Source organism: Aquidulcibacter sp. (genome assembly GCF_049239865.1).
Classification (GTDB): domain Bacteria; phylum Pseudomonadota; class Alphaproteobacteria; order Caulobacterales; family Aquidulcibacteraceae; genus Aquidulcibacter.
Window position 1 is genome coordinate 57,672 of sequence record NZ_JBMLTR010000218.1, and the last position, 57,671, is coordinate 115,342.

Sequence of the window (57,671 nt, forward strand, 5' to 3'; positions counted from 1 at the left end):
GCCTAATAAAACTGACACTTTTTGACATTTGGGGATAAAATTTTTAATTTGGCTCTGGCTCATATTGAATCTTCGTGTAAGCTTACAAAACCAGAGGTCAGAAAAAGCTTTAGCAAAAGGGCACCTGCTCTGGTTTGGGATGACCTGATGACTGTTTTCCTCGTAAGGCGGGAACTAACAACAGGGGGCAGCGCGTAGCTGGACGCGTACGAGACGGTGTGACTCCGAAAACTACCTGGAGAAGCAAATGTCCAATCAAGACACCTTGGTGCACCTGGACCCCAGAAGCCCCGACCAAGAGGACATCAAGCAGAGCTCGACGTCGGCTTGGAACTCATCCGAAACAGCACACGGACAGGTCACAGAAAAATCTACCGATGTGAAGATTATGGAGCTGCTGGCGCAAATGGTTGAAGGTGACATTATTCCGCGCCTCATGCTGGCCCATAAAACCCATCGCGAACAAAACAACAGCCAGGCTACGAGCAAAGAGTTGGGGCAGAATGCCATCGTGGATCTCGCCCACATATTGCTCACGCATGAAGTGGATGATGTGGAATCGATCCTTCATGCTTATCTGAACTCGGGTATGCGTCTGGATGAAGTCTATGTAGACCTGATGGCACCTGCTGCGCGGCATTTGGGCGCGATGTGGGAAGATGACACGGCAACATTTTCAGACGTCACAATCGGCCTTGGTCGGATGCAGACGCTTCTGAACCGATTAAGCGATACCTATCGCAACGAAGAAAATGTTCGCGCAGATTTGGCGTCGGGTCTTTTTGTGACGCCTGCAGGTGAGATGCATAGCTTTGGCATCCGCATGGTGGACGAATTGTTTAAACGGGCGGGCTGGAGAACCCTGTGCGAACCCAATTCCCGGATCAATGACGTCTTGGCTATTGTGGGCAGTGAGAGCTTCCATATCCTCGGAATCGGCATTTCTTGCGAGGCTCAGGTCCCATTTGTCAAAGAATTGATCCGTCAGGTACGAAAAGTCTCACACAATCGCCATATTCTCGTGTTGGTTGGAGGAAGTCACATTGTTGGGCGGCCCGAACTGGCCGCAATCATCGGGGCCGATTTCTCTGCTAGTGACGGCAGAGAAGCTATCGCAATCGCTGAAACAGTCATATACGAGCACACCCACCGGCATTAATCGTCTATGCTAGTTTCAAGGTTATCAACGCACAAATGGAACATCGCCCCCCCAATCAAAACTTCGGCCCATTGCTGCAACCCGCAGCGCTTGGTGACTTAGAGGCTTCGATTGCGGTAAAGGTTCTCGCCGCTGGCGGGGACGTAGCGATCGTCATAGATCGTGACGGCGTGATCTGCGATCTGGCGGTCGGCAATTCAGACCTGCAGCTCGATGACTTCGAAAGCTGGGTCAACAAGCCTTGGTCCGATACGGTAACTCAAGATAGCCGTCCAAAGGTCGAAGAGATGCTGCGAGATGCTGCATCAGACAAGGCGATCCGTTGGCGGGAGCTCAACCACCCATCTCGGCGGGGCGACTCTGTTTCTTTGCGCTATGTTGCCGTGGGAACCGGGGATGACGGTCGAATTATCGCGATTGGCCGCGACCATCGTGCCGCGTCGGTTTTGCAACAACGATTGCTGCAAGCACAGCAGTCGATGGAGCGAGACTATGCGAGGATGCGTACGTCTGAATCACGCTACCGCATGCTGTTTCAATCGACGAGCGAAGCGGTTCTGATTATTGATGGGTCCACCCGTCGGGTTGCAGAGGCAAATCCAGCTGCAGATCGCTTGATCGGTGGAGATGGATCGCTTGTGGGCAAGCCATTTTCACGCCTTTTTGCGGTACAAAATCAAGAAGATGCTGCGTCACTTCTTTCGGTCGCGCAGGCATCAACCAGCCGCGCAGCGCCGCAAACGAATCTTACATCTAATGGTCGACAGCTGAATGTGAGTGCTTCCTTGTTTCGGCAGGACCGCAACATGCACTTCTTGGTTCGGTTGGTTCCAGCCGAGCGGTCAGAGCCTATTGCGGTAGACAGCAACCACCGCATGTTGGCGGCGATCAATCTTTTGCCAGACGGCCTCGTGGTCACTGATCGCGAATTGAACATTCTCACGGAAAACTCCGCTTTCCTCGATCTCGTACATTTACCAACGCCTGAGCAAGCAAATGGCGAAACATTGACACGGTTTTTGGGGCGTCCTGGTGTTGACCGCAACATCCTTCTCGAAAACCTTGTGAAGTATGGCGTTGTCCGCAATTTCCCGACTGTCTTGCAAACCCAATTTGGTGAGTTGGAAGATGTTGAAGTCTGCGCTGTATCGGTTACCGAAGGCGAAGATGGCTTCTATGGCTTTAGCATCCGACGCGTTACCCGCCGTGAGATGGAGCGTGGCCAACAGCCACTAGAGCTGGTTCGTTCACCGGCTGACATGAGTGAATTGGTAGGCCGTGTTTCTCTGAAGGAAATCGTCCGCGATACAACAGATTTTGTTGAGCGACTTTGTATCGAAGCTGCCCTTGATCTGACGGGTAATAACCGCGCCTCGGCGGCTGAGATTTTAGGTGTGAGCCGACAAAGCCTCTATTCCAAGCTCCATCGTTTTGGAATTGGCAATTTTGAGGATGACGGGCAGTAGGCCGCAGCTACACCTTCACCAATCAATGTGGCAATAAGTAGCAAGTTCTTGCGGGCGATGGTCCAAGTACGCCTTGGTTAAGTGCCCAATTGTATTGAAAATACAGCCTTTTTTCAAAGCACTGTCAAAGCCATTTAGTGTCGATTTTAATTGACACTTTTAAGTGTCCAACATAGGCTCGCCCTATGAATGAGACAATAGCTCCCTCGGTGCGATCCAATCTGCCGTCACCCAAAGCGGTGCTGGAGCTGTTTAAGCCCATCACGTGGTTTGCGCCCATGTGGGCTTTCATGTGTGGAGTCGTCTCCTCTGGGGCCCCGTTTTCAGAGAAATGGCCGCTGGCATTGGCGGGCGCAATTTTGGCCGGGCCGATGATTTGTGCAACCAGTCAAGCCGTAAACGACTGGTTTGATCGTCATGTCGACGCCATAAACGAACCTAATCGGCCGATCCCTTCTGGGCGTATTCCCGGCCGTTGGGGCTTATGGATCGCAATGGTCTGGACGGTGGTGTCCTTGTCTTTCGCGGCGACTTTGGGACTATGGGTATTTGTAGCCGCAGCGCTGGGCATCGTGCTTGCTTGGGCCTACAGCGCGCCGCCATTTCGCCTCAAGCAAAGCGGTTTGTGGGGCCCGGCCTCTGTCGGATTTTCCTATGAAGGGCTGACGTGGTTTACGGGGGCCGCCGTTGTCACCCAGACTCTGCCGGACGTAAAAATATTATTGCTCGCGGGCCTCTATGCCGCTGGCGCGCACGGCATCATGACTTTGAATGACTTCAAGGCAGTAGAGGGCGACCGCCAACTTGGCCTTCGGTCCTTGCCGGTTGTGATGGGTGTCGACGGTGCCGCGCGATTTGCTTGTTTCGTGATGGCGGTGCCGCAGGCTGTCGTGATTGGCTTGCTCATCTATTGGGGGCTCTTGCCATATGCCGGTGGCGTGCTGATCGCACTGCTTGCCCAATTTGCGCTGATGCGTCGCTTATTGAGCGACCCTTTGAAACACACGCCTTGGTACAATGCGACTGGAACTAGCCTCTATGTGCTGGGAATGCTGGTCAGCGCCATTGGCGTCGGATCCCTGCTTGGAGGACATGCATGACCCAAATTCCGCACAAGCCCTTGGGTTGGCTCGGTATTGCTCGGCTTGGGCTTGTTCAAAGTGCGCTTGGGGCCGTCGTCGCGCTGACGACTTCAACACTCAATCGCGTCATGGTGGTTGAGATGGCTATGCCTGCGATGCTGCCTGCTGCCCTCGTAGGCCTGCACTTTGCGGTACAAATCACCCGTCCACATTGGGGATATGGTTCAGACCTCGGAAGCCGTCGTACACCTTGGATTATTGGTGGCATGGCTTGTCTGTGCTTGGGGGCCTTAGGGGCAACCAACGCGGCTCTCATGTTGGCCAGCACGCCTGTGCTTGGTCTTTTGATTTCGGTTCTGGCCTATTTGATGATTGGGATGGGCGTTGGCGCATCTGGCACATCTTTGTTGGCCTTATTGGCAACCCGCGTAACGCCAGAGCGGCGGCCCGCTGCTGCCTCGATCACGTGGGTCATGATGATCTTGGGGATTGTGATTTCCTCTATCTTGGTTGGCAAAATGATTGAGCCGTTTAGCGCGCAGGCTCTGGCCTTTGCGGCAACGGGGGTGGCAGGTTGTGCCTTCTTGATAACATTGGCGGCTGTCCATGGCATTGAATTGCCTAAGGGGGCCAAGCCCATTGCCGCTGAGCCAGAGGCAGACGAGGGCCCGCCAGTCCCGTTCAGGCAAGCACTAAAGGAAATTTGGGCGGAGCCCTTGGCGCGTAATTTCTCGATTTTCGTCTTTGTGTCGATGTTGGCCTATAGCGCTCAAGACCTGATTCTAGAGCCGTTTGCCGGCTTGGTTTTCAATATGACGCCGGGCCAATCCACCCAAATGTCGGGCATGCAGAATATGGGTGTTCTATTGGGTATGATCCTTACAGGGGCCATTGGTGGGCGCAGCACGCGCGCCGGCAAAAGCTGGATGGCGGCCTGGGCGATCTTTGGGTGTCTAGGCTCCGCACTCGCGCTCCTGGCTCTTGCCGCAGCAGCAGAAGTCGGACCGGGCTGGCCTATTAAGCCAACAGTCTTTGCGTTGGGTTTTGCCAATGGGGTCTTCGCCGTTTCGGCCATCGGTTCCATGATGGGACTTGCGGGAAATGGTCAGAAGTCGCGGGTTGGTATCCGCATGGGTATTTGGGGTGCGGCCCAAGCGATTGCCTTTGGTCTTGGTGGCTTTTTCGGTGCGATGGGCGTTGACGGTCTGCGTGCCGTGCTACCGGAAACCGGCCATGCCTTCCTCGTCGTCTTTGTGATTGAGGCCGGCCTCTTCTTGGTTTCCGCCTATCTTGCCAGTCGCCTCGATGACCAGAGATCCGGCGACCGCGCGCAGGCAACTGGCCCAACCCAACTCATCGGGCATGGTTCCCCAATGGCACAAGGATAAGACGATGGCACAGCCGGCAGAATTTGATGTCATAGTCGTTGGCGGTGGCCCATCGGGCGCAACCGCGGCGACCGATCTTGCAATGCAAGGTCATCGTGTTTTGCTGCTAGATAAGGCTGGCCGGATCAAGCCGTGCGGCGGGGCTATTCCACCCCGTCTGATGCGCGACTTTGATATCCCAGCACAATTATTGTGCGCGCACGCCAACGCGGCGCGCATGATCGCGCCCAGCGGCAAGGTCGTTGATATGCCGATTGAAGGCGGCTACGTCGGCATGGTCAATCGCGACACGTTCGATGAATTTTTGCGCGAACGGGCTGCCAAGTCGGGTGCGGAACGTCGCAAGGGTGAGTTTGAGCGGTTGGAGCATCAGGCTGATGGCCCAACTGTGATCCATTACGTCGATAGTGAAGGCCATGCTCAACAGGTCACCGCCCGCTATGTCATCGGCGCAGATGGGGCGCGTTCCAAAGTCGGCAAGCAAACCATCAAGGGTGCCGAGAAAATCCCCTGCGTTTTTGCTTATCATGAGATTATCGCCGTACCAGAGACTCTGTCCGGCGATTTCGACCCCAGCCGTTGCGATGTCTATTATCAAGGCCATTTATCGCCAGACTTTTATGCTTGGATTTTTCCGCATGGATCGACGGCCAGCATCGGCGTTGGTAGTGCGCAAAAGGGCTTCTCCCTGCGCGGTGCGATCAAGGATTTGCGCGCCGCTTCGGGTCTAGATGTCAATGAGACTGTGCGAACCGAAGGCGCACCTATTCCCCTAAAGCCTCTCGATCGTTGGGATAATGGCCGCGATGTTCTGCTGGCGGGCGACGCTGCCGGCGTAGTCGCGCCGTCTTCGGGTGAGGGCATTTATTATGCCATGGTCTGTGGCAGGGAGGCCGCTGCGGCGGTGTCCGAAGCGCTCGCAACTGGCAAGGTCTCTGCGCTCAAGCTCGCCCGCAAACGCTTCATGAAGGCGCATGGCAAGGTCTTCTGGGTTTTGGCTATCATGCAGCATTTTTGGTACCGCAGCGACAAGCGGCGGGAGCGTTTTGTCCAAATGTGTGCTGATCCCGATGTGCAATATCTGACGTGGCAGGCCTATATGAACAAGGAATTGGTGCGTGCAAAGCCAGCGGCCCATGCCCGCATCTTCTTGAAAGATATGGGGCATTTGCTGGGCCTGTCGCCCACCTGACGCAAGAAATGCCGCACGTCCATGCCTGAGATCCTGCCGCCTATCGTCACCCAATTGTTCGTTTCTGGCCTAGCGATAGATCTGGCGTTGGCAGCCATCTTGCTGGAGTTTTTGGTCCTTTGTTGGCTTGGTAAGAGCGGCACTTTGGCAACCCGCGCTATCACGCTCTTGCTAGCTTTGGGCCCGGGTGCTTGTTTGATGTTGGCGCTGCGCGCGGCATTAACGGAATCAAGCTTAATCTGGGTGGCCTTCTTCCTCACGCTATCGCTGCCGTTGCATTTAATGGATTTGGCGCGTCGTAAGATCTAGCGGCAAAATTTCGCTGGTTTGTCTGCCACATGCAAAAGGCGAGATGCCTGAGCATCCCGCCTTTAAAGTTTCAGTCGCCAAAGTAAATCGGCTGAGACTGCACCCCAAACTTAATTGGTGTGGGTCTTCAAATAGGCTACCAAGTCCGCGCGCTTTTGCGAATCCTTGACGCCGACGAAGGCCATGATCGTGCCTGGGACGCGGGCTTTTGGATTTTCGAGATAGGTGTAGATTTCTTGCTCGGTCCAAGTGATGCCGGAGTTTTTGTTGGCTTCAGAATAACGGAAGCCTGCAACCTGGCCAGCTGGGCGGCCAATGATGTTGTGCAAAGATGGGCCTACTTTGTTCACACCTGCGGTCACGACGTGGCAGGTTTGGCACTGACGGAATACGGCTTCACCCTTTACTGGGTCACCCGAGAGAGTTGCGCCGGCTTTGTCTTTAATCGCCAGAACCATTGCGCCAGCGGCAGGCGCGGCAGCAGCAGCGGCTGGAGCCGCAGCTTCATCTGCTGGAGCAGCGGCAGCAGCCACTTCATTGGTCGCAGGAGCCTCAGCGGCAGGAGCGGCAGCAACTTCGTTGGTTGCAGGAGCAGCAGCTTCGGTAGCTGCAGCAGGTGCTTCTGCCTTCTGGCTTGCTTGTTGGCCACAGCCGGCCACCAAGGCCAAAGCCGCGAGCGAGACAGCAATTCCAGAACCCAAAATTTGTCTTTTCATGGTTTTTCCTCTCAAAATCGGCGTGCGAGCCTTCTGATCATTGTACTTATAGTGCGAATTCGCTTGAGGTCCAGAGTCACGGACCTGTGATCATCGCAAAAACCGCTGGTTGGATTGGCGCGCCAGTAAACATGCCAGTAAACATGATTGTATCGACTTTTATTTGTGGCCCTTTTTTGCGGAAAAAGAAGGGCCAGAATTGCGCTGTTGCGGGTATTTGATGGAACGCAAATACGAGAGAGGCTTAAGAATCAGGGGCGGACACGCGCGGGTTGCGACGACCACATCGCGGCCATATGGTTCTTGACTTGCTATAGGGTGCGTTGTCGTTATTGATCTGGGGACAAGGCAGCGCCACTTGGAGCGCGGCCGTGCTCGACAGATTGTTTATTCGGAGAAGTCAGATGGATTTTGGTCAACGCGTACGACATAGTCTGGCTGGTCTGAAGCGTATGGTGACCCCGCGCCCACCCCAAGACCCGTTTGCTTCCGCTGAGGCCGCGCCCGCCGCTGCGCCTGTGACGACGAAGCCAAAGCAAAGTTGGCAGGGCTGGGCAATTGCCGCCGTCTTGGTTGTGGTTCCAATCTATTACATCTTGGGCGCCGTCCTCACCCATCGCATTAATGATGATTTGAATTTCAAGGCTGACGATCCGGGGCCTGGTGCCTCACGGACCATTGCCGTCATTGCAGGCTTAATCGATCGCGAGATCAACCAAACGGCTTGGGCACCTAATACCCAACCCTTCCAGCCCGCTGCTTTGTTGCGCTATGGCGGCAATATGGCCAATTTTCAGTCCGGCATGGTCAAGGCTTTGTCGAATATCACGGTGGAAATTGAGAGCTATGTGGGCCGTTCGCGCGGTACCTCCGCAGCCGATCCGGACTTGGGCCGCGCCCGGCAGGGTCTGTCCCGTCAGCCCGACACATGGCTCCTCGACCCTTGGCCAACCTCGTCTGCAGACCAAGAATATCGTAAAGCGCGCACCGCATTGATCGCCTACAATGCGCGGGTAGCGGATGGTCGGGCAGTTTTCGATGTGCGCTCAGACAATCTGCAAGCGCTCTTGGCGCGATCAGCCTTGGATCTTGGATCGTCATCTGACGCTTTGGAGAAACAAATCGGGGCAGGCCGCAAAGTTTTTATCGATCGGCGGGCTGACAAGTTATTCTATTTCGTCAAAGGCCAGTCCTATGCTTATTTCATCGCGCTGCGCGCCGTGCGCGAAGACTTCAAGGATGTTATCGTCGAGCGGCGCGTCGCAGCCCTTTATGATGCCATGTTGGCAGACCTCGCTACCGCAGCCAGCTTGCAGCCTTTGATCGTGCAGAATGCCTCACCAAATGCGCTCTTGATGCCAAATCATTTATCGACTGAGGGCTTCTATTTGCTTCGCGCGCGGTCAAAACTGCGCGAGATCACTGACATTCTTCAACGCTAAAGGGTCTAGGGCATGGGCGAGCGCAAACTTCTTTGCATTGCGGACGACAGCCCAGAATGCCGGGCCGCTGTCTATTTCGGCGCATTGCGTGCGGCCAGTACCGACGCGAAGTTGATCATTCTGCGTGTGGTAGAGCCGATGGATCCGGGCCTTTGGTCAGCCATGGGCGAGGCGATGCGTGAGCGTATGCGCCTTGAAGCATTAGATGATTTGCAGGAACTCTCCGATGTTGCGTGGCAAGCTGCTGGGCTCGCGCCTGAATTAGTGGTGCAGGAGGGCACGCTAGATCATCAAATTCGCGCCTTCATTGATGCAACCCCAAGCGTGAAAACCCTTTTGTTGGCGGCAGCTTCGGGGCGCGGTGGCCCTGGGCCTTTGGTTGCTGCAGCCATGCGCGGCGGCTTTGGCTTTGGAGCTCGTGCTGTGGCGATTATGATTGTCCCAGCGGGACTGAGTGATGAAGAATTGGCAGACCTTGCGACCTAGCGCATCCAGATGTGCCGCTAGATCCTGAAACACGTTGAATTTCCCTAACAAGAGGCCCATGTCTATCTCATGTTTATTCAAACCGAAGCCACTCCGAACCCTGCCACTCTGAAGTTTTTACCCGGACGCGATGTACATCCAGCCGGGGCAATCGAGTTTAACGACGCCCAAGCAGCCGCAGCTTCGCCGTTAGCTGCTGCCTTGTTCAAAATTGACGGGGTCCGCCGCGTCTTCTTTGGCGCAGACTTCATCACCGTTACGAAAGATGCAGAGATCGATTGGCCACATATCAAGCCATCGCTCTTGGGTGCGATCATGGACACATTTGTCTCGGGTGCGCCTGTGATGACCGGCACCGTCACGTCTGAACCAACTTCTTCAGCAGGTGGCTATAGTGGTGATGCGGCCCAGATCGTGCGCGAGATCGAAGAATTGCTGGCGACCCGTGTGCGCCCTGCTGTTGCACAAGACGGTGGCGACATTGATTTTGACCGGTTTGAGCCAGAAACTGGCACCGTCTATCTGAGACTTCGCGGCTCTTGCGCCGGCTGCCCCTCGTCGACGATCACATTGAAGCAGGGGATTGAGAACATGCTCAAGCATTATGTCCCTGAAGTGTTGCGGGTTGAACAGGCTCTGTAGACCAATTGCTTGTTTTGAAGGGGGATTGTGATGGGCGCGCTTGACGATACAGCTTTGCACCAAATGTTTGTGGATGCTCGTACCCGTAATGGTTGGGTTGAGGAGACTTTGCCCGAAAGCTTGATGCGTGCGGTCTATGATCTCACAAAATGGGGCCCAACCAGCGCTAATTGTTCGCCTGCCCGTTTTGTCTTTATTGGCTCGCCAGAAGGCAAGGCTAAGCTTAAGCCTTATTTAGCCCCCGGCAATGTTGACAAGACCATGTCGGCACCTTGGACGGTCATCATCGCAAGTGATCCAAAGTTTTACGACAAAATCCCAGAGCTGTTCCCGCATAATCCAGATGCCGCTACGTGGTTTTCGGGTATGCCTGACGGCGGCGCAGAAGCTGCCTTCCGTAATGGTACGCTGCAAGGTGCCTATTTGATGATGGCGGCCCGTGCGCTTGGGCTAGATTGTGGCCCGATGAGCGGCTTTGACAATGCCGGCGTAGATCGGATTTTCTTTAGCGAGAACGGCTGGAAATCTAATTTCCTAGTCAATTTGGGTCATGGAACAGACAAGGATTTGTTCCCACGCTTGCCGCGTCTGTCATTTGAGTCTGCTTGCCAAGTTTTGTGATCGGAAAATGATCGACAGACCCCGCAAAATAACCCAACAATAGTCAAATGTCAGAAACTGAGATCCTTGCTGGAGAGAGTGTCGACCGCGCAGAGCCCCTGCACGAAGCGATATACCAAGAATTACGGGCGCGATTGTCGCGTGGGGCTTTTGCGCCTGGTGACAGTCTCAGCCTGCGGTCCCTTGCAACAGAATTAGGCGGCAGCGTTACCCCGGTGCGCGATGCAGTCTGGCGCCTAACGGCTGAGCATGCCTTAAGCATGGGGGCAACTAGGCGGATCACGGTGCCAGAAATGGACCGGACCGGGATTATGGAATTGATGCGCGCACGCACGCTTCTGGAGCCTGAGGCGGCAGCAAGGGCGTTACCCTTCATTACTGCTGAGCATCTCCAAGCCATGACTGCAGCCAATGACGCGATGAATGAGGCGCTGCGGCAAGGCGACATCGTAGGCTATATGTCTAGCAATCATGCTTTCCATTTTGGGCTATACCGGGCTTGCCCGTCCAATGTCGTCGTGCCGATGATTGAAAGCATTTGGGTGCGTTTTGGCCCCTTTATGCGCTTGATGTTTCCGGATGCAGTTAATGACCTCGATCTATCCGATCGCCACGGCGACGCACTTAAGGCACTTGAGGCCGGTGACGAAGCTGGATTGCGGGCAGCCATTGCCGCAGATGTGCAAGATGGCCTCGATTGGATGATAAAGCGCATTTAATGCCGTTTTTGGCTTGACCAACCCCACCCTTAGAACGTTATAACAATTCCTGAGGTGGAATGTGCCGATCGTCCGGGAGAAGTTGGGGGAGTTTAAGGCGCGCGAAAGCGCAGCCTATCGGCAAAGCCGACCTCTATCTGCTGCACGCGCAAATCAAGAAAACGGCTTCTTTGGCGGTGTTCCTCAGCATTGGATGCTGGACTGGCCAATGCCATTCCCATTGGTCGTCCAGCAAGCAAGCGGCACCAACCTGACAGACCTTGATGGCCATATTCTCACCGACCTTTGCTTGGGTGATACGGGGGCCATGTTTGGGCACAATCCAGAACCCGTCGCAAAGGCCGTGCAGGCTCAAGCCTCGCGGGGCTTGACCTCAATGTTGCCATCTGTCGATGTCGAAGAGGTCGGGAGTCTTCTGCAGGCCAAGTTTGGTATGCCCTATTGGCAGATTACCTTGACCGCGTCAGACGCCAATCGCTTTGCCCTTCGCGCCGCGCGGGCCATTACCAAGAGGGCTAAAATCCTTGTGTTTGATGGCTGCTATCACGGTGCAGTAGATGAGACGGCGGTCAATCTGACGGCTGGCCGGACGGTCGCCAAGCCCAGTCTTTGGGGCCAAGCCTATGATTTGGCGGCAGTGACCACATGCGTGCCCTTCAATGATGTCGAAGCGTTAGAGGCTGCGCTGAAGAGCGACGAAATCGCTTGCGTCATTATGGAGCCTGCGCTGACCAATTGCGGGATGGTAGCACCGGCGTCGGGCTTTCTGGACGAGGTCCGTCGCCTAACCCGTGTCCACGGCAGTCTTTTATTGATCGATGAAACCCACACGCTTTCAACCGGTCCCGGCGGCTGGACGGGCACTTATGGCCTTGAGCCTGACATTTGGGTTGCGGGCAAGGCAATCGCTGGCGGAATTCCTACCGGTGTCTGGGGCTTTACGGAAGACATGAAGCGCGGGATCGAGCGGGTGCGCACCGAGATACCCGCGGGGCATTCTGGTGTCGGCACAACCTTGTCAGGCTCTGCCCTACAAATGGCAGCACTACGCGCTTGCCTGCAGGACGTCATGACCGAGACCAATTATGCCGCCATGATCGCCGGGGCTATTGCGTTGGAAGATGGCCTAAATGCCTTAATCGCAAAGCTCGACTTGCCGTGGTCGGTTATTCGATTGGGTGCTCGGCTCGAGACAGTGTTTGCTCCCAGCTTGCCAACAAATGCCGAGCAAATGCGCGCAAGCTTTGATTATGAGCTTGAGGCCGCGATCCACCTTGGACTTTTAAATCGCGGCTTCTTGGTTACGCCCTTTCACAACATGCTGTTAGCGGGGCCTAGCCTATCCAGAGAAGCTCCAGCAGCTTATGTTGCTGCCCTTAATTCCATTCTCAACGAGATTCTATAGCGGAAACTGGTGACCTATGTCGTTTGAAACAGACCCTAGCATCCACAAGCGCCTTGAAGCTTGGATCAAAGAGAAAGGCGTATCTGAAATAGAGCTGATTTTGCCGGATATGAACGGCATTATCCGGGGCAAAGTTGTGCCCGCTGCGCGCTTTTTGAAGGGGGTGTCAAACCACACTTTGCGCATTGCCTCGTCCATCTTGCGCGTAACGGTTACGGGTGAATATCCAGATGCGGAATCCGACGATGAAGACGGGTTTTCCGGCACCCTCGACCCTGATTGCGTGCTTGTGCCGGATCCGTCCTCTATCTGTGTGGCACCCGGCTACCGCACCCCGACGGCTTATGTGGTGACAGATGCCTACACCCATGCGGGTAAGCTGATTGATATCGCCCCGCGCCAAGTTCTGCGTCGGGTGCTGGACCTTTATGCGGAGCGCGGTTGGGAGCCTGTGGTCGCGCCAGAAGTCGAATTCTTCCTGACGGCCCGCAACATCGACCCTGATTTGCCGCTTGAAACCCCGGTTGGACGGTCCGGCCGCGCCGAAACCGTGTCCCAGCCTTATGGCCTCGAGGCGATCAACGAATATGAAGATCTAATCGAGCAAATCTATGAATATTGCGAGATTGCCGAACTCGATATCGACACCATGATCCACGAAGCCGGCGCCGCTCAGTTGGAGGTTAACTTCAATCACGGCGATGCGCTGGAGCTGGCCGATCAGGTTTTGATGTTTAAACGCATCGTGCGGCAAGTGGCCTTATCTCAGAATGTCTATGCCACCTTCATGGCCAAGCCGATGGATAATCAGCCTGGTAGCGCCATGCATATTCACCAGTCCTTGGTGGACAAGGAAACTGGCCGCAATCTGTTTGCCAATACCAATGGGACAGACAGCAAATTGTTCCGATCCTTCGTGGGTGGCTTGCAAACCTATCTACCTGATGTGGCACCGCTATTTGCACCCAATGTGAACTCATTCCGGCGGATGCGGCCGCAGTTTGATGCGCCAATCAACGTGCAATGGGGCCTCGATAACCGTTCGTGCGGTCTGCGGACACCGATCAGCGACGGGCGCAACCGCCGGGTTGAAAACCGTTTACCCGGGGCCGACGCGAATTCCTATCTTGCGATCGCCTCGTCTCTGGCATGCGGTTATGTCGGCATGGTGCAGGGCCTCGAGCCGGGTCCGCTGATCACAACATCGGCCTACCGGATGCCCCGCTCACTGCCTCGCACCTTGGATGAGGCGTTGGGTCGTTTCCAAAACTGTGAACCCATGCGAGAAGTCTTGGGTGAAGAATTCTGTCGCGTGTTTGCTGCCGTTAAGCTGGACGAGCTTGACGCCTTCGAAGGGGTCGTTTCGGCCTGGGAACGCGAACATTTACTCCTGAAAGTCTGAGGTCCTATTTTGTCTAGAAAGCCAACCCAACACACATACGGCATTGCTACTAAAGCAGAGGCAGAAGCCTTTCTGGCGGCCAATCCCGGCGTCAACTTTATCGATATTCTCTATAATCCGATGAGTGGGCCGCCTCGCGGCAAGCGGATTCGTCCCCACGAGCTTTTGACGGTTTATGGTCATGGCCGCTATTTGCCGGGTTCTATCACGGTAGTGGATATGCAAGGGGCCGATTGCGAAGCAACCGGGCTTGTCTGGGAAGATGGCGATGCCGACCGCTTGGCTAAGCCAGCGCCCAATACCCTGTTCAAGGCACCTTGGTTAGGCGACGACATCGCCCAGTGTGTTCTGTCGCTCTACGAGCTTGATGGTCCGGGCAGCGACCTTGACCCGCGCAATGTCCTGCAACGTGTTTTGGATCGGTTTGCTGCCGATGGACTCACGCCAGATGTGGCATGCGAGCTTGAGTTCTATCTTCTTGATCAACGCTATGCGGGTCAGGCTCCGACCTTGCCGTCTTCGCCCGTCACAGGTCACACGCCCAGTGGACATGAAGTTTATGGCCTGCGTGAGCTTGATGATTACATGCCGTATCTGCGCGACCTCTATGAGGCAGCGGAAGCGCAAGGATTGCCGATTGAAGCGGCGATCAGCGAATTTGCTCCGGGACAGTTGGAAATCGGTCTGGAACATCGTGCGGACGCACTGCGTGTGGCCGATGAAGCTATGATGTTTAAGCGCCTCGTAAAAGGTTGTGCCGTCAGTCACGGTCTGGAAGCCACTTTTATGGCGAAACCGTTTGAAGGGCGCGCCGGCAATGGCCAGCACCTGCACGTCTCGGTCCTTGATCAAGACGGGCGTAATATTTTCGCCAGCGAAGATCCAGAAGGCACGCCTGCGCTCCGCCATGCGATTGCGGGAATGCAGCAGTTACTCCCCGCAGGCATAGCCATTTTTGCGCCAAACCAGAATTCCTACCGTCGCTTTGTTGGTAATTCCTATGCCCCAGTGGCAGCGACCTGGGGCGTGAATAACCGGACGGTTGGCTTGCGCGTCACGGCGGGGCCGCCAGCTAGCCGACATGTCGAACATCGGGTCTCCGGCGCGGACGCAAATCCATATCTGGCATTGGCTGCCATGCTGGCAGGAGTCCACTATGGTCTAACGAACAAGCTTGATCCTGGCCCTGCAATTACGGGCGATGGATATGCCCAGGCTGATAAGGCACCCGTAGAATTGCCCAAGAATTGGTTTGCAGCGGTGGACACTTTTGCGTCATCTGAAGTCCTGAAAGACTATCTGGGTGCCCGTTTTCAAGCCATGTATACAATCGTTAAGCGGACTGAACAGGACCGCTACTTCGCACATGTTCCACTTGCGGATTATGATTGGTGTTTCCGCAACGCCTAAACCTCCGATGTAACCAAAGAAGGAGATACGTGAATGACTGAACGACCACTGTCACGTGAAGAAGTTGATCTGTTCCTGCGGCTCCGACCCCATTCGCGTCGGGCATTCATGGCCGCATTTGGTGCAACGGCCGCGGCTTTAACTCTCTCAGCCTGTAAGCCCGCTGAGCCGGAAGCAAAGACCGAAGGCAAACTGGTTATTGAAGGTTCTGAGGGCAACAAGCTCGCCTTCTATAATTGGGACACCTATATCGGCGAAAACACTTTGGCAGACTTCAAGGCGGCTAGCGGTGTTGAGGTCAACATGACCCTTTTTGCCAATAATGACGAACTGTTTGCGAAATTCCGCGCGGGGAACCCAGGCTTTGACGTCATCATGCCGTCCAATGAATATGTCGCCCGCATGATTGAGGCTAAAATGTTAGCCCCATTAGATCATGCAAAAATCCCGAACAAAAAGAACCTTCTGCCAGAGTTCCAGGATGCAGACTTTGATCCCGGCCGTAAATATTCCATGCCCTACACGTGGCTGGTACTCGGCATCGGCTATCGTAAGTCAGCCATGAAGGGCGGGGTCATTCCCGACAGCTGGAAATACCTCTACGACAGCGACGAATATAAAGGTCGCCTATCTCTTTTATCTGAAAGCGCGGACGTATTCCGTTTGGGCTTCAAATATTTGGGCAAGAGCGTGAATGACGCGACACCTGAATTGATCAAGCAAGTTGAAGACATGCTGATCAAGCAAAAAGCCAATATCAAAAACTTCCATGATGATAATGGCCAGGACCTCTTGATGTCGAAAGAAGTCGATATCGTGCTCGAGTACAATGGCGATATTGCCCAGAAAGAGACTGAGGATCCCGACTTGGCCTTTGTGGTGCCAAAAGAAGGGTCGCTCTTGAACTCTGACTGCATGTGCATCCCAACCGGGGCACCAAACCCCAATAACGCGCATGCATTCATTAACTTCCTGTTGGATGGTCAGAATGGGGCTAACATCACTAAAACCATTTTGTATCCAACGCCAAACGCTGCCGCTAAAGCGCTGATGGATGATACTTACAAGAATAACCCAACCATCTTCCCGCCGGCTGATGTGATGGCCAAGTGTGAGTATGGAAAATATGCAGGCTCAAAGATTACTCAGGCCTTTGAGGCTGCGATGACCCGAGTCCGCGCCGCCTAAGCGGCCACAACTTGCAAGTACAATGGGGTGTCGGCTTCCGGCACCCCTTTTTGTTTGCCCTCTGTCAGGGCTGAGGCTACAGTCTCCATGAAACTCAGGCGATCAGATCTGGGCAACAAACTTAGGGAGTGACCATGACAAATGCTTACATCATTGACGCCTGCCGTACCCCTCGTGGAATCGGGAAAGTTGGCAAGGGCGCGCTCGCCCATCTGCATCCGCAACATCTGGCCGCGACGGTTCTGAAAGCCATCGCAGATCGCAACGGTCTCGATACCGCGACAGTCGACGACATCATCTGGGGCACGAGCTCTCAACGCGGTGCGCAGAGCTGTGACCTAGGGCGGATGGCCGCTTTGGACGCGGGGTATGACATCAAGGCATCCGGCGTGACCCTCGATCGTTTCTGTGGCTCGGGCATCACCACAGTTAATCTGGCTGCCGCGCAGATCATGTCGGGCATGGAAGATTGCGTGATCGCTGGCGGTACTGAAATGATGAGCTATACCGCAGCCACGGCTGATTTAACCGCACCACCAATGCTGGATGCTGGCAATAAGAGCCTGCGTGAGAAGCATCCCCAATCGCAACAGGGGGTCTGCGCCGATGCGATCGCGACGATTGAAGGCATTGATCGCGAGGCCGTGGATACACTGGCATACGTCAGCCAGCAGCGCGCAGCCCACGCTATTTCCGAGGGCCGCTTCGACCGTTCGCTTGTGCCGGTTCAGAATCTCGATGGCACGGTCGCGTTGGACCGCGACGAATTTCCCCGTCCACAAACGACACTTGAAAGCCTCAACGGCCTCAAGACCGTCTTTAACATGTGGGCAGAGATGAAAGTCGACGAGAGTGGACGGACCTACGGCGATCTGATCACCAGCAAATATCCAGAGCTCAAAGGCGCGATGAACCATGTCCATCACGCTGGCAATTCGTCGGGCGTTGTTGACGGTGCCGCGGCCCTACTGCTCACATCAGAGGCTTATGCAAGGGCTCATGGCATGAAGCCGCGCGGCCGTATTGTCGCGACCGCCAATGTTGGCGACTGCCCCACCTTGATGCTGAACGCGCCGGTGCCTGCGGCCAAGAAAGCACTGGCTAAAGCGGGGCTAACGGTGAGTGATATTGATGTGTGGGAGATCAATGAAGCCTTTGCCGTTGTGGCAGAGAAATTTATCCGTGACCTCAAACTGGATCGTACCAAGGTCAACATCAATGGGGGTGCGATGGCACTTGGTCATCCAATTGGTGCCACGGGTTCGATCCTGATCGGCATGGCGCTTGACGAGCTTGAGCGCTCCGGCGGGCGCTATGGCTTGGTGACCATGTGCGCGGCCGGCGGTATGGCTCCGGCTATCATTATCGAGCGGGTTACCGATTTCTAAGCTAGTTGGTGACGGGAACGGCGGGCAGCGTGACAGCTGCTTCGCCGGGTTCGACAAACTGTCGTGCAATCATCAAGGTGAAGGTCGAGCCGATTCCGACGCTGCTCTTCACCATGAGGTCGCCGCCCATGAGGTGAGATAGCTTATGGCTAATGGCGAGACCCAGCCCAGTACCTTCGACCGAGCGTGTCAAACTCGTATCGCTTTGGAAGAAGGGCAAGAAGATGCGCGGCAAGTCTTCTTCCGCGATACCAACTCCGGTATCGGCAACGTCGAAGGCTATCCATTCTTGCTGTTTGCCACCTAAACGACAGGTCAGCTTAATAGTGCCTTTGTTGGTGAATTTTGCGGCATTTGACAGCAGGTTTAGCAAGCATTGGCGTAGCTTGCCTTCGTCATTGAAGGCTACAAGCTCAAGCGTCGGGTCGATTTCCAGCTCGCATTGGGTTTGACTGGCTGCAGCCAACGGGATGATTGCGTCGAGTGCCTCTTGCGCAACCGAACGTACATCAAAATGCGCGGGGCGGCACACTTGCTCATTGGCTTCCATTTTTGAGATGTCGAGCACTTCGTTGATCAGACCAAGTAGGTGACGGGCTGCATTGCGGATTTTCTCAAGGTCCGCCTCGGTTGAGCCCAAGTCACCAGACCGTACGTCTTCCCCAACCATCTCGGCATAGCCAATCACCGCATTCAGAGGCGTGCGCAATTCATGGCTCATCGTCGCTAGAAAACGTGACTTGGCGCGATTGGCTTCTTCTGCGACTTTTACGGCCTCTTCCAATTCGCGTGTGCGCTGCACGACGCGATCATCGAGTTCGTCAGCGAGGCGAAGCGCTTTGCCTTGTGCCTCAATCAAATCTTCAGATGACTGGAATGAAGCTCTCGTCAGCACCACCGTGTTGACGCAGAGGAGAAAGGCGAGAAAGCCTAGCAAGTAACCGACCCAGCCATCAGCAAGACGAAAAGCGCAAAGGATTACGGCCAAGGTTATGACGGGTAGTGTGCAATAGACCATGTTTCGATCCAGCACGTGCTGGCCGCAAATGACCAACAAACTGCCGCATGCGAAGATGAGTCCGAGACTTGGGCCCGGATCAGGCGCAAAGGCGAGCGCGAGAAAGGGCGTGGCATAAAGCGCCACCAAGCCAATAATCGCGCGAATGGTTAGCCGTTTGATCCGCGGCAAGTCTTCGAGGTCTAATTTCTCGGGGTGATCGATTTTGTCGCTCAGCCAGCGATAAAATGTTCCTTCTAGCGCCCAGCCAATTGTCATAGCGGCAACGCAGAATATCCACCACTGGCCAGGGACGGAAATACCAACCGCTGTCGTCGCTATAAAGATCGAGCCGATCCGAGTTAAGGCGTGCTGACCCCAAGCTTTGTCGCGGCAGTGAACCACCGCCATATAATCATGGTTCATGCTTAGGTTGCTAGCGTGCATGGCGATTGGTCGGCTCAGTTTGTTGCAATGGTGTCGGCCAATTAACCTTGTAATGCTTAACAACTGGCCAATTTATGTCGGCTGGATTGGTGGACAGTGCCAGCATTAAAGGCACTCCAAACCCAAGCCTACTCCAATTCTGATACTTGTTCTGGCACAATATAACCAAATGCCCGCGCGTTAAAACAAGATTCATTGCGGGCTGTTAGTCTAGCTCCATGGTAGGTGCCCTTTCTCGCTTTTTGAGTTTTGCTTTGGATCGTGTGACGCTTGATCCAGCGAGCGCGCAGGCGGCCATTCGAATCACAGGTGTTCGGCAGGCACTTAAGAACACGCGGGTCCACTGGTCTGCCAGCTTTGTGAGCCATGGACTCTTAAACATCAGCATCGCGCTTTCAGGGGCACCGATCTGGGCCTGTCTGATTTTTCTCGCTAGCATCGCATTCGATGCACATCTCAAGCGCTTTTCCAATAACTGGTTAAGTCAAATGCGGGGCTTAAAAGACCCAGCTTTGCTTTTAATGACAGCGCGCCAAGCCGAGAACCAGCTTATCTTGATGCTCATTGCCCGCTGCACTTTAGCTTGGGTTCCGTCTGTAGCCATTATTGCGGCAGGTACGCACTCCGGGATGAGCTATGCGGCTGCGGCGATCATGCTGGCGGCCAGTACCAACGTATTTGTTGCGCAGACTAATTCGCGCTTAAGGATACTGATTCTCGGCACGTGGCCGATCTGGGCCGGTCTGCTTGCCCTTGGATCTTGGTTGGCCTTTCAGCCACAGGGCGTTATTCTCGCCTCTGTGACGGCGGCTTATTTTTGTTGCATGCTCTGGTTTGCTACTTACCTGACCCATGGCCAAGCAAAGATGCAGGCTCTGCTCGTGGAAAAGGACAGCCACGCCCAGCAATTGGCCAACGCGTTGGAGCGTCGAGACCGTGACGCTTACATGTTCGATCTTTTGGAAAACGATCTGCCGATAGGTTTCTTCGATTTTGATGGGCGCTCAGGAACCCTATTCTGGTCGCCTGGCACGTTCCGCGCCTATGGTCGGCAGCCTGATACGGAAGCGCCAACTGCGCGTGACCAATTGCTTCAAGTCGCACCGGAATTTCGGGATCTGGCGAAAGAGCACATCTTCCGCTTCAATCAAACAGCCGGTGTCCATAAGTTCGTGATGCCCATCGTTGGGATGGACGGCGTGACCCGCCAAGTGGCTTCCATCGTCCATACGGTCTTGGACGACCAAGGTCAGGTGGTTCAGATTTTCGGCATGGTCGACGACCAGACGGAGCTTCGAACTCTCTTGACCCGTGCCGAGCAACTGGAAAACAGACTTGAGACCGCATTGATGAGTGGCTCGTCAATGGTTTGGGACCTTGAACAGCCGGGCCACAAAATTATTGGGTTTGGCGCGGTCGGGCATTTCCTTCGAGCCGATCAGGATCGCAACGGCGATCTGGCGGCTTTCTTCTCCGAAAATGTCATTGAAGAGGATCGTGAGCTCGTCAATCAGGTGACGCGGCAAGCCTATCTTGAAAACCGTCCACAAACAGTCGATTTCCGCTTTTGTCTCGATGGGGTAAACATCCGTCATGGACGTTCGATTGTGACCGTTTTTGGTCGCCCTGCATCAGGTTCGGGTACTATCCGTTCTTTCGTGACAGACATCACTGAAGACGTAGCCAGACGAGAAGCTCTGGATCAAGCACGCGCCAACGCTGAGCTGGCTAACAACGCCAAGAGTGCTTTCCTCGCCAATATGAGCCATGAAATTCGCACACCATTAAACGGCATTGTCGCTATTGCCGGGGCTTTGGCGCAAAGTGATTTGTCATCTGCCCAACGCGAAATGGTGGATTTGGTTCGAGATTCGGGCGTGTCACTCGAACGCGTCTTGAACGATATTCTCGACTTGGCCCGAGTTGAGTCGGGTCGGCTTGAAATTGAAGCTACACCCTTCCGGCTCTCGGATCTCATTTCAGGCACGTCGGCCTTGTTTGCCGTACGCGCGGACAACAAAGGCTTGAAGTTCAGTCAGCCCTGCTTGGAATCTGACCATACTTGGTTGGTGGGTGATGCGGTGCGAATCCGGCAGATTTTGGCAAACCTACTGGCGAACGCCATCAAGTTTACGACCAATGGCTCCGTCAAGCTGGCAGTGGACATGTTCCCTGCCCAAAACAATGATGGCCAAGCGATGCGGTTGGTGATTGCGGTTTCAGATACGGGCCCGGGGATCGAGTCACAAGACTTGGCACGTTTGTTCAATCGGTTTGAGCAAATTGATGCATCGATTACGCGGGCTCATGGCGGCTCTGGTTTGGGTCTGGCTATTTGCCAGTCATTGGCTGAGCTTATGGGTGGAACCGTCAGCGCAGAATCGATTGTTGGGGTCGGGTCGATATTCCGTCTCGAGTTGACTTTGCCGGTTGCGGAGACCCCAGGTGTGATCGCGACCTCCCAACGTGAAGCTTCTCGAGATGTCGTGGCCGAAGCGTCGTCTGATCGGTTGCGGATTCTGGCAGTCGATGATCACCCAACCAATCGCCGGGTTTTGCAACTGATCCTAGAGCCATTGGGCGTAGATCTGACCTTGTGCGAGAACGGCCAGCAGGCGCTGGACGCAGTGCACCGATTGGATTTCGATCTGGTGTTGATGGATCTCCAAATGCCGGTGATGGATGGTTTGACCGCGACCCGTGCTATCCGCCTGTTGGAGGCGGCTCATGATCGACCTCGCATGCCCATCATCGCGGTTTCGGCCAATGCAATGACGCACCATAAGGCTGAAGCGCTTGAGGCTGGGGCTGATTTCCATATTGCCAAGCCATTTACGCCAGAAACCTTGATCACTGGCATCGAAGAAGCCTTGGCACTTGTGGAGCCAGCTTCCACGGCGACATCTAGCCCTGCCAATGGCTCAACAAAGGTTTCTTAGCCTCGTTCAATTTATACTCTGTATGCTGACTATCTGGCGTGCACAAGTCTCGAGTGTGACGTCGGAGTAAACGTTAACATGCAATAAAATTGTCACGCTCATTTTATATTTCTGTCACACCGAATTTGTTAGACTGTCACATCCAAGGACTAGGGAAGCCCGGCACGAGCGAAATTGCGCCCGTTTTCCAGCAAAAACGCCTTTTATGGTGTTTACCACTCGCTGAGGGAACCGTCGCATCGGCCAGTGAGGGGAATAGGATGAAATTAATCGCAAGTCGCGGGACTCTAGTTGCCGCTTTGGCACTCTTTATGGGTGCATGTTCGCAGGGCGGCAGTATCCAATCGCCAGGCTCGACATTTGTGGGTGATCCCCCAGGTGGCACGGGTGGCGGTGGGACTGGTGGTGGCGGAAGTGGGGCAACTTGCCCCCTAGGAACCACCATTGGCACCGCAATTGGAACGACCACGGTCTGTAACCTCACTGGTGAAGTGCTCACCAATCTGACCTTGCCCCGTGTCACCGGCGTTGCTTATCGCTTGGTAGGCCGCGTGGATGTTGGTCGTGACTTAGGCGCTGGCGGGAACGCCGCGACCGGTGTTGCTGCGACTTTGACCGTTGAACCTGGCGTCACCATTTTCGGCGACGAAGCGTCTGACCTTTTGATCGTCAACCGCGGTAGCCGGATTAATGCCGTCGGTACGCCGAGCCAGCCGATTGTTTTCACCGGTAAGGAAGACATTGCCGGAACAGCAAATGCTGACACCACCAATCGCCTGTGGGGCGGCGTCATCCTCTTGGGTCGCGCGCCAATCCGTGGCTGCTCAACCGCAGTCGCTCAGGGCACTCTGGAATGTCAAAATGCGGTGGAAGGGATTACGGCTGCAACCGGTCGTCAAGCGCTCTACGGCGGCGCAACTGCTGCCGACACGAGCGGCACGATGCGTTATGTCCAAATCCGTTACCCAGGTGAATTCTTGTCGTCGGCAGCAGCCGGCGACGATTTGAACGGCTTGACCTTGGGCGGCGTAGGTTCGGCTACCGACATCAGCTTCCTCCAAGTCCATAATTCTGGCGATGATGGCATCGAAGTCTTCGGCGGCAACGTGAACATGAAGAACATGGTCATCACTGGCTCATTAGATGATGGTCTTGACTTCGATGAAGGCTGGACCGGGGCCGTCCAATTCTTGGTTATCAAGCAAACACCAAACGCAGGTGGTCCCGACCGTCTGTTCGAAGGTAGCAACCGCACCGTTGCCAGCTTGGCAGGCACTTTGAACACCAATCCAACCATCGCAAACTTTACCGCCGTTGGCATTCGTACCAACAGCGCAGGCGCTAACTTGCAAGGTATTGTGTTGAACAATACCGGCGGCACGCCAGGTGCTGCAGGCCGTTTCCTCAATGGTGTCGTCACCGGCACAACGACCTGCGCCGTTGCTAGCACCTCCAATACGTCGCCAGCCGCTCGCTACGACTCCTTGATGTTTGACTGCCCAGGCACGTTAGACTCAGTAGCCGCAGCAGCCTTCTCTTCAGGCTCTAACAACGTCTCGAACGTCACTTCGACCTTGAGTGCGTCTTTGTTGCCAGGCCCCAATGAATTGGCCCGCACGGCTTTGAACCCAACAGGGGTCAACGCATTCTTTGAAGCCGCCAACTATGTCGGCGCTTTCTCTGCCACGGCCACGGCAACTTCGAACTGGGCTTCAGGTTGGACCATCCAGCTTCTTCCAGCCGCCGCCTGCCCAATTGGTACGATTGAGCAAGGCACGATCGCAGGCCAACGCAATTGCGTCCTCAGCGGCGTTATCGGCAGCGGCACGATCCCAACCAACCTCCGCCTGACCGCTGGCAATATCTACCAAATCTCAGGTCGGGTAGACGTTGGCTTCGACCGGGGTGCCGCGTTGAACGCAGGTACCGCAGCAAGCTTGACGATTGACCCAGGCGTACGCCTCTATGGCTCCAACTCGGCCGACGTCCTGATCGTCAACCGTGGTTCACAAATCTTCGTCAACGGCACGTCGCAAGCCCCTGTGATTATGACTTCACGTAACGACGTTGCCGGCACCCAAACCGACAAAGCACGTGCAAGTCGCGAATGGGCTGGCCTGATTGTCCTCGGTGCTGCGCCAATTCGTGGTTGCTCGACTGCCGTGACCCAAGGCAGCGTCGATTGCCAAAATGCCGTCGAAGGCATCACCGCTGCAACTGGTCGTCAGGCCCTGTATGGTGGTGCAACTTCGGCGGATAACAGCGGCCGGATCACCTATCTTCAAATCCGTTACCCCGGTGCTTTCTTGACCTCGGCAGCCGCAGGCGACGACTTGAACGGTTTGACCTTGGGTGGCGTTGGTTCGGCAACGGAAATCAACAACATTCAGATCCACAACTCGGGTGATGATGGCATCGAAATCTTCGGCGGCACGGTCAACATGCGCAATTGGATTGTTACCGGCGCTCTCGATGACTCGCTCGACTTCGATGAAGGTTGGGTCGGCAAGGCTCAGTTCGGGATCGTGCTTCAAGCTCTGACTTCAACTGGCGGTCCTGACCGTCTGATCGAAGGCAGCAACCGCACCGTCGCCAGCTTACCCGGTACGCTGAACACCAACCCAATCATCACGAACTTCACCTTCGTGGGCGTGCCTCAGAACGATGCATCGGCAAACTTGACCGGGATCATCTTGAACAACACTGGCGGCACGCCTGGTGGCTCGGCACGCCTCCTCAATGGTGTCGTAACCGGCTCTACTACTTGCTTGAACTTCGAGACTTCGAATACAAGCCCAGCTCCTCAGCTTGACTCGATCTTGTCCAGCTGCTCGGGCGCTTATGGTGCCGTCGCTACGGCTCGTGTGAATGCAGGCTCTAACAACACCACTGGCACGACAGCCACTTTGACCAGCCGCTTTATCAACGGATCGGCAGAATCGGCACGGACTGCGGTGAATGCCAGCACGGTCGACACCTTCTTTACGGCGACCAATTACATCGGTGCCGTGCGAGATGCGACTGATTTGTGGTGGTCGTCTTGGACCTGCAGTCTTGCCGCTGGTTCGACCTGCTAAACTTAAAGAGATCGGTGCGGCAGGGCCTCCTTGCCGCACCGATTGGTTTCTTACTTTGGCCTATGTGGCCACTTCCTCAGACTTCCTAAAGGCCCGTCCGTCATGACCATTCCAGCCCGTCTGCGCAGAATTCTGTTGCTCACCAGCATCTTTGTGGTGCCATCATTGGTGCCCAGTCTCGTCAGCGCGCAAGCTGCTCCTGCCACTCCGGCAAAGCCAGCCGAAGCACCTGCAGCAGGTGATGAACCTGAACAAGAAGTGGAAGTGGTCGTTGTTCGGGGACGCTTCATCCCAGAGCCGCAACGCGTCACCTCGGAGGTTGCAAACTTCTTGTCGGCAGCTGACCTCGCCCGTACGGGTGATGATAACGCTGCAGCTGCATTGACGCGCCTCACTGGTTTGTCTGTCGTCTCGGGGCGGTTCGTTTATGTCCGTGGTTTGGGCGACCGTTATTCTTCAGCGCTTCTCAACGGATCCCCGCTGCCAAGCCCAGAGCCATTGCGTCGCCAAGTGCCTTTGGATTTGTTCCCGTCCAACATTTTGAATGGCGCGACCGTCCAAAAGACTTTCTCGCCAAATTATCCCGGCGAATTTGGCGGCGGTGTGATTGATTTGCGGACTCTGAAGAGCCCCAATGAAGATTTCCTGACCCTAAAGGTTGGCACAGGCTTCAACTCTGAGACGACCGGTAAGACTGGTTTGGTTTATGAAGGCCACCCGCTCGACTGGACAGGTCTTGATACCGATCTGCGTCGTTTGCCCCAGCCTGTGCGCGACGCGGTCTCCACTGGTAAGCGTATCAACGATACCAATTTCACATCAAAGCAGCTGGAATTCATCGGCGAGAGCTTTATTAATTCGCCTTTGACTGTCGTGCAAAGTGAAAAGACCCGCCCAGACTTTGACGCCGAACTGACGGCGGGTCGCAGCTTCGACGTGAAGGAAGCGACGGTCGGTCTGGTCGGTGTGCTGGGCTATAAGAGCGGTTTTAAGACCCAAGAAGCCCTCCGTCAGGATGTCGTCTCTGACACGATCGAAGCCGAAGGGACGAACCTTTCGTCCACTTGGGATATTGTGATCAACGGCTTCGGCAGTGCCAGCGCAAGTTGGGGCGACAATCGCGTCGGTCTGACCGGTCTTCTGGTTCGCAGCACTTCGAAAAAGGCGCAGGTTGAAGTTGGCACAGATACAAACTTGCCAACAGGCCAATCCTATCGCACGGAAGGCACCGCTTGGTATGAGCGCGAGCTCGCCTCTGCTCAGCTTTCGGGTGAGCACAAACTCGGTGGCGTTGAATTGCAATGGCGCGGATCGATCGGTCAATCTACCCGCAAAGCCCCTTATGAGCGCGATATTTCATACACCGTCGTCAATGGCATCACCGCCTTCAATGGCGCGTCATTGGGCAATGCCATCCGCTTCTCAGAGCTCAAGGACGAAGTCTCAAGCTTCGGTTTTGACGCGAAGTATGTCCTGAAGCTCGCAAAGGGTCGCGAAGTCGAATTATCGGGCGGCGCGGTCACGTCCAACACCGATCGAAATTATGAGCTCATTTCGTTCGCCTTCACAGGGCCACGTGGGCCCACCTCAAATGACGTCTTACGCTCCCGCGTTGATTACTTGTTCTCGCCGGACAACATCAACCCAGCCCGCTTCGTGATTACCGAACAAACCGGCAAGGACGATGCCTATGTCGGTAGCTTGGAAAACTTAGCCGCCTATTTGGCTTCGGAGTTTGAGGTGACCTCCTTCATCCGCGCGTCTGTCGGTGTGCGCTATGAAGATGCGACGCAAAAGGTGCGGACCACTAACCGGTTTGGTGATACGCCGACGGCCCCGGTTCAGCTTGCTAACGACTATTTGCTGCCAGCGGCCACCATCACATGGAACTTCGCAGACGAGTTACAGATGCGTTTGGGCTATTCTAAGACCATTGCGCGCCCGCAATTCCGCGAGTTGGCCTTCACGCCTTATATCGATCCAGAATCCAACCGCATTTATCAGGGCAACCCGTTCCTGAAGGATAGCGAGTTTGAGAATTACGACGCTCGTCTCGAATATTACTTTGGTCGCGGTCAATTCGTCACGGCTGGAGCCTTCTACAAGAAGATCGATAATCCGATTGAAGAAGTGATTGTGCGACTTGAGCGCTCGTTCACGCGCTTTATCAACGCACCTGAAGCCACACTTTATGGCTTGGAACTGGAATATCGCGCCAATTTCGAACTGCCGTTCAAATTGCCCGCGCTCCAAGATGCAAAATGGAACTTTGCTGCCAACTATACTTATACCCATTCTGAGGTCAGCGCACCCGCTGGCACCAACGTTATCAGCCCGATCGACTTCCGCTCGATTTCGGCAACTCAGTTTGGCCTCGATGGCAGCGAACTGCAGGGCACGCCTAAGAATATTGCCAACCTGCAACTTGGCTATGAGACTGACAATCAGCAATTGACGCTGCTGGTTGGTTGGGTTGACGAGCGTATCGCCCGCCGCGGTCTGGGCTCGGTTCCATCTGTGATCGAGAACCCCGGCACCAACATCGATCTGGTCTATAAGCGCGACTTCACCATCGCCAATGTCGACTATACCTTCGGCATCAGTGGTCGCAATTTATTGGCCGAGGACAACCAAGAATTCCAGATATCGAAGCTGGGTCGTTCGGAGGCCAATACCTATAAAAGAGGCCGTTCGGTTTCCTTAAGCCTAACCGTCCGTCGCTGATTCGCGTGGTTTAGTCGCGAATCACTAGCCCCTTTACCTCCCGACTGATCGGGGTCCATGATGCCACATCTTCGGCATTATGGGCCCCCAGTTTGCTTTATGGTCAAGGGAAAGTTGGATTTCCGAGCGGATCAGGTCAAAACGGCGGAGGGCAACTGAGGGTAAAGCGAGCCGACTCTCGACAAACTCACAGTTTCAGACAAAAGTAACCGATCCAAGCGCTTGGCATGCACATGATCTATAAAGTGAAATTTGTTGGGAGGTTTATAGCTTGGCAAAGATTTGCCTGGTTTGTAACCGCTTGTGCCAGCCTTGGATTTAGTCCGGCGGCAGCAGATGTTATCGAAGTTGGGTCCAATGGAACGGCGACCGTTTATTCTGGCCCCACCCTGTTTCTCGGCAATACGATCAGCCCGGTATTAAAGCCCGAGCCGAAAGCGCCTGCTGCGGCGGCAGCTTCGTCTGGTTTTAAGCTAATTGAGCCCGCTTATCCTTTAAGGCTTCATCCAACTTTGGATGCCTATGTTACCGAGGCGGCAACAAAATATGGTGTAGACCCCATCCTAGTGCGCGCTGTCGCATGGCAAGAATCGCGCTTTCGCGGCTCGGCCATCTCGCCGAAGGGGGCAATCGGGGTGATGCAGCTGATGCCTTCGACTGCCTCTTGGCTGGGCGTCGATCCCTATGACCCCCGCGATAACATTTTTGGCGGCGTCGCATATTTGAGCAACTTGTTGGATCGCTTCGGGGGCGATGTTCGCTTAGCGTTAGCCGCCTATAATGCCGGTCCGGAGGCGGTAACCCGCCATCGTGGAATTCCACCCTATCGTGAAACCCAAAACTATGTGAAGGCCATCTCAGAGCGGCTTTCAATCCGCTAGTACATTTGTAAGTTTGAGGAACATGTCGATGACAGAAGTACGCAAAGCGCTCTGGGCGCTGATTTCGATCTGGGCGATCTTGTGGGCAGGCCCCGCCTTGGCACAATCTGCCAACCTCGACCCCGCCGGCTCCGGCGTTATTCTGGGCGCGGTGAATTGGGTGCAAGGAACGCTGTTGGGGGCGGTCGCAACCGCCGTCGCGGTGATCGCGGTGGCCGGTTGTGGCTTTATGATGCTCACCGGTCGGATGAATTGGCGGCATGGCGGTATGGTGATTTTGGGTTGCTTCATCCTGTTTGGGTCGGCTGCCATTGTCGGAGGCATCCGAAGCGCTGCACAAGGGTTTTAGGGGGCAAATATGGCGCAGCTAGAGCGCGATCCTGTTTTTGCCGCTTTGACACGCCCGCAAATGTTTGCGGGCGTGACTTATACGTGGTTCATCCTCAACGGCATCATCACGGCAGAAGTTTTTTTGGTTACTAAGTCCGTCTGGGCTTTGGTTGCTGCTGTCGTCTTGCACTTGGTCGGAGTGATTGCGGCACGGGATGAGCCGCGCTTTCTCGACCTGTGGATCACCCGCATGATCAGCTCACCGCGGGTGGCCAATTTCGCCTTCTGGCGATGCAATTCTTACAGGCCATAGGAGATGATTGACGTCTAAATGGCAGGTCCGCGCGCCCAGCAGAAGCGTTTGGCTACGTTAGCCGAAATCGCTCACCGAGAAGCCCCCGCTGGCGCTCGGCTGCCTTATGCGCGCCATGTAGACGATACGACCATCGAAACCCGCGATGGCATGCTGCTGCAGATCATCAAGCTGGACGGCTTGGCTTTTGAGACAGCAGATACCGAGGACCTCAATTACCGCAAGGCCATTCGAGATACGATGTTGCGCTCGATCGCCCATGCCCGGTTTGCAGTGGTTCATCATGTTGTCCGAAGCCCGGTGAAGCCTTCGCTGGATGCGGAATTCCCAGATGCATTTTCGCGCGAAGTCGATCAGCAATGGTCGGCCCGTCTCGACGGCCGGGCGATGTTCATCAACGACCTGTTTTTGACCATTATTCGCCGTCCAGCCGTTGGGCGAACTGGCTTTATCGACAAAACGATGGAACTGTTGCGGGGTACATCTTCTCAAGCCATCGCCGCAGAGCGTGCTCGCGATATGCGGGAATTGGATACGGCGCGTGACGCACTGATGGCGTCTCTCGCTCCCTATGGCGCACGGGTGCTTTCTGTTTACGATAGTCGGCATGGCCCTTGTTCTGAACCTTTGGAGTTCTTGTCAGGCCTCTATAATGGTGAGTTGCGGCCGGTATTACTGCCAGACAACGACCTCGGTTTTCATATTCCTTATCGCCGTATCAGCTTTGGGTTGGAGGCATTTGAACTTCATGCGGCCCCCGGGCTTGCCCGGCAGTTTGGCACCATGATTTCGATCAAGGACTACCCGCCCCACACGGCACCTGGCATGCTGGATGACCTTATGCGCCTGCCCGTTGAAATGACGGTGACCGAGAGTTTTGCCTTTGTGGATCGGCAGGTGGCACTGGACCGCATGAACTTAGCACTGCGTCGGATGCGTGCAGCAGATGACGACGCAATCAGTCTGCGCCGGGACTTGTCGATTGCCAAGGATGACGTGTCCGCCGGTCGATCGGCCTTTGGCGAGCATCATATGAGTGTGTGCATCAAGGCCGCTTCACAAGGGCAACTCGATCAAGCTGCCGCAGATGTTCAGGCCGCTTTTACAGAAGAGGGCATTATCTCGGTCCGCGAAGATGTGAATCTGGAGCCGGCCTTCTGGGCGCAATTTCCAGGCAATTTTAAAGATATTGCTCGGCGCGCCTTGGTTTCGACAGGTAATTTTGCTGGCTTGGCCAGTTTCCATAATTTTCCGATCGGCCAAGAAGACCACAATGTCTGGGGCCAAGCTGTAACCGTGTTGGAGACAACCTCGGCCACGCCCTATTATTTCAACTTCCACAAGAATGATCTGGGCAATTTCACCATTATCGGGCCATCAGGCTCTGGCAAGACAGTGGTTTTGAACTTCCTCTTGACCCAAGCACGCAAGTTTGACCCCCGCATTGTCCTGTTCGACAAAGACCGCGGTGCGGAAATCTTCATTCGCGCTATTGGTGGCCGGTATGAAACCTTGCGTCATGGCAATCCCTCGGGTCTCAATCCCTTGTCGCTGCCCGATACCCCGGCCAATCGGGCGTTTGTAACGGAGTGGCTGTCGCGTCTGGTCAGTATTGAAGGTGAAAAGCTCACCATTGATGAGCAGGCTCAGATCGCCGATGCTGTTGCCGCGAATTTTGACCAAGCCCCACAGTATCGTCGCCTGCGCTATGTTGCCGAATTGCTCGCCGGGGTGCGCCGTCCGGTACCGGGTGACCTTGCGTCGCGACTAGAGCCTTGGATTCATGATGGCGTGCGTGCATGGCTGTTCGACAATGAGGAAGACCGCCTAGACCTGTCGACCCGCACACTGGGCGTCGACATGACCTCGATTCTAGACGACCCCGCTTTGCGCACGCCAGCCATGATGTATTTGTTCCACTGTGTGGAGCAACGTCTCGATGGCACGCCTGCCATTCTGGTTGTTGATGAAGGCTGGAAGGCCTTGGACGATCCCATTTTCGTGGCCCGCATTCGTGATTGGGAAAAAACTATTCGTAAACGCAACGGGATTGTGGGGTTCGCTACCCAAAGCGCATCGGACGCTTTGTCGAGCCAGATTTCCTCTGCGATTATTGAGCAAGCGGCCACACAGATCTTCATGCCCAACCCAAAGGCGCAAGAGGACGAATATTGTCGTGGATTTGGTTTGACTCTGCACGAGTTGGACCTGATCCGCGCTTTGCCAGACACGTCACGTTGCTTCGTGATCAAGCATGGTACCGACAGCGTGGTCGCGCGACTGAATCTAGATGGCATGCCGGATGTTTTGACCGTTCTGTCGGGACGCGAGTCAACCGTCAGGCGCCTCGATGCGCTGCGGGCCGAGCATGGTGATGATCCTGCCATTTGGCTGCCGCTTTTGACCGCTAGCGTCAATCAGGCTCGCGATTCCAACAGAGGGGGACGGCGATGATTGGTCAATGTTCGGCCCCACGCGCGGATTTAGGGCTGGTTCGCGGCCTGCTCGATACCGTCGATTGCAACATCCGTGAGGGTGTGCAGGGTGGCTACAATGCCTTCTTTGGGCCTGGGTCCACGCTTGGTTCCGTCATCACCGTGCTTCTGACCATTTATGTCGCTTTGTTGGGCTTCCGTCTCTTGACTGGCCGGACCGATCTGCGCGTTGGCGACTTGCCAATGATCGCCATCAAACTAGGCGCCGTGGTGATGTTGACCACGTCTTGGGCGAGCTATCAAAGCCTTGTATTCTCGCTCTTGTTCGACGGCCCCGCCGAAATCGCCAATAGCCTTTTGGCCAATATGCCGATGCCCCAAACCATGGGGCCAACTGACATCTTTGCCCGATTGCAATATACATTTGATCAACTCACACAGTCCGCAAGTGCCATGGCTCTGGTCAGTGACGTGCCTGGGCAAGGGCCGAATGTGGCTGGAGCTACCTTGAATGCAGGCAGCTTTGTCTTGCAGGCGGCGCCTGGAACCGATCCAGAGAGCCTCAAGGGTTTGGCACCCGTGATCCAAATGCGTTCGGCACTGCAAGGTGGGCCTGCCTTTGGGGCAACGGCCCTATGGCTTTCAGCAATTACCTTGTTGGTTTCCACGTTAGGGCTTTTGATCCTGGCCAAACTGATGTTGGGCCTGTTGTTGGCTATTGGGCCCCTATTTGTCGGGCTCCTGCTTTTTGAAAGCACCAAGGGTTTCTTTGAGGGCTGGCTTCGAACCGCATTAGGCTTTGCACTGGTGCCACTGGCCACAGTTGTTTTCATGGCTGGTCTTTTGGCGTCGCTAGAGCCAAGTTTGCAGGGCCTCGCCGTGGCGCGGGCCGAGAATCGGTATGACCTGCAGCCAATTCTGACTGTCATGGTGATTATCCTCACCTTTACGGCGGTCTTTGGCAGCGTGATTGGCCTGTGCACGCGTCTGGTCGCAGGGTTCCGTTTGCCTGACGTCAAATCACGTGAGCCAGAGCCGATTACGGTCAATGAGGCCGCTACTGGGCGTCAAGGTTTTGGAGTCGACACCCCAACAGAAGCCAGCCGCGCCTCACGTCTGGCTGCTGTTGTTTCGGGCGGAGCTTCTGGATCTGGCTCTGATCGACGGGATGCCCGCTTGGCCGCTGCAGTTTCCGGTGCCGGCGCTCAATCTTCAACCACGCTTGATCGGCGGACAGAACTCGTCGCAGGCGGCGGCGGTGAAGGGGTGCGAGGCGACTACTCGGTCCGCTTGGGTCAGAATGGTCGTAAGCGCAGTAATCCAACCCGACCCAGTCGACCTCGCGAAAGCATGTTTACCCAACCTTCTTCAAAACTAAGCCTTTCGGCAACTGGAAAAGCACCATGACCGGCCCGCACGCTGATCCATCCTTCACCCCACCCGGCGTTCCGCCCAATGGCGTTGCGGCCCGCGCGCATTATTATGAGGCTGCCAGTACATGGGCGCAGGACACCCATGCCACCCTCCGTCGGTCGCAACGCACCGCGTGGATCGTTGCTGGGATCGCGGTTGGGATTGCGGCCATTCAGGCCGTCGCCTTGGTTGTGCTGGTGCCACTCAAACAAACCATGCCCTACACAATTACGGTCGATCGTGAGACCGGCTATGTTCAAACTACGCGTGGCGTAAATCTCGGTACCTTGAGTGAGACCGAAGCCGTCGCCCAATCATTTGTGGTTCAATATGTGCTGGCGCGGGAAACCTTTGATGCTGCCGACTACCGAGAACAATATCGGAAAACGCTCGCGTGGTCGCAAGGCGCTGCCGAGACCGAATATTTGCGTGATTGGGACAAGTCTAATCCAAATGGTATTCAAAGCCGCGTCAGCCCAAATACGCGCATCCAGGTAACCGTAAAAAGCGTGACTATTTTGGGCCCACGCTCGGCCATGATCCGCTTCGATACGGAGCGCTCGGAGGGTGGTGGCGGGGCTGGCATGCGTCAGCCTTGGGTGGCGTCCGTTGTCTATAGTTTCTCGGGTAAGCCAATCAATGAGCAAGACCGCTATTTGAACCCGCTTGGCTTCCAGATTTCAAGCTATCGGCGTGATGCCGAAACCACTCAGCCAGTGCCAATGCCAGCCGCGCCAATGCAGATGATGCCAGCGCCAGCGCCAATGCCAGCGTCCGGTGTGACGACGCTTCCTGCTCCAGGGAATGTCGCACCTGGGACACCTGTGGGCGCAGCACCTACAAGTCCGGGTGCCCAGGCGCCGACCTCAGCCACGCCTGCTGCGCAGCCGCAATCGAAATCGGGCAATCCGAATGGTGAGGAGTTCCCAGCCCAATGATGCCCCTCAAGCCACACTGGAACATCTGTTTAGCTGTCGTGTTCGCCACGCTGGTTATCGGTGCTGACCCGGTGCGCGCCCAAATGCGGGAGGTACCAATCCCGGGTGCGGTGGACCCACGCGTTCAGACGGTCTTTTTCAAAGAAGACAGTGTCGTCTCGCTGCGCGGCCATTATGGCTATCAGATGATGATTGAGTTTGGCGCTGATGAGCGCATTGAGAATGTCTCAATTGGTGACTCTTTAGCTTGGCAAGTTACGCCCAATCGACGCGCCGACACATTATTTGTAAAGCCGATTGAGTTTGATGCGGCTACCAATATGTCGGTGATTACCTCCAAACGCCGCTACACTTTCCAGCTAAGCGCGGAAGAGCCGACAGGGCCTGGCGATCCAAACATCATCTATCGCGTGAAGTTTACCTATCCGCCTGAACCCGTGGCACTAGAGCCCAAGGATTTGGTGCCTCAGCCACAAGCCAATTCAAACCAAAATTACTCGGTCTCGGGTAGCACGCGCAATGTGCCATCGCGCATTTTTGACGATGGCCAAAGAACTTATCTGGAATGGCCATCTGGAGCCGCAACCCCAGCTGTTTTCGCTTTGAGCGCGGATGGCTCTGAATCGCTCGTGAATTTTATCATGCGCGGCAATGTCATGGTGGTTGAACGGGTTGGCCCAGCTTTTGTTCTGCGCAACGGGACTGACCAAACCATTGTCAGCAATGATGCTTGGCGGGAGCCGGATCCCGGCCCCAATGCACCTGTGATGCGGCCCTCAAGCCGAACGAAGCCAAAGTCCCGCGGTCTATTCGGCCTTGGTGCACCGAAGGAGTCGAAGCCATGAGCCAGATGGGTAGTGGCTCGCTGGAGCCTATTGACCCTGCAGCCAGTTCGGCAATGGGTACAGAGAGCGCGCCGGAAATAGGAACTTCTGATCTCATCGTGGATGCGGCACCTGCTGTCGCTTATCCAGACCGTCCGTGGGTGATGATTGCTGGGGTGGTCGGTGCTCTTGCTCTTGGCACGATTGTTTTCACGACTATGGTTTCGGCGCAAAAACGAGCTGGAGCTGGGGATTTGACCCCAACGCGCGACGCAAAAAACGACGGCAGTCTTGGTCAGCGCATTCCCGATCCACCAAGCTTGTTTGCGCAGACGATAGCGCCTCCTGTTATGCCTTCCCAGCCGATGGTTCCTGAGAATCCGGCCGCGAATGAGGCGGTCCCTCCGCCTCAAGCATGGGCACCGTCGCCACCGCCTCCGCCTCCGCCGCCAATCCGCGATGTCTATCGCCCAATGCCAACCCCGCTACCCCCTCCACCACCGCCCACGCGGACTGGAGCGGATCTGACGCAGCGGATGCGCTCTCCTGCTTTGATTGTCGACCTTGTGCCTGCCGGCGCAGCGGCAGAGGCTTCAGCTAATGCTTCAGCAAGCGGCGGCGGGGGCGACAATGATGCCTTTGCTGCGCGCGTTAGTTCTGGCGAAGTTCCCGCCGCCCGTGCTGGCGCATTGCGCAACCCAAAGACGACGGTACCTCAGGGTGCCTTGATCGCAGCCGTACTAGAAACTGCGATCAATTCTGATCTTCCGGGCTTCGTTCGGGCTGTGGTTAGCCGCGATGTTTTGAGTTTTGACGGCACACGGGTCCTAATTCCACGAGGCTCTCGCTTGGTCGGGCAATATCGCTCGGAAGTGGCATTGGGTCAGTCGCGGGCCTTTGTTGTCTGGACGCGTCTGCTGCGCCCGGATGGTGTCTCAATCCAATTAGCATCGCCTGGAACGGATCCGCTTGGCCGTGCTGGCTTAGATGGAAAAGTGGATCGTCATTATTTCCAACGCTACGGCCCAGGCCTTTTATCGACGGCCATCAGTGCTGCGCTCAGCAACACCAATTCCAATCAATTGGTCATTGGCACAGCTCAGACGCTTCCGAGTGCCGTTTCCTCTGGTGAAACGATCAAGCCGACTGTTACAGTTAAGCAAGGGACCGCCATCCAAGTCTTTGTCGCGCGTGACCTCGACTTCTCTCTGAACCCAGTTTCGCCAGCAGCGGGCGTTGCGCCAGTTGTTGATCCGCCCCCAGGGAACCGACCATGAGTGGGCCACATGGCGCACCGCAAGTTTTGGGGGGCGTCTATCTCTCCGCATTTCTTGAGCCGCTATCGGGTTGGTTGAATCGACCGGACGTTACCGACATTTTGGTCAATCGACCCGGCGAGGTCTGGGTCGAAAGTGTCACAGGCGGTATTGTCCGATATGAAGCGCCGGATGTGACTCAGGTCAATCTGACCCGTCTTGCCTCCCAGATCGCGCGGATTTCCAAGCAAGGGATCAGCCGCGAGCATCCCTTGCTGTCGGCAAGCTTGCCGACTGGAGAGCGCATTCAAATTGTGTTGCCGCCTGCCACGCGGGGCGAAGTCGCCTTGGCCATTCGCAAGCACGTGCTGACCGATCTGACCCTTGATGATTATGTATCGGCGGGTGCGCTATCGCATATTGTCGGGGCAGGTGGCACAAAAGCTTCCTTTGACCCGGATAAGGAACTAAAGGCCAGCCTCGCCAAGGGAGATGTGACGGCATTCCTTAAGCTCGCCGTTCAACAAAAGCGCAACATCGTTGTCTCAGGCGGGACGGGGACGGGAAAGACAACTTTCCTCAACGCCCTCTTGAAGGAAGTCAGTCTAGATGAGCGCTTGATCCTGATTGAAGACGCCGCAGAAATCCGACTTGTTCATGAGAATGCCGTTGGTCTTGTGGCCGTAAAGGGACAGACTGGCGAGGCCCGCGTCGATGTCGATGATCTGTTGCAATCTGCGCTCCGCATGCGGCCGGATCGGATCATTGTGGGAGAGCTTCGCGGTAAGGAGGCTTTCACCTTCCTGCGGGCCATTAATACAGGCCACCCAGGATCTGTGACCACTTTGCATGCCGACACGCCAGATGGGGCCCTAGAACAGCTTGCGCTGATGGCCTTGCAAACTGGTACGGCGATGACCCATGCGGACATCTTGGCCTATGTTCGCAGTGTGGTTGACGTGATCGTACAGTTAGAGCGCAATCAAGGCCGTCGGCAGGTACGCGAGATCCGCTTGCTGAGGTAGGTTTCCAAAAGTCTAATCTGGTTTTAGATGGATTTTAGTTGAAATAATCCCCTTAAGTAAAAATTCGCCATTTAGTTATACGAATTTTTATTGTCTTATCCGTTAGACATCTCCGTGGTAGCAAGAGCCAGCAAAGCTCGACGTGTGTCTGCACGATTGGCGCAAATGGCTTCTTGAGTTGGGGTGCGTTATGGGAAATCGTTGGATTAAAGTAGCTAGTGCTGCATTATTGTTAGGGATGGTTTCCGCTTGCGGCGGCGGAGGTGGATCGTCTCCACCAGCCGGCGGCGGTGGTGGTGTCGTTACACCGCGTGCGACTGCGGCAGAGGCATCGCGTTTCCTCATTCAATCGACATTTGGGCCCACTGAGGCCGAAATTGAAGCCACACGGGACACGACTTTCGCCGCGTGGATCACGGCGCAGCAGGCCCTTCCAGAAGGGGCTCTGGCCCTCGATTATTTGAACACGCGTCGGGATCAATTGCGAAACCCGCCAGCTCCGGCTGCACCAAACCCGACAGCCGATGTTAGCTCGTCGAACTTCTACGAGTATTTCTGGCGCGAAGCTGTGACGTCGCAAGACCAATTGCGCGAACGAACCAAATTTGCCTTGTCGCAAATCTTCGTGATCTCATTTGCCGAACCGCAAATGAACGTTCGCGGCCTCGGCTCTTATTACGATATGTTGGGCCGCAACGCTTTTGGTAACTATCGCCAGCTTCTGGAAGATGTGACTCTGCATCCGATGATGGGTGTCTATTTGACCCATATGGCAAACCAGAAAGAAGACCTCACAACGGGTCGTTCGCCAGATGAAAACTTCGCACGCGAAGTCATGCAGTTGATGTCGATTGGCTTGTTCGAACTCAATAATGATGGAACGCAAAAGCTGGATAGTTCTGGCAATCCAATCCCAACCTATACGGCAGCAGACATCTCCAACCTCGCGAAAGTCTTTACCGGATTTAGCTGGTTTGCCACGACGCCAACCAACTCGACGTTTTCCGGCGGCGGTCGCAATGACGCGTCTTTTGTAAATCCAATGATTGCGTACCCAAATTTCCATTCGATCTCTGAGAAGCGCTTTTTGGGCACGGTGATCCCTGCAACCACGACTCCAAATCCTGCGGGTGACTTGAAGATTGCGCTTGATACGATCTTCAACCACCCGAACGTCGGCCCATTCATCGGGAAGCAGATGATCCAGCGTTTGGTCACATCTAACCCCAGCCCAGCCTATGTGAACCGGGTGGCGAATGTCTTCAACAACAATGGTTCGGGCGTACGTGGCGATATGGCCGCTGTGGTCCGCGCAGTTCTATTGGACAGTGAAGCGCGCAATATGTCAGCAGGGGTCGACGCAAACTTCGGGAAGCTGCGCGAGCCTGTCATCCGTATGACCGGTTTGATGCGTGCTTTGAACGCGGCATCAACCAATGGCTTATGGCCAGTGGGTTCGACCAGCGCCTCGACGTCTTTAGGTCAATCTCCCATGGCTTCGCCCTCGGTGTTTAACTTCTTCCGCCCTGGCTATACGCCACCAAACACCAAGACCGGCACGCAAGGGCTCGTCGCGCCGGAAATGCAAATTGTCGATGAAGTCACGGTAGCTGGCTACATGAACACCATGCAGACCACGGTCAACACGGGTATCGGCACCAGCAGTGACGTCAAGCTGAGCTATGTCAAGGAAATGGCGGTTGCAGCCGATCCAGCTGCCTTGGTCGATCGGGTCAATTATCTTTTGACTTATGGCAATATGACGGCGGCTCGCCGCCAGCAAATCATAGATGCGGTCACCGCGGTCACCATTCCTTCGGGTGGCACGACGACACAGGCGCAAATTGATGCGGCTCTGCTGAACCGATCGAAGTTGGCGGTCTATCTGACCGTTGTTTCTCCAGATTACATCTTGCAGCGCTAAGGGGGCGGCCATGAAAGATTTACGTCATACACGTCGCCAATTTATGGCAACAACCGGTGCAGTCGGTATTGCCGCACCTGTCGCAACGGCCTTCGGCATGCAATTAGCCGCCTTTAATTCGGCTACTAGCCAGACTGCAGGGGGATACAAAGCACTTGTTTGTATCTTCCAATTGGGTGGCAATGACTCCAACAATACGGTCTTGGCTTCTGATACCGATTCCTGGAACCGTTACTGGGCTGCCCGCAACACTGGGTCTGACCCCATTGCATTGATGCCTGTCGGCACAGCAGCAGCAGCAGTTGGCTCAACCTCTTCCGTGACTGGACGGACCGTTGCTGCAGGCACACCTGAGGCTTGGGGCGGCATCCTGCCGTTCACGCCAAAGACGGCCCAGGCCATTCCAGCGGGTACCAACGCGACGACGCGTACCTTTGGCTTCCACCCCATGTTGGCACCACTTCTGCCGGTTTATACCGCGGGTCGATTGGCCGTGATCGCCAATGTCGGCTCTTTGGTGGAGCCCGTGACAAAGGCACAGTATCAAGCACGCACCAAGAAGTTGCCCGCGAATTTGTTCTCGCACAACGACCAACAGGCCGTTTGGCAAGCCGGCCTCACTGAAGGCGTGCGCACCGGTTGGGGTGGCCAATTTGGCGATCTGATGGCATCGGGCAATGGTGCCAATAGCCTGTATACAGCCATGTCGACCGCCGGGAACACTGTGTTTCTGTCTGGCCGTACGGTGGTGCAATATCAGGTCTCGACAGGCGCGACGCCCGCGGTGGTTGTGAACGCTGCTGGTGGAACGACGCTGTTTGGTTCAAACCAAGGCCCAGCTAAAATGCGGGAAATCATCCGCGATACGGGCTTTGTTGCAAATATGGGTTCCGACCACGCGACAATCGTTGGTCGCTCGCTGGATGCTTCTGTCACGCTGAATACAGCGGCGACAGGTGCCTTGGTGACGGCCATTCCCGCCCCGCCGGTCTATCGTAATCCGATCACCAACAATGTGGAAACAAACTCTCTGTCGGTTCAATTGCAGACTGTGGCACGCATGATTGCAGCCGCACCTGCGCTTGGCTTGCGCCGTCAGGTCTTCTTTGTTGCGGTCGGCGGCCATGATAGCCACGACTTCCAAAACACAGCCCAACCAAACAATCTCAGCAAATTGGCCAACGCCATGGCCACCTTTGATGCGACCTTGGCAAATATCGGCGGCGTGGACATGCGTAGCTCCGTGACAACCTTCACGGGCTCCGACTTCTCCCGGACCTTTAACACCAACGGCGATGGCACTGACCATGCTTGGGGTGGCCACCATCTGGTGATGGGCGGTGCGGTAAACGGTGGCGATATGTACGGCCAGTTCCCGACTGTCGGCAGCGATTTGGGCACATTCCGCAATCCAGACCAGTCTGGAAACGCCCATATTCCTACCACCTCGGTGGACCAATATGCGGCGACATTGGGGACGTGGTTTGGGGTTTCGAACACAGACCTCAACGTGATCTTCCCGAACCTGAAGAATTTCACAAATCCAAACCTAGGCTTTATGGCCTAATAGACACCACAGAATTCTGAAGGAAAAGCCGCTTGCCTATGATGGCTGGCGGCTTTTTCTTTAGTTGGTCTTTTCTTGGCGCAATTGGGTCCAGCGGTTTTCGCCACCATTGAGCATGGCCTTTAGGTAAGCAATATTCTCGGATGCCACGGAGGGCGGAAGATCGCGGCTTGCCAAACGCTCACTCTCTTCAAAGCGGCCTTGCAGTCCGACAATTAGGGCAAGGTTTTGACGCGCTTGTGGTGGAGCAAGCGGGCTTTGGTTGGCGCGTCGCAGCATGTCCTCTGCCTTCTTCAAGTCGCCAGCCATCGCGATGGAAAGTCCATAATTGCTGAGGATGGAAGCGTCGTCTGGAGCGAGCTTAAGCGCTGCCTCATAAGCCGTTGCCGCAAGATCAGCGCGATCCAACCGATCATAGACGACCCCCATAGCCGATTGGAGATTAGAATCTTTCGGATTTAATGCGGCGGCCTTTTGTAGCGCTTGGAGGGCTGGCTCGTTTTCGCCACCGGACACAAGACCCAAGGCCAAAGCGGCCCATAATTGTGGACTTTCGCCCTTGACTTGCAAGCCCATGGCCGCCAGCTGGACCGCCCGCTCCGCCGAGCCGATCTTGCGGAGGGCAATCGAGCCTTCTAAGGCGGCTTCTGCGTCGCTTGGATTTTTTTCAAGTTCGCCAAGCCAAAACGATGCCTGATTGATCATATCCAGACTGCGTGCTGCTTGGCGTTCTTTTGCCGATGCAGGCTTACTGGCGGCGGTCTGTTCCTGCGTTGGCAACGTCGCTGAAGGGCCGTCGACAGGTGCGGCTTTTGGGCCTTGCACCCGCGGTGCGCCTTTTGCGCTGGGCGTTTTGGCCGTAGCTTCTGGTTTTTTCCCAAAGAAAGGAAAAGCTTGTGCTGGGGGCGCGGAGAGGCAGACCAACCCTAAGCTTAAGCTCAATGCGGCTAGCGGAATTTGACGGGCGCGGAAGCGGAACGACATGGTGAGGACCTTACGAATCACAGGTGCCAATCTTTCGTCAATCTTTGTTAATAAACCCTCAAGGTCGGGTCTTCCTCTCCCCGCCTTAATCGCTTTTCACCGGGTTCAGATCGGCCTAAAGAAAGCCCATGCATCCAAATATCGCCCCCCAAGACGCCACCTTTATCCCCATCCACGCCATTTCAAGCGCCGAATGGCCTGCCTACCTTGAAGGCAAGTCCAGCGCGCAAGCTGCCTTGGCAGGCCACCAAGATTTTCGCGCCCAAGCCGGCCGCGTGCTGTTGGTTCCCGCACCAGATGGGACGCTAGAGCGGGTTTTGTTCGGGCTTGGCGCGGGGACAGATACATCGGTCTATGGAGCATTGGCCAGCAAGCTGCCGGCGGGCGACTATCGGATTGCATCGCCTCTTGCGAAAGAGCAGGGCCACGCGATTTTAGTAGCCTATCTGTTGGGGGCTTATGTCTTTGATCGCTATAAGCGCAAGGATCAACGTCTTGCTCGACTAATTGCACCGACAGGAGCGGATGTGGTGTCTGCGAGCCGCACGGTCTCAGCCGTTAAGCTGGGTCGCGATCTCGTCAATACGCCGCCCAATGACATGGGCCCTGACGCCTTAGAGGCGGCGGCAGTTACTTTGGGCGAAAGCCATGGCGCTGAGATTGAAGTGATCCGGGGCGCAGATTTATTGGCGCAAAATTATCCGTTGATCCATGCTGTTGGTAGGGGTGCTGCGCAGGATCCGCGCTTGGTTATCCTGCGAATTGGCCGTCCAGAAGCCTATCCGTTGGCTCTGGTTGGCAAGGGCGTCGCGTTTGATACCGGCGGGCTCAATCTCAAACCTGGCGCTGGCATGGCGCTGATGAAGAAAGATATGGGCGGGGCCGCTTGTGCCTTGGCGCTCTTCTCAATGCTTGCCGAGGCCCGTCTTGATGTGCGCTTATCGGTTTATCTGCCGATTGTTGAAAACAGCATGGATGGTAATTCCTTCCGGCCTAGCGACGTCATCCGCGCTCGAAACGGTTTGAGTGTCGAGATCGACAATACCGATGCAGAAGGTCGCCTGATTTTAGCGGACGCCGTCACGCGCGCCAGCGAAGACGGCAATGCTATGATCCTCGATATGGCGACGCTAACCGGTGCTGCGCGTGTGGCATTGGGTCCTGAATTGCCGCCATTCTTCACCGAAGACGAGGAATTAGCTGCGGCTTTGAGCGAAGCGGCAGTTCTGACAGGTGACCATTTGTGGCGAATGCCTTTGTGGCGGCCCTATGAAGATGATCTCGACAGCCCGATTGCAGATATGAAGAACTCTGGCGGTCCTTTTGCTGGGGCGATCAATGGGGCGCTATTCATCTCAAAGTTCGTTGATGCAAAAGATCACAAGCCGATCTGGGCACATTTCGATGTCTATTGCTGGAATCCGAAGGAAAAGCCTGGTCGGCCACAAGGTGGCGAAGTTCATGCAGTTCGTGCGATCGAGGCCATGCTACGGAAAAGATTCGGCTAAATTCGGAACCGAATCGACCGAACGCCTTTTGCAAGCAATTGAGTTCACAGGGACTCTTTCCCCAAAGCGCAAATCGATTCACCTAAAGGCACAGATGGCACAGATGGCACGGTCGCACGCGACCATAGCCTTAGGGGTCGAACTTGGATCAGTTTGCTGGACTTAATAAGCAAGCGCTTGGCTTGTGGTTGGACGTGACTTCGCGCTCGGTACAATCCGATGGGCCGGACCTAACCGCTCGTCAGACCGCGTTAATGTTGACCGTTTATCTTGAAGCAGGGCCACACACGGTGCGGGCTCTGGCACAGCGTCTCGGCGTGGGGAAGCCAGCGATCGTGCGAGCCATTGATACCTTGCAGGATGTGGGCCTAGTTGAAAGGCGGCCGGACCCAGCTGATCGGCGCAACATCTTTGTTGTCGGGACTGAACCGGGCGCTGAACGGTTATCGACTTACGCAGCTTCCATCGCGCGCAACATTGCTGAGATAACTCAAGTTGGTCGGACTATCACTGTGGACGAAAGCGACGAGGCAATCGCCCTGCAAAAACTGGCGTGAGGGACATTAGACATGCTGGACCCCAATCTTCATCCCTACCGAAGTGATCTGGCCGCCACGAAACTCAAAGGACTTGTGGAATCCGCCCGCTTCGTTGACCCTATCCCCCATCAGGTGAGCGCGGGCGTTGCCCCATTACGCAAGGTGCCGGAGCCAGATGGCGAACAATTGAGCCAAGCGCTTCATGGCGATGTGATCGACATTTATGAGGAACGGGGCGGTTTTGGCTGGGGCCAAATGCAGAGCGACGGCTATGTCGGCTGGTTTGATATGGCGGCCTTGTCCGCACCAGTTTTGGCCACAACCCACAAAATCAAAGTATTGCGTACTTATGCCTTCTCGGGGCCAAGCGCCCGAGCAGCCCCCCACTTTCTCTTGAGTCTCGGCGCACAAGTAGCCCTCAAAGGTGAGCGCGAAAATGGCTTCGTGGCTGTGGAGCGGGCGGGGTGGATTTATGAGTCGCACCTCGCGCCGCTCTCGGAAATGGCCTTAGACCCAGTCGCAACCGCCGAACAATTCCTACACGCGCCCTATCAATGGGGTGGGGTTGAGAGTTTGGGGCTTGATTGCTCTGGCTTGATCCAGACAGCTTTTAAGTCTGCGGGTATTCTCTTGCCGCGCGATTCATACATGCAGCGTGAGATTGGCCGACCTGTCTTCTTCGATCAAAGCCTGACGGGCCTAAAGCGCGGCGATATTGTCTGTTGGAAAGGCCATGTCGCCCTGATGACAGACGAGACCCATATTCTTCACGCCAATGGCTATCATATGGCGGTGGCGCAGGAGCCCCTGGCAGCAGCCGTCGAGCGGATTGGCGCGAGTTATGGCTCCATTTTGACCATCCGCCGCCTAGACGAATAAGCACAAAAAAGGCCAGCGCGAGGCTGGCCTTTCTGATTTAGCGCTAGACTGCGTTTTAGAGGTGGTAAGCGCGCTCACCATGCTCCGCAATGTCGAGACCTTCTTCTTGATCATCGACCGAGGCTTTCAAGCCAATCGTGTACTTGATGATAAAGAAGACGATGGCCGAAGCGACACCAGACCAAGCAACCGTGACCAACACACCCTTAGCCTGCGCGATGACTTGGGCTGCCATGTCGTAGGGATAAGCTGGGCAGACGGCGAGGATCTTGCCGGCTTCATCGAAGCACTTGGTGTAGTCGACAATGCCCGCGCCACCCAAAGCTGGTGAAACCACGATGCCGGTGCCAATGGCGCCGATGATGCCGCCAATGCCGTGGATGCCGAAAGCGTCCAAGCTGTCGTCATACTTCAACGCGGATTTGACGACCGAGCAGAAGAAGATACAGGCTGGCGAGACCACGAGACCGAGGATCAGCGCACCCATTGGGCCTGCGAAGCCAGCAGCGGGGGTCACGGCCACGAGGCCAGCGACGATGCCCGATGCCAAGCCCAGCATCGAAGGACGCTTACGGGTGACCCACTCATACAATACCCAGCTCAAGCCTGCTGCAGCGGTTGCGATGAAGGTATTGGCCATGGCCAAGACGGCATAATAGTTGGATTCGAGGTTCGAGCCTGCGTTGAAGCCAAACCAACCAACCCAAAGAAGGCCAGCCCCGATGAAAGTCATGACCAAGGAATGTGGTGGCATGGGCTCATTGCGGTAGCCAGAACGGGCACCCAGAATGATACAGCCAACCAATGCCGCGATCCCAGCGTTGATGTGAACCACCGTACCGCCGGCAAAGTCCAAGGCACCAAAGCTCCAGATCAAGCCAGTAGTGAATGAGTCACCTTGGGCCGAAGCAGCTGCCAAGCCGTCAGGGCCAGGCCACCACCAAACCATGTGCGCCATTGGGTAGTAGGACAACAAAGGCCAAAGAACCGCGAAGACTACGACGGCTGCAAACTTCATCCGTTCCGCCACGCCACCAAGTACCAGAGCCGCCGTAATGGCTGCGAAGGTCATTTGGAAGACGACGAACACGAGTTCTGGGATGTAAACACCCGTTGAGAAGGTGGCGACAAGAACGGGGTTTCCGTCTGCGTCCAAGCCAGCGCCATTCAAGAACAAGCGGTCAAAACCACCGACAAAGCTGTCGATTTCGCCGCCTGAGGTGAATGCTAAGCTGTAGCCCCACAGCATCCAGGCGACCATGCCGATTACCATCACTGTGGAAACCTGCATCAACATGGACAGCATGTTCTTGGCGCGCACCAACCCGCCATAAAACAGGGCAAGGCCAGGAACGATCATCAAAAGAACTAGAAGGGTCGACAGCATCATCCACGTGATATCTGCTTTATCAACCACTTTATCTGGTAAAGTTGCCACTAGCTTGGCGGCCGCTGGGGCTGCTTCGGCTGCCGGTGCCGCGGCCGCGGCCGCGGCTACAGCATTGGCGGCATCCTGCGCATGTGCAGGCGAAACCAGGCCAATCGCCATTATGAAAATCAGTGCTGCTAGGGCGGCTAGCCCTGCTCGTACCAGCGCTTCGAAGCTAAGCTCCGGTCGTGTGCGTGTTGCGATACGTGTCACGTTCGTCGTGCTCCCCACAAGGTTTGCGATCTTGAGCTCACAATTAGCCCAGTCTCCATCCAAGCCGCAGCGTTAGAAATTGGGCACTTCTGGGCAAGTGTCCGCCTGCCCCTTCCGCAATATCCAAGGGATTAGCCCAAATTTTAAGCAGTCAGCCCACCACCTGCCCGGAAAGAGGGCACACTTGCCTGTCCAATTTTTAGGCGAAACTCTGTGTAAGGATGCTTTAAAGCGCACTTTTAGCCATTTGGCTCGAAGCTGGGGAGGCCAATCTACGCGCGCGGGTGCGCTTTTGAAAACACCGCAATCATGTGAGCAGGGTCGATTTCCATATAGCGCTGCGTTGTCGACAAGGATGCATGGCCCAACAATTCCTGAATGGATCGAAGGTCGCCACCTGATTGCAACAAATGGGTCGCAAAAGCATGCCGCAATGCGTGAGGGGTCGCGGAATCTGCCAGACCCAATTGTCCGCGCAGTTTGGCCATGCTGGCTTGAACCAGTCTCGCGCGGAGCGGTCCGCCGCGCGCGCCGAGGAATAACGGCCCATCGGCTAAGATTGGATACGGGCATAGTTTGGCATACGCAGCGATTGCCTCCCGCGCGACCGGCAAGGTCGGAACCAGACGTGTCTTTTGACCCTTCCCGAGAATGCGCAAGGTGGATGGCAATGGAAACTCAGCGCCGGTTAGGCCTAAAGCCTCTGAAATGCGCAGACCGCAGCCATAAAGTAGCGTCAGGACAGCCGTATCACGGGCACCAATCCAAGGCTCTTCAGCCTCTTCAGCCAGATCAATCAACTCAAACGCTACTTCGCTACTAACAGGGCGCGGGAGGGCCGGCTTGATCTTTGGACCCCGCACAAAGCTTAAGCTGGTGTTGGAGAGGCCTCTTCGTCGGTCCAAAAAGGAAAAGAAGGATCGGATCCCGGCAAGCGCGCGAGCGACAGATCGATCGCCAAAGGGGGTATTGGCCTGACGTCGCCGTGCTAAATACGCGCGCAAGTCTGAGGCGGTTAGGTCGGGCAGGCTCGCTAGGGTCAAGTCTTCGCCGCGATGCTGAACCAAGAACCCCAAGAAAGTGTCCACGTCGCGTTGATAGGCTTCAAGCGTATGGCCTGCTAGTCGGCGCTCGTGCTTTAGCCAGTGCATCCAATCCAGACGTGCTTGGGCTAAACCGTCGCCCGCTTCGTTTGGCGGGTCCGATTGACGGACCGGGTCGTTCACAGCAAGCCGTCAGCCGCAAAGCGTGTCAGGACACGCTCTAAAACGCGCGCAAAGAAGGTCACCAATTCACCGCCGTGGTCCGCCCTGAAGGCGTCGACGTCGCGGCTGGCGATAGCCAAAATACCCAAGCGGCGGGTAGGACCAAATTCTAAACGGGCCAAGGCTTCTGAGTGGACGAGCTCGCAGCGATCTCCGTAGAGCCACGCACGTGGACGCTCTATGGGGCCCAACATCGTCGGCTGGTGGGTTGGCACGAGGCGTTCAATGGCCGAACCTGCCTTATCAAGGGCTTGGCTGGCGGCATTAGATTCAGAAACAGCTAAAACGCAGACATCGGCCGCTAGCGCAAATGCCACATGGCCGGACAGGCGCTCGTTCAAATCTTCAGGGTCCTGGCTGTCCAAAACTGCAAGAATGGCCTCTTGTACGCGAATTTGGGCTTCGTAATTAGCGCGAGCCGTTTCCACGATTGATGCAAAGCGCGACCGAGCCGCACGGGTCTCTCGTAGCATCCGCTCGCGCGCAAGGTCCGCAATCGCAATAACATTCCCGGTGCTCGGCTCTGCCGCGATGCGGTTCAGAAGCTCTGTGTCTTCACGCACAAAGTTTGGATTTTGCATCAGGAAATCGCGGATCAGATCCAAATCGAGTTCTGGTTCAGCAATCAGTGCGGCGTCTTGGTAGGCCATATGCGGGCAGGATCCGGGACAAGGTTACGTGTCCGGACAGTTTGCCGTGAACAAGGTGAACACGTGGTTACGGAAATCGTGCGATTGCACTTTTTTCTGCACATCGTGCAGTAACTTTGTTTCAGCGACCTGAATTCTCTTAGGAAAGGTCTATAGACCCTTGGATTCCAGCCATTCGCAAATGTCTGCAGTTACTGCGGCAGTCTTTGGCTCATCAATGATCCAATGTGCAGCTCCGTCATATTCACGGTAATCCCCGCCGACGCGGGCATATTTCTGCGCGACTTTGCGGACCGCTTGAATAACCGTCGCGCGATCCTGCACGGCCCCAATGGTAAGAATTGGGCACTCAATGGAACGTTCATTGATGACAGCAACCCGGTGTGGGTCGGTCGCCGGCTTGCCGAGATGCTGATAGACGAGGCCAGAGTCATAGAGGGCCGAGGCATAAATCTCATCGTGACGCTCTGGCGCAACCTGATTGAGAACGCCCCAGCGAAAGCCAGTCTTCCAGACTTTGTAAGAAAGTTTGGGATCACCTTTAAGAACGACATTGGCAAAGGTGAATAGGACACGCAAATCTTGGACTTGGCAGTCGACCGGTTGTGCTGGTGTCACCAGAATCGCGGCCTTGCCAACGCCTTGCTCTGCCAGCTTCTGGACAATCAAGCCGCCCATTGAATGGCCCATTAAAACAGGTTCTTCACCTGTAGAGCGTTCGATGGCCAAGGCCTCTGTTTTAGCTGCTTCAACATAGTCGTGTAGGCCAAGGGTTGAGAGTTGGCCGGTTGGATTTTCTTTGACGCGGAATTGTGGATAAAGCGTGGGCGTGTAGGGCGTCCAGCCTTTGGCTTGCATCAGTGGGGCCATGACGGACCAAGCGTCGCCGCCACATCCAACCCCATGAATCATTAGAATTGGCTTTTCCACCTGCACTCTCCGTCTTTTGCAATCAGACGGTCATGCCACAAGAAGCTAGGCCGCAGCAAGGTGGCCGAAGTCTTGCACAATCCGTGTGTAAACCTCGCGCTTAAATGGCACCACCAGTTCTGGAAGGGCTTCCAACCGTTCCCAACGCCAAGCATCAAACTCAACTTGCTTATGGGCATTTAGCTTCACATCGCGATCCGAGCCCAAGAAGCGCAGGGCATACCAGATTTGGGCTTGGCCCTTGTTGCGACGAAACTTTCCGCGCTGCATTTCGGGCGGGAAGTCATAGGTCAGCCAGTCGGTCGTGTGGCCGATGATAGAAACCAAGCTTGCGCCAATGCCGGTCTCTTCGCCGAGTTCGCGAAGAGCGGCCGTTTCGACATCTTCATCGCGATCAATGCCACCTTGTGGTGCCTGCCAAGCATGCTGGCCATTAAAGCCCCGACGCTTGCCGACCCAGACTAATCCTCGCATGTCGAACAATAAGATGCCTACATTCGGTCGATAGCCTTCCGGCGGAGCGGGGATGGTATCTTGGCTCATGATGTAACCGCAGATGCTGGGGCTAGAACTAGCCCCCGTCGGCCTGCATCTTTCGCCCACCGCGCAATTTGGTCAATGGTCACACTATAGGCTACCCCAAAGCCGAGGGCTGCACCGCGCTGGGTCGCCATCGCCTCAAGGGCACCCAATTGCGCAGCAATATCGTCACCCGATGGCCTTTGATCGATCAAGCGATCCGCTTGGGCATTGCGTAGCCCGGCAGAACTGGCTGCGGCATCGAGTTGTGAGGCCGAGCCATCGGCGATGAAGGCCACGCCGCGAGACCGCAATTGCCGCATGATCGCGCCGCTGGATTCGTTGGAGGTGGCGAATTTACCGCCCAGATAATTGGTCACTCCGAAATAGCCGCTGGCCCGCGACAGTAAGAACTCAAGTCGACGTTGGTTCTCGTCAGCAGACGCCGTCGTCAAAAGGGTGTGAGGGCCAGGATCATTTTCAGGGTAGTCAAATGGCTCCATCGGAATCTCGATTAGAACCTCGTGTCCATTGGCACGTGCCTTGTTAATCCACCCTTGGAGATTTTCCGCATAGGGCACAAAGGACAACGTCACTTCAGCAGGCAATTCATCAATGGCGCGTTGGGTAATGCGCGCGTTTAGGCCAAGCCCGCCAACAACTAGCGCAACTTTTGGTCGCCCCGTTTCCGAGAAGGGCTTGCGGTAAACGTCGTAAACCGTTCGGTTGCCCGCCCCGATGATTGGCAACAAACCGCCCGGGCCTTGTTGGTGCACGCCGGCGGCGGGGGCTTGGGTCAAGGCGGCCGCACCTTGCCCGCGATAGACCTGCACACCGCCTTCACTCGTGGCAGTCCCAAACGTCGGGGCCATGATCCGCGCTGTACCAGAGACAGGCGGCATTTGGCCCGAGGAAGCTGCAGTGGCAGCACCCGTCACGACAGGGTCACCTTTTGCTTTTGCAATGGCCGCCAAGCGCTCTGCCTCTGCTTCACTTATGGCTTGATCTGCAGCACTGGGCGAATTAGGCGGCGGGGTTCCCGGCAGCCAGGGCGTCATCGCCCCATCTGGCAGTCGCCAAGGCAACCAGCCCATCGCCATGCCTTGCGTCGCGAGGTCGACTTTTGGTTCCATGCTCGTCGTGACGGGCTTTGCAGAGGCGGGATTATAGCGTGGCACTTCCAGAATAGCGCTGGGCCCTGCGTCTTGTTCATTCCCAAAGGCTTGAATCGCGCCCGCGCTTAAGCCCAGCGACAAAAACAGCGTCGCAAGGCTCAAGCCCGCGTGCTTGAGACCGACCGCCAAAGGCTTTGCATTTAAGGTCTGTGTGGCTGCCATGATGCAGAAAGGTCCATTTCGACCTGATTCACTGACCTGCATCGGTTAACGATTCAGAAACATCAGCGCGAGGCGGCTGACAAACACATCCGATTTCGCAGTTTATGTTTGGTTCGACCAGCGCGCGAAAATGGCCGTCGGTAGTAAGCGGTTTGACCCCTGCTCCGGGATTGCCATTTCACCGGCTTCACGTTGGCCCAATCTATTGCCGAGTGCTGCGGCCAGACCGTTGTCGAGCGCCAAGAAACTTAAGCGCACCGCATAGACGGTTGCCACCAAGAACAACGCATCCTCTTCCAAAAGCTCGACACAAGCGGTCAAAAGACGGTCCAATCCTTCTTCGAGTTTCCAGATTTCTCCGGTCGGCCCGCGCCCATGCTTGGGCGGATCTAGAATGATCCCGTGATATTTATTACCGCGCCGAATCTCGCGCTCTACAAACTTTAACGCGTCATCGACAATCCATCGGATAGGCCGATCGTCCAATCCGGCGAGGGCTTGGTTCTCGCGGGCATAGCCGACTGCCTTCTTGGAGGCATCCACATGGGTGACGCTTGCGCCCGCCTTCGCACAGACAAGGCTGGCCACGCCCGTATAGCCAAATAAGTTCAGCACTTTAGGTGGCGAAGCCTTTGGTGCTTGTTTGACGCGAGCCTCAATCAGATCGCGGCACCAGCGCCAATGTACCGATTGCTCTGGGAAAAGACCTAGATGGCGAAAGGGTGTGCACCGAGCGTGAAACTTAATCCCGCCCCACGAAATTGGCCACGTCTCTGGGACCCGCCGCACAAATCGCCATCGCCCCATTTCCTCGCTCTCTTGGCCAGAGAAAGCGGCATCATAGGCCCAGTCTTTCTCACTCAAGCGCCGCGGCCAAAGCGCTTGGCTGTCTGGCCGGATAAACGTGTAAGGGCCAAAACGCTCCAGCTTTTGGCCGTCGCCGGAATCCATCAGCGCATAGTCAGACCAATCATCCGCCACTAACACGGGGGCCATGCGCATTGGCGCAGTCTTCAGAGACGGAGGCGACTTCTGAGCCATCTAATCACGGGCCCCTTTAAAGCCTTTTTGACGCCAAATTTCATAAGTCGTAACAGCCGTCGCAATCGCGAGGTTGAGGCTGTCGGCGCGGCCTGCCATCGGCAGGCGTACCAGAACATCGCATGCCTCTGCCCAAGAGTCTGGAATGCCTGATTGTTCATTGCCCATCAAAAGGACAGTTTTTGAGCCAAAATCGGTGTCGGTGTGTCGGGTCGACCCTTTTAGCGAGGTGCCTGCCATCTTAAAGCCTTGCGTGCGGCGCCACGTCTCAAACCCGGCAAAGTCAGATTTTGCGACAGGCGATGAGAAAATAGAGCCCATACTCGCGCGCACCGCTTCCATAGAAAACGGGTCGCAACTTTCTTCCAATAAGACAACGCCGCCGCCGCCAACCGAATCGAGTGTTCGGAGGATGGTGCCCAGATTACCGGGATCGCGGATGCGCTCCAACGCAATGATAAATGGTGCCTCGGCCAAAGCGTCCAAGGGGGTATAGCGTTGACGGAATAGACCAAGAACCGATTGGGCATTATCGCGCTTCGCGACGGCCTCAAGCACACGGTCTGACACACGCGCTACACGGGCACCGGTCTTCAAAGCTTGCTGCGCGAGGGACTGCACAGCGGGGCGAGCCTCAGCGGCTGCGGAAAACAAAAGTGCTTCGAGTTCCCAACCTAGGTCGAGACCCTCTCCGACGTGGCGTGCACCCTCGGCCAAGAATAAGCCAGACTCTGTCCGAGCCTTCTTGCGGTCAAGCGACTTGGCCAACTTGACCAAACTATTTTGCGGGCTTGTCACGTCTTGGATCATGTCTTCCTCATAGCGTGAGATTGCCCCAATGGGAGAGTGAAGTCCGCAAAATGCTGTGTTTTTTGCACGTCAGACGCGAGTGCTCTTGCTTTCCGACGTCGTTGAACTGAAGATGAGTTTACTAAAACTTGATCGCGAGGTCCTGCTAGTGCGCTTCTTTCACTACGCTTAAGACCTCCAAAACTGAAACGGCAAATAAAGCATGCTTAATCCTAGGAATTGCTGGCCAGTCTTTGTGCTTGGTGCCTTAGGTTTGGCAATTCTCATGTGGGTCCACTATCAACGCATGGTGGTTTTACAAGAAGAGACGCGTTCTTTGGCGCAGGAAAGCTTGGACAAAGCGGGATTTACTTTTGCTCGCGCAGATACATTAGAAGAGCGTTTGATGATTAGCGGCTTTTCGGTGGACGAGGCGACCGCAAAAGCAGCGTGCTCGACGGTCGTAGATGCTGTTAAGGATCGTGCCAGTCTGCCTGGCGTCTTTGCTAAAATTGATTGCCGCGGAATTAGCTATCCAGGCTCCGAGGTTGTCCGTTCACCATTGCCAACCAAGCCTGATGCGGCGGTTACCCCAGGAACTCCGGCAGTGACCCCGTCGCAGCAAGCAGAAGCCAACTGCCAAAGTCGTCTAACAGAAGCGGGCAAAACGGGCACTATTCGGTTCGAAAAGGGCAGCAGCCCACTTCTTGGTGGACAAGAAGTTCTTGATCGCGTCGCAGTCGTCGCCAAGGCGTGCAGCAGCTTCAAGATTGAGATTGGTGGCCACACCGATACAGGTGGCGCAGCTGACCTCAATCAGCGATTGTCCCAACGACGCGCGAATACAGTTCGCGATTTCTTGATCTCTAAAGGCGTGCCTGCCAGCCAGGTCACCGCTAAAGGCTATGGCGAAACCCAACCCTTGGTGAATGATTTCCCCAATGGCAACGGGGATATCCCAGGGCAACCTGACAGCCCCTTGAGAGAACAAAACCGCCGCATAGAATTTAAAATCACCGAGTCAAACTAAAGACCCAATCACCCTCCTTAGGGAAGGCAAGGACCAAAGCCATGTTTCTGTTAAGTCAAAGCATTCTGATCGTGCTGGTGTCCGCGGCAATCGGTGCTTTTCTGGCGCGCGTGTTAAACCTCTGCAATTGCAATACCGAAGAATTGCAGGAGGAACTGCGTCTTGTGCGGGAAGAGCGTGATGAACTGAAACGGCAAGTGACCGCTGGTGCTGGATCTGCACTCACCGATGCAATCGGGACGCGCAAAGCTGCCGCTTTGGAGGCTGAATTGGCCGAAGTGCGATCGCGGGCGGATGAACTGGCTGCGGCTAATGCCAAATTGCGTGAAGGCGAAAGTGTTGATGAAGATGTTGCCGCGCTAAAATGGCGCAATAAGTATCTTGAGGCCCGTGTCTTGTTCTTTGAGGGCCGCGATACTGGCGGCAGCGTCGAGACGCCGCCAATGCCTGAACAAATGACGGCGACGAAATTGGTTCAAGAAGTTGAGCCTGCGCCGGCGGCCTTTGTTGCTGCCGCAGTGGAACCTAAAAAGCGGGGTCGAAAGAAGGCCGAAGCGGTGGTTGCACCCGTTGTTGCGCCAGTGGTGGTTGAAGACCCCGTGGTCATAACCCAAGCACCTGCCAAAAAGCGGAAAGTGAAAGCGGTCGCTCCACCGCCGCCACCACCACCGCCGCCGCCGGAGCCCATTAGCAACCAAAACTTCACGCCGTCGCCTTTGGCCGCTTTGGCACCAGAAGCCTTGGAAGAAGCGATTGCCTTGGCAGGCGCTGGCAAAGCCCCGCCGCGTTCCCGCCGCCGGGCTAATCCAGACGAACTATTGTTGATTGATGGTGTGGGCCCGAAGAATAAGGCTTGGCTGAACGACCAAGGCATCTATTACTTCTATCAGATCGCCACGATGAATATCGACCAGGTCGCTTGGCTGTCTAAGAATTTGCCGACCTTTGGTGCCCGGGTTTATCGGGAAAATTGGGTCGCGCAATGCACCAATTTGGCCCGGGGTGAGCCAGCGCGTTAGCGCTGGCCCTTAGGCAAGTAGCTCACGAACATCGCTCAATCTGCCCGTCAGGGCAGCGGCTGCGGCCATGGCGGGTGAGACGAGATGGGTGCGCCCATCCCGTCCTTGGCGGCCTTCAAAATTGCGGTTGGATGTTGAGGCGCAGCGCTCAAATGGTACCAGCCGGTCTGGGTTCATGCCCAAGCACATCGAACAACCAGGCTCGCGCCACTCAAAGCCAGCGGCCACAAAGATTTCGTCCAAGCCTTCTTCCTCGGCCTGATGGCGAACAAGGCCTGATCCCGGCACGATCATGGCGCGAACACCCTCGGCCACCTTTTTCCCGCGCACAAGGTCAGCCACCACCCGCAAATCTTCGATCCGAGAATTGGTACAAGAGCCGATGAAGACGCGCTGAACGGCAAGATCGGTCATCTTTTGCCCGGCTTCAATACCCATATAGGCCAAGGATCGACGCGCGGTCTCGCGCTCTATTGGATCGCTGAAATGCTCTGGGTCCGGGGCTATTCCGTCAATCGCCACCACTTGCTCGGGGCTTGTACCCCAAGTCACTAGCGGAGCAATGCTCTCAGCGGGGATCTCAACCACCTGGTCAAATAACGCATCCTCATCTGTGAATAGGGTCTTCCAGAACGAGACGGCTTGGTCCCAGGCCCCTGCTTTCGGAGCAGAGGGGCGACCCTTCAAATAAGCAAAGGTAACGTCATCTGGGGCCACAAGTCCCGCTCTGGCACCTGCTTCGATCGCCATATTGCACAAGGTCATACGCCCCTCTGCAGACAGCGCGCGTATGGCAGAACCGCGGTATTCGATGACATGACCGGTGCCGCCCGCGGTGCCGATCTTAGCGCAAATGGCCAGAGCGATGTCCTTAGCGCCAACGCCTGGTGCCAAAGTTCCCTCAATCACCACCGCCATGTTTTTCATTTTGCGGGCACGCAAGGTCTGGGTCGCCAGCACATGTTCAACTTCACTGGTGCCAATGCCATGGGCGAGCGCGCCGAAGGCACCATGGGTCGAGGTGTGGCTGTCACCGCAAACGATGGTCATGCCGGGCTGGGTGCGGCCTTGTTCAGGCCCGACAACATGGACAATCCCATTGCGGATTTCGCCCATAGGAAAGAACTCAATCCCATGCTCGGCCACATTGCGGCCCAGTGTCTGCAATTGTAAGCGGGCCTCGGGGTCAGCAACGGCATCCACGCCTGCGGCTTGGTTCTCTGTCGGCGTGTTATGGTCGGCCACGGCCAAGGTCAGATCCGGACGGCGGACTTTGCGTCCAGCCGCCTTCAGGCCCGCGAAAGCCTGCGGGGTTGTGACCTCATGGATCAGATGTAAATCGATATAAAGAAGGGATACGCCATCCTCGGCGGTGCCAACGACGTGGTTGTCCCAAATCTTGTCATAAAGTGTCTTTCCCATACTTTGCCGCTTAGCGCACTTTCCCATTTCCCCCAAGTCGCTTAAGCCAGTGCGATGACACGTCTTTCAGTTGCCACTTGGAACATCAATTCGGTTCGCCTGCGCGCAGGGCTGGTAAAGCGCTTTGTTGAAGAGCATCGTCCCGATGTCTTGTGCTTGCAGGAAATCAAGTGCCGCAATGGCGAATTTCCAGCCTCGGCCTTTACCGAGATGGGATTGCCGCACCTGCATATCCGAGGCCAAAAGGGGTGGCATGGGGTAGCGATTGCCTCACGTCTGCCGCTTGAAGAAGTGGAAGAGCCTGCTTTCTGTCGCCACGAGGAAGCCCGCGTTGCCGCTGTGAAAGTTGCGGGCGTCACGATCCATAATCTGTATGTGCCCGCGGGCGGAGACGAGCCGGACACGCAGATCAATCCAAAATTTGGTCACAAGCTCTCGTTTCTTGAGCGCATGGAAGCCCATTATGCTGGCCGGAACCGTACGGATCCGCTGGTGGTGGTGGGTGACTTGAATGTTGCGCCCGGTGAACATGATGTCTGGGGGCATAAGCAATTGCTGAACGTTGTCAGCCACACCCCGGTCGAGACCGATGCCATGGGCCGCATTTTGGCGCGCGGCGGGCTGGTAGATTTAGCCCGCGTTGCCCGCCCGGCTCCTGAGAAGGTCTTTTCTTGGTGGAGTTATCGTTCCCCAGATTGGACGAAAAATGATCGCGGCCGAAGGCTGGACCATATTTGGGCCAATGCTGACTTTGCGCCCCGTTTCATCAAGGAAAGTTTTGCCATTCACAAAGACGCGCGTGCATGGGAAAAGCCCAGTGACCACGTTCCCGTCGTGGCAGCATTTGAGGTTTAGTCGAAATGGCAAAGCAAAAGGGTCCGGGCATCTTCGTGCCGCTGATAATTATCGGTGCCACCATTTTTGGTTTGGGTGCTTATCAAGCCCTGCGGCCTAAGCCTGTTGAGATTAATCCAACTTTTGAAGCCGTTGATAATCCCCGCACCATGCAAGC

Annotated in this window: 49 protein-coding genes (1 of these 49 only partly in view); 37 read left to right on the plus strand and 12 right to left on the minus strand. The window is 55.7% G+C overall.

Annotation, left to right across the window (positions count from 1 at the left end; genetic code table 11):
* Positions 1-247: 247 nt before the first annotated feature.
* From ACOVRA_RS15000 to ACOVRA_RS15025, 6 genes are all read left to right on the plus strand, one after another.
* Positions 248-1,159: a cobalamin B12-binding domain-containing protein gene (locus ACOVRA_RS15000; protein ID WP_421720999.1), complete on the plus strand. Its 912-nt coding sequence runs from the start codon at positions 248-250 to the stop codon at positions 1,157-1,159.
* Positions 1,160-1,194: 35 nt separating this feature from the next.
* Entirely contained in the window at positions 1,195-2,625 is a 1,431-nt protein-coding gene (gene ppsR / locus ACOVRA_RS15005) for a transcriptional regulator PpsR (RefSeq protein ID WP_421721000.1), read from the plus strand.
* A gap of 185 nt (positions 2,626-2,810) precedes the next feature.
* Positions 2,811-3,725 carry a chlorophyll synthase ChlG gene (gene chlG, locus ACOVRA_RS15010; RefSeq protein ID WP_290802025.1) on the plus strand — a complete coding sequence of 305 codons (915 nt, stop codon included), beginning with the start codon at positions 2,811-2,813 and terminating at the stop codon, positions 3,723-3,725.
* Positions 3,722-5,095 (plus strand): BCD family MFS transporter, encoded by a 1,374-nt coding sequence (locus ACOVRA_RS15015; protein WP_421721001.1) that lies wholly within the window; start codon positions 3,722-3,724, stop codon positions 5,093-5,095. The genes chlG and ACOVRA_RS15015 overlap by 4 nt, the downstream gene beginning before the upstream one ends.
* Before the next feature lie 4 nt (positions 5,096-5,099).
* Positions 5,100-6,287 (plus strand): geranylgeranyl diphosphate reductase, encoded by a 1,188-nt coding sequence (locus tag ACOVRA_RS15020; protein WP_421721002.1) that lies wholly within the window; start codon positions 5,100-5,102, stop codon positions 6,285-6,287.
* A gap of 21 nt (positions 6,288-6,308) precedes the next feature.
* The gene (locus ACOVRA_RS15025; protein ID WP_421721003.1) at positions 6,309-6,596 is read left to right on the plus strand and encodes a hypothetical protein; all 288 of its coding nucleotides are present in this window, start codon (positions 6,309-6,311) and stop codon (positions 6,594-6,596) included.
* A 110-nt stretch (positions 6,597-6,706) separates the two neighbouring features.
* Here ACOVRA_RS15025 and ACOVRA_RS15030 read toward each other — a convergent pair whose 3' ends face one another.
* The gene (locus ACOVRA_RS15030; protein WP_421721004.1) at positions 6,707-7,312 is read right to left on the minus strand and encodes a c-type cytochrome; all 606 of its coding nucleotides are present in this window, start codon (positions 7,310-7,312) and stop codon (positions 6,707-6,709) included.
* Positions 7,313-7,716: 404 nt separating this feature from the next.
* On the opposite strand from ACOVRA_RS15030, the gene ACOVRA_RS15035 reads away from it, so the two are divergent.
* The 10 genes from ACOVRA_RS15035 (at position 7,717) to ACOVRA_RS15080 (ending at position 18,015) form a co-directional block, all read left to right on the plus strand.
* Entirely contained in the window at positions 7,717-8,754 is a 1,038-nt protein-coding gene (locus ACOVRA_RS15035; protein WP_421721005.1) for a DUF2333 family protein, read from the plus strand.
* 12 nt (positions 8,755-8,766) lie between these two features.
* Positions 8,767-9,240 (plus strand): universal stress protein, encoded by a 474-nt coding sequence (locus ACOVRA_RS15040; protein WP_290802009.1) that lies wholly within the window; start codon positions 8,767-8,769, stop codon positions 9,238-9,240.
* A gap of 69 nt (positions 9,241-9,309) precedes the next feature.
* Positions 9,310-9,882 carry a NifU family protein gene (locus ACOVRA_RS15045; RefSeq protein WP_290802007.1) on the plus strand — a complete coding sequence of 191 codons (573 nt, stop codon included), beginning with the start codon at positions 9,310-9,312 and terminating at the stop codon, positions 9,880-9,882.
* Positions 9,883-9,912: 30 nt separating this feature from the next.
* The gene (locus ACOVRA_RS15050) at positions 9,913-10,503 is read left to right on the plus strand and encodes a malonic semialdehyde reductase (protein WP_421721006.1); all 591 of its coding nucleotides are present in this window, start codon (positions 9,913-9,915) and stop codon (positions 10,501-10,503) included.
* 47 nt (positions 10,504-10,550) lie between these two features.
* On the plus strand, positions 10,551-11,222 hold the full coding sequence (locus tag ACOVRA_RS15055) for a GntR family transcriptional regulator (protein ID WP_290802001.1): 672 nt from the start codon (positions 10,551-10,553) through the stop codon (positions 11,220-11,222).
* 61 nt (positions 11,223-11,283) lie between these two features.
* Positions 11,284-12,627 (plus strand): transaminase, encoded by a 1,344-nt coding sequence (locus tag ACOVRA_RS15060; RefSeq protein WP_421721007.1) that lies wholly within the window; start codon positions 11,284-11,286, stop codon positions 12,625-12,627.
* A gap of 16 nt (positions 12,628-12,643) precedes the next feature.
* The gene (locus tag ACOVRA_RS15065) at positions 12,644-14,029 is read left to right on the plus strand and encodes a glutamine synthetase family protein (protein WP_421721008.1); all 1,386 of its coding nucleotides are present in this window, start codon (positions 12,644-12,646) and stop codon (positions 14,027-14,029) included.
* A 9-nt stretch (positions 14,030-14,038) separates the two neighbouring features.
* Positions 14,039-15,439 carry a glutamine synthetase family protein gene (locus ACOVRA_RS15070; protein ID WP_421721009.1) on the plus strand — a complete coding sequence of 467 codons (1,401 nt, stop codon included), beginning with the start codon at positions 14,039-14,041 and terminating at the stop codon, positions 15,437-15,439.
* 33 nt (positions 15,440-15,472) lie between these two features.
* Positions 15,473-16,627, plus strand: a complete 1,155-nt coding sequence (locus tag ACOVRA_RS15075; RefSeq protein ID WP_290801991.1) for an ABC transporter substrate-binding protein — start codon at positions 15,473-15,475, stop codon at positions 16,625-16,627.
* A 134-nt stretch (positions 16,628-16,761) separates the two neighbouring features.
* Entirely contained in the window at positions 16,762-18,015 is a 1,254-nt protein-coding gene (locus ACOVRA_RS15080) for an acetyl-CoA C-acetyltransferase (RefSeq protein ID WP_421721010.1), read from the plus strand.
* Position 18,016: 1 nt separating this feature from the next.
* Here ACOVRA_RS15080 and ACOVRA_RS15085 read toward each other — a convergent pair whose 3' ends face one another.
* Positions 18,017-19,438: an ATP-binding protein gene (locus ACOVRA_RS15085; protein WP_421721011.1), complete on the minus strand. Its 1,422-nt coding sequence runs from the start codon at positions 19,436-19,438 to the stop codon at positions 18,017-18,019.
* Between the two features lie 509 nt (positions 19,439-19,947).
* Between ACOVRA_RS15085 and ACOVRA_RS15090 the strand changes: the two genes are divergently transcribed.
* The 14 genes from ACOVRA_RS15090 (at position 19,948) to ACOVRA_RS15155 (ending at position 41,105) form a co-directional block, all read left to right on the plus strand.
* On the plus strand, positions 19,948-22,398 hold the full coding sequence (locus ACOVRA_RS15090) for a response regulator (RefSeq protein ID WP_421721012.1): 2,451 nt from the start codon (positions 19,948-19,950) through the stop codon (positions 22,396-22,398).
* Between the two features lie 260 nt (positions 22,399-22,658).
* Entirely contained in the window at positions 22,659-25,475 is a 2,817-nt protein-coding gene (locus ACOVRA_RS15095) for a hypothetical protein (RefSeq protein WP_421721013.1), read from the plus strand.
* A 102-nt stretch (positions 25,476-25,577) separates the two neighbouring features.
* On the plus strand, positions 25,578-28,199 hold the full coding sequence (locus ACOVRA_RS15100) for a TonB-dependent receptor domain-containing protein (RefSeq protein WP_421721014.1): 2,622 nt from the start codon (positions 25,578-25,580) through the stop codon (positions 28,197-28,199).
* A 227-nt stretch (positions 28,200-28,426) separates the two neighbouring features.
* Entirely contained in the window at positions 28,427-29,080 is a 654-nt protein-coding gene (locus ACOVRA_RS15105; RefSeq protein ID WP_421721015.1) for a lytic transglycosylase domain-containing protein, read from the plus strand.
* A gap of 28 nt (positions 29,081-29,108) precedes the next feature.
* On the plus strand, positions 29,109-29,429 hold the full coding sequence (locus ACOVRA_RS15110) for a TrbC/VirB2 family protein (RefSeq protein ID WP_290801979.1): 321 nt from the start codon (positions 29,109-29,111) through the stop codon (positions 29,427-29,429).
* A gap of 9 nt (positions 29,430-29,438) precedes the next feature.
* Positions 29,439-29,723 carry a type IV secretion system protein VirB3 gene (locus ACOVRA_RS15115; protein ID WP_085339825.1) on the plus strand — a complete coding sequence of 95 codons (285 nt, stop codon included), beginning with the start codon at positions 29,439-29,441 and terminating at the stop codon, positions 29,721-29,723.
* 18 nt (positions 29,724-29,741) lie between these two features.
* Positions 29,742-32,177, plus strand: coding sequence for a VirB4 family type IV secretion/conjugal transfer ATPase (locus ACOVRA_RS15120; RefSeq protein WP_421721016.1), 2,436 nt, complete (start codon positions 29,742-29,744; stop codon positions 32,175-32,177).
* Positions 32,174-33,565 (plus strand): type IV secretion system protein, encoded by a 1,392-nt coding sequence (locus ACOVRA_RS15125; RefSeq protein WP_421721017.1) that lies wholly within the window; start codon positions 32,174-32,176, stop codon positions 33,563-33,565. Before ACOVRA_RS15120 ends, ACOVRA_RS15125 begins: the two co-directional genes overlap by 4 nt.
* The gene (locus ACOVRA_RS15130; protein ID WP_421721018.1) at positions 33,562-34,509 is read left to right on the plus strand and encodes a VirB8/TrbF family protein; all 948 of its coding nucleotides are present in this window, start codon (positions 33,562-33,564) and stop codon (positions 34,507-34,509) included. Before ACOVRA_RS15125 ends, ACOVRA_RS15130 begins: the two co-directional genes overlap by 4 nt.
* Positions 34,506-35,354 (plus strand): TrbG/VirB9 family P-type conjugative transfer protein, encoded by an 849-nt coding sequence (locus ACOVRA_RS15135; protein ID WP_421721019.1) that lies wholly within the window; start codon positions 34,506-34,508, stop codon positions 35,352-35,354. Before ACOVRA_RS15130 ends, ACOVRA_RS15135 begins: the two co-directional genes overlap by 4 nt.
* On the plus strand, positions 35,351-36,610 hold the full coding sequence (locus ACOVRA_RS15140) for a TrbI/VirB10 family protein (protein WP_421721020.1): 1,260 nt from the start codon (positions 35,351-35,353) through the stop codon (positions 36,608-36,610). The genes ACOVRA_RS15135 and ACOVRA_RS15140 overlap by 4 nt, the downstream gene beginning before the upstream one ends.
* Positions 36,607-37,614 carry a P-type DNA transfer ATPase VirB11 gene (gene virB11 / locus ACOVRA_RS15145; protein ID WP_421721021.1) on the plus strand — a complete coding sequence of 336 codons (1,008 nt, stop codon included), beginning with the start codon at positions 36,607-36,609 and terminating at the stop codon, positions 37,612-37,614. Before ACOVRA_RS15140 ends, virB11 begins: the two co-directional genes overlap by 4 nt.
* A gap of 190 nt (positions 37,615-37,804) precedes the next feature.
* The gene (locus ACOVRA_RS15150; protein ID WP_421721022.1) at positions 37,805-39,538 is read left to right on the plus strand and encodes a DUF1800 domain-containing protein; all 1,734 of its coding nucleotides are present in this window, start codon (positions 37,805-37,807) and stop codon (positions 39,536-39,538) included.
* A 10-nt stretch (positions 39,539-39,548) separates the two neighbouring features.
* Complete coding sequence (locus tag ACOVRA_RS15155) at positions 39,549-41,105, plus strand: DUF1501 domain-containing protein (protein WP_421721023.1); 1,557 nt, start codon at positions 39,549-39,551, stop codon at positions 41,103-41,105.
* Positions 41,106-41,165: 60 nt separating this feature from the next.
* Here the strand turns inward: ACOVRA_RS15155 and ACOVRA_RS15160 are convergent, their stop codons facing one another.
* Complete coding sequence (locus ACOVRA_RS15160; RefSeq protein WP_421721024.1) at positions 41,166-42,110, minus strand: pilus assembly protein TadD; 945 nt, start codon at positions 42,108-42,110, stop codon at positions 41,166-41,168.
* Between the two features lie 107 nt (positions 42,111-42,217).
* On the opposite strand from ACOVRA_RS15160, the gene ACOVRA_RS15165 reads away from it, so the two are divergent.
* The 3 genes from ACOVRA_RS15165 to ACOVRA_RS15175 all read left to right on the plus strand — a co-directional run bounded on the left by ACOVRA_RS15165 (position 42,218) and on the right by ACOVRA_RS15175 (position 45,015).
* Entirely contained in the window at positions 42,218-43,597 is a 1,380-nt protein-coding gene (locus ACOVRA_RS15165) for a leucyl aminopeptidase family protein (RefSeq protein WP_421721025.1), read from the plus strand.
* 143 nt (positions 43,598-43,740) lie between these two features.
* Positions 43,741-44,154: a MarR family winged helix-turn-helix transcriptional regulator gene (locus tag ACOVRA_RS15170; protein WP_421721026.1), complete on the plus strand. Its 414-nt coding sequence runs from the start codon at positions 43,741-43,743 to the stop codon at positions 44,152-44,154.
* Between the two features lie 12 nt (positions 44,155-44,166).
* Entirely contained in the window at positions 44,167-45,015 is an 849-nt protein-coding gene (locus tag ACOVRA_RS15175) for an NlpC/P60 family protein (RefSeq protein ID WP_421721027.1), read from the plus strand.
* Positions 45,016-45,070: 55 nt separating this feature from the next.
* Here ACOVRA_RS15175 and ACOVRA_RS15180 read toward each other — a convergent pair whose 3' ends face one another.
* The 8 genes from ACOVRA_RS15180 to ACOVRA_RS15215 form a co-directional block, all read right to left on the minus strand.
* Positions 45,071-46,657, minus strand: coding sequence for an ammonium transporter (locus ACOVRA_RS15180; protein WP_421721028.1), 1,587 nt, complete (start codon positions 46,655-46,657; stop codon positions 45,071-45,073).
* A gap of 272 nt (positions 46,658-46,929) precedes the next feature.
* Entirely contained in the window at positions 46,930-47,883 is a 954-nt protein-coding gene (locus ACOVRA_RS15185) for a tyrosine recombinase XerC (RefSeq protein ID WP_421721029.1), read from the minus strand.
* Complete coding sequence (locus tag ACOVRA_RS15190; protein ID WP_421721030.1) at positions 47,880-48,572, minus strand: DUF484 family protein; 693 nt, start codon at positions 48,570-48,572, stop codon at positions 47,880-47,882. Before ACOVRA_RS15190 ends, ACOVRA_RS15185 begins: the two co-directional genes overlap by 4 nt.
* A gap of 150 nt (positions 48,573-48,722) precedes the next feature.
* Positions 48,723-49,502: an alpha/beta hydrolase gene (locus ACOVRA_RS15195; RefSeq protein WP_290801941.1), complete on the minus strand. Its 780-nt coding sequence runs from the start codon at positions 49,500-49,502 to the stop codon at positions 48,723-48,725.
* Positions 49,503-49,547: 45 nt separating this feature from the next.
* Positions 49,548-50,045 (minus strand): RNA pyrophosphohydrolase, encoded by a 498-nt coding sequence (locus ACOVRA_RS15200; protein ID WP_421721031.1) that lies wholly within the window; start codon positions 50,043-50,045, stop codon positions 49,548-49,550.
* Positions 50,042-51,358 carry a divergent polysaccharide deacetylase family protein gene (locus tag ACOVRA_RS15205; protein WP_421721032.1) on the minus strand — a complete coding sequence of 439 codons (1,317 nt, stop codon included), beginning with the start codon at positions 51,356-51,358 and terminating at the stop codon, positions 50,042-50,044. The genes ACOVRA_RS15200 and ACOVRA_RS15205 overlap by 4 nt, the downstream gene beginning before the upstream one ends.
* A 102-nt stretch (positions 51,359-51,460) precedes the next feature.
* Complete coding sequence (locus tag ACOVRA_RS15210) at positions 51,461-52,399, minus strand: class I SAM-dependent methyltransferase (protein ID WP_421721033.1); 939 nt, start codon at positions 52,397-52,399, stop codon at positions 51,461-51,463.
* On the minus strand, positions 52,400-53,209 hold the full coding sequence (locus ACOVRA_RS15215) for a TrmH family RNA methyltransferase (RefSeq protein WP_290801932.1): 810 nt from the start codon (positions 53,207-53,209) through the stop codon (positions 52,400-52,402).
* Positions 53,210-53,474: 265 nt separating this feature from the next.
* Between ACOVRA_RS15215 and ACOVRA_RS15220 the strand changes: the two genes are divergently transcribed.
* Together ACOVRA_RS15220 and ACOVRA_RS15225 are read left to right on the plus strand one after the other, a co-directional pair.
* Positions 53,475-54,218, plus strand: coding sequence for an OmpA family protein (locus tag ACOVRA_RS15220; protein WP_421721034.1), 744 nt, complete (start codon positions 53,475-53,477; stop codon positions 54,216-54,218).
* 41 nt (positions 54,219-54,259) lie between these two features.
* On the plus strand, positions 54,260-55,237 hold the full coding sequence (locus ACOVRA_RS15225; protein ID WP_421721035.1) for a hypothetical protein: 978 nt from the start codon (positions 54,260-54,262) through the stop codon (positions 55,235-55,237).
* A 9-nt stretch (positions 55,238-55,246) separates the two neighbouring features.
* Here ACOVRA_RS15225 and leuC read toward each other — a convergent pair whose 3' ends face one another.
* Positions 55,247-56,659: a 3-isopropylmalate dehydratase large subunit gene (gene leuC / locus ACOVRA_RS15230; protein ID WP_421721036.1), complete on the minus strand. Its 1,413-nt coding sequence runs from the start codon at positions 56,657-56,659 to the stop codon at positions 55,247-55,249.
* 54 nt (positions 56,660-56,713) lie between these two features.
* On the opposite strand from leuC, the gene xth reads away from it, so the two are divergent.
* Both xth and ACOVRA_RS15240 read left to right on the plus strand, forming a co-directional pair.
* On the plus strand, positions 56,714-57,514 hold the full coding sequence (xth, locus tag ACOVRA_RS15235) for an exodeoxyribonuclease III (protein WP_421721037.1): 801 nt from the start codon (positions 56,714-56,716) through the stop codon (positions 57,512-57,514).
* Between the two features lie 5 nt (positions 57,515-57,519).
* On the plus strand, positions 57,520-57,671 hold the beginning of the coding sequence (locus ACOVRA_RS15240; RefSeq protein ID WP_421721038.1) for a hypothetical protein. It continues 418 nt past the right edge of the window; 152 of the gene's 570 nt are visible here — the first part of the coding sequence; the start codon lies at positions 57,520-57,522; its stop codon lies off the right edge, out of view.

Bases quoted from the DNA above. Each gene is read 5' to 3' on its own strand.
- ppsR (WP_421721000.1), top strand. From the start codon at position 1,195: ATGGAACATCGCCCCCCCAATCAAAACTTCGGCCCATTGCTGCAACCC.
- ACOVRA_RS15025 (WP_421721003.1), top strand. From the start codon at position 6,309: ATGCCTGAGATCCTGCCGCCTATCGTCACCCAATTGTTCGTTTCTGGC.
- ACOVRA_RS15035 (WP_421721005.1), top strand. From the start codon at position 7,717: ATGGATTTTGGTCAACGCGTACGACATAGTCTGGCTGGTCTGAAGCGT.
- ACOVRA_RS15055 (WP_290802001.1), top strand. From the start codon at position 10,551: ATGTCAGAAACTGAGATCCTTGCTGGAGAGAGTGTCGACCGCGCAGAG.
- ACOVRA_RS15065 (WP_421721008.1), top strand. From the start codon at position 12,644: ATGTCGTTTGAAACAGACCCTAGCATCCACAAGCGCCTTGAAGCTTGG.
- ACOVRA_RS15225 (WP_421721035.1), top strand. From the start codon at position 54,260: ATGTTTCTGTTAAGTCAAAGCATTCTGATCGTGCTGGTGTCCGCGGCA.
- ACOVRA_RS15115 (WP_085339825.1), top strand. From the start codon at position 29,439: ATGGCGCAGCTAGAGCGCGATCCTGTTTTTGCCGCTTTGACACGCCCG.
- ACOVRA_RS15140 (WP_421721020.1), top strand. From the start codon at position 35,351: ATGAGCCAGATGGGTAGTGGCTCGCTGGAGCCTATTGACCCTGCAGCC.
- ACOVRA_RS15190 (WP_421721030.1), bottom strand. From the start codon at position 48,572: ATGGCCTACCAAGACGCCGCACTGATTGCTGAACCAGAACTCGATTTG.
- chlG (WP_290802025.1), top strand. From the start codon at position 2,811: ATGAATGAGACAATAGCTCCCTCGGTGCGATCCAATCTGCCGTCACCC.
- ACOVRA_RS15200 (WP_421721031.1), bottom strand. From the start codon at position 50,045: ATGAGCCAAGATACCATCCCCGCTCCGCCGGAAGGCTATCGACCGAAT.
- ACOVRA_RS15085 (WP_421721011.1), bottom strand. From the start codon at position 19,438: ATGAACCATGATTATATGGCGGTGGTTCACTGCCGCGACAAAGCTTGG.
- ACOVRA_RS15220 (WP_421721034.1), top strand. From the start codon at position 53,475: ATGTGGGTCCACTATCAACGCATGGTGGTTTTACAAGAAGAGACGCGT.
- xth (WP_421721037.1), top strand. From the start codon at position 56,714: ATGACACGTCTTTCAGTTGCCACTTGGAACATCAATTCGGTTCGCCTG.
- virB11 (WP_421721021.1), top strand. From the start codon at position 36,607: ATGAGTGGGCCACATGGCGCACCGCAAGTTTTGGGGGGCGTCTATCTC.
- ACOVRA_RS15135 (WP_421721019.1), top strand. From the start codon at position 34,506: ATGATGCCCCTCAAGCCACACTGGAACATCTGTTTAGCTGTCGTGTTC.
- ACOVRA_RS15205 (WP_421721032.1), bottom strand. From the start codon at position 51,358: ATGGCAGCCACACAGACCTTAAATGCAAAGCCTTTGGCGGTCGGTCTC.
- ACOVRA_RS15165 (WP_421721025.1), top strand. From the start codon at position 42,218: ATGCATCCAAATATCGCCCCCCAAGACGCCACCTTTATCCCCATCCAC.
- ACOVRA_RS15215 (WP_290801932.1), bottom strand. From the start codon at position 53,209: ATGATCCAAGACGTGACAAGCCCGCAAAATAGTTTGGTCAAGTTGGCC.
- ACOVRA_RS15015 (WP_421721001.1), top strand. From the start codon at position 3,722: ATGACCCAAATTCCGCACAAGCCCTTGGGTTGGCTCGGTATTGCTCGG.
- ACOVRA_RS15105 (WP_421721015.1), top strand. From the start codon at position 28,427: ATGCACATGATCTATAAAGTGAAATTTGTTGGGAGGTTTATAGCTTGG.
- ACOVRA_RS15040 (WP_290802009.1), top strand. From the start codon at position 8,767: ATGGGCGAGCGCAAACTTCTTTGCATTGCGGACGACAGCCCAGAATGC.
- ACOVRA_RS15120 (WP_421721016.1), top strand. From the start codon at position 29,742: ATGGCAGGTCCGCGCGCCCAGCAGAAGCGTTTGGCTACGTTAGCCGAA.
- ACOVRA_RS15110 (WP_290801979.1), top strand. From the start codon at position 29,109: ATGACAGAAGTACGCAAAGCGCTCTGGGCGCTGATTTCGATCTGGGCG.
- ACOVRA_RS15175 (WP_421721027.1), top strand. From the start codon at position 44,167: ATGCTGGACCCCAATCTTCATCCCTACCGAAGTGATCTGGCCGCCACG.
- ACOVRA_RS15130 (WP_421721018.1), top strand. From the start codon at position 33,562: ATGACCGGCCCGCACGCTGATCCATCCTTCACCCCACCCGGCGTTCCG.
- ACOVRA_RS15000 (WP_421720999.1), top strand. From the start codon at position 248: ATGTCCAATCAAGACACCTTGGTGCACCTGGACCCCAGAAGCCCCGAC.
- ACOVRA_RS15050 (WP_421721006.1), top strand. From the start codon at position 9,913: ATGGGCGCGCTTGACGATACAGCTTTGCACCAAATGTTTGTGGATGCT.
- ACOVRA_RS15210 (WP_421721033.1), bottom strand. From the start codon at position 52,399: ATGGCTCAGAAGTCGCCTCCGTCTCTGAAGACTGCGCCAATGCGCATG.
- ACOVRA_RS15095 (WP_421721013.1), top strand. From the start codon at position 22,659: ATGAAATTAATCGCAAGTCGCGGGACTCTAGTTGCCGCTTTGGCACTC.
- ACOVRA_RS15020 (WP_421721002.1), top strand. From the start codon at position 5,100: ATGGCACAGCCGGCAGAATTTGATGTCATAGTCGTTGGCGGTGGCCCA.
- ACOVRA_RS15155 (WP_421721023.1), top strand. From the start codon at position 39,549: ATGAAAGATTTACGTCATACACGTCGCCAATTTATGGCAACAACCGGT.
- ACOVRA_RS15150 (WP_421721022.1), top strand. From the start codon at position 37,805: ATGGGAAATCGTTGGATTAAAGTAGCTAGTGCTGCATTATTGTTAGGG.
- ACOVRA_RS15125 (WP_421721017.1), top strand. From the start codon at position 32,174: ATGATTGGTCAATGTTCGGCCCCACGCGCGGATTTAGGGCTGGTTCGC.
- ACOVRA_RS15075 (WP_290801991.1), top strand. From the start codon at position 15,473: ATGACTGAACGACCACTGTCACGTGAAGAAGTTGATCTGTTCCTGCGG.
- ACOVRA_RS15030 (WP_421721004.1), bottom strand. From the start codon at position 7,312: ATGAAAAGACAAATTTTGGGTTCTGGAATTGCTGTCTCGCTCGCGGCT.
- ACOVRA_RS15080 (WP_421721010.1), top strand. From the start codon at position 16,762: ATGACAAATGCTTACATCATTGACGCCTGCCGTACCCCTCGTGGAATC.
- ACOVRA_RS15100 (WP_421721014.1), top strand. From the start codon at position 25,578: ATGACCATTCCAGCCCGTCTGCGCAGAATTCTGTTGCTCACCAGCATC.
- leuC (WP_421721036.1), bottom strand. From the start codon at position 56,659: ATGGGAAAGACACTTTATGACAAGATTTGGGACAACCACGTCGTTGGC.
- ACOVRA_RS15045 (WP_290802007.1), top strand. From the start codon at position 9,310: ATGTTTATTCAAACCGAAGCCACTCCGAACCCTGCCACTCTGAAGTTT.
- ACOVRA_RS15090 (WP_421721012.1), top strand. From the start codon at position 19,948: ATGCGGGGCTTAAAAGACCCAGCTTTGCTTTTAATGACAGCGCGCCAA.